Genomic DNA, 57,671 nt, shown 5'->3' on the forward strand with positions numbered 1-57,671 from the left:
AATCGTTCAGGGAGAAATGGCCGACGATGGAAGCGGAAATCCGCAGCGGCTTGCAGGAGATGGATCCTGCGATGAAGAACCGGATGGAAGCGATTGTGAAAGACCGCGGAACAGGTGGCAAAGGAGGAGGGCATGGTCATGGCAGCTAGGTCGAAGGAGCATCAAGCATGGCTCGACGGGCTTGCCGCGGAGTCGCGCGCGAAGCAGGTAGGATTCATTGACGGCATCTCGGCGAAGCTGAGACGTCCGCGCGAGATTGAGCCGCCTGCGCATCCGTATCGCGGCGCGCCGGATTTCTGGCAAGAGTTTGAGTGGCCGCTCGAGGAGCGCGTTATGAAGTTTATGGAGAATTTCAAAGCCGTCGGGGGGCATCCCGTTCGGCTTGCCGATATGGAAGAAGCGAAGGCGTTTATCGCAGGCAAAGCGGCTGAGATGAGCGCGAAGTATGTGATCCGCCAAAATCAGCCTGAGCTGAACGAGCTTGGCTTGGAAGCGGCCATTCCGGGTGCGACGATTTCCGTTTGGAACAGCGATCCGGAGGAATACTGGAAAGCACGTGCTGCCGAAGCGGATTTCGGTGTTGTAGTCGCTGATTACGCGGCTGCGTATACAGCCTCGATTACGGTTATGTCATCGAAGGACAAAGGACGCTCCGTCAGTTTGCTGCCTACCGTGCTCATGGCGATTATACCGATTGAACGGTTGCATACACGTTTGGGCCAAGTTTTGATAAACTTTGATCAGGCGGGACGTGCGAACTTGCCGGCAGGTATTCATTTCATATCCGGACCTTCGCGGTCGGCAGATATCGAGAACGATCTGACGATTGGCGTACATGGTCCGGGCGTCGTCTATGCGATCATTGTTGGCTAATAGAAGGGAATTCTACCGATGGAAGTTACCCGTTTATCGAAACGCAATCATTATGAGGAGATTGCTGAGCAGCTCAAGCGCTTGGTGATCGATGGCAAGCTGAAGGTCGGCGATAAGCTGCCATCGACGAAGGAGATGTCGGAGCAGTTCGGCGTTGGGCGCTCGACCATGCGCGAGGCGCTGAGTGCGCTGAAAGCGATGGGCTATATTGAGATTAAGCAGGGCGGCGGGTGCACGGTCATTTCCAATGCTCCGGTGGAAGTCGAGTTGCCCGAGCTGCAGTCGCTGCGGATGAACCGCGAGACGCTGCTCGAGCTGCTGGAAGCGAGGCAGTCCTTGGAGGTGTCGAACGCCTCCATCGCTGCGCTTAAAGCGACGGATGCGGATTTGGCGGAGCTGCACCGGATCATGCTGGAGATGGAAGCTTCGGTCGGCAATGATCTGGAGGGGGAACGCACCGATGTCGAGTTCCATGCGACGCTGGCTCATGCGACGCATAACTCCATCATGGTGCGGTTGTTCGATTCCATCGTGAGCCAACTTGAGATGGCCATCCGCGAGATTCGGCGGGTCGAGATTTATGCGAATCGCTCGGTTTCCAAGCGGTTGTATCGCGAGCATCTCGCGATATACGAGGCGATCTCGAGCCGGGATGCCGATCTAGCGGGTGAGCGGATGAAGCGGCATCTTGTACACGTGGTGAGTAACTTGTTGAAGCATTTGTAGAAATGAGGGGAATGCCCGCCGGGATCAGGATTGATCTTAGGCGGGTGTTTTTTTGTTTGGCTCAAACCATGGTTACATCAGCGGTGTTCGAGACTAGAGTCTGTGACTGCGTTGTAGTAAAATAAGGAAAATGCTTGTCCAAAAGGAGACTCGATATGTGCCGTAATATTAAGACGCTGTTCAACTTTGATCCGCCTGCCACAGAAGAAGAGGTTCATGCAGCCGCGGTGCAATTTGTCCGTAAGCTCTCGGGGTTCACTGCACCATCCAAAGCGAATGAAGCCGCCTTCCATACCGCGATTGACGAAATTACGGCAGTGGCTCAGAAGCTGCTGAGCTCCCTTGTCACCAACGCTGAGCCGCGCAATCGCCAAATCGAGATCCAACGCGCCAAAATTCGGTCGATTAAGCGGTTTGGGACGAAGTAACAATGAAAGGTTGCTGAGCCGATCATCGTCAAGTCTACATCGACCGAATGAAGAATAGGCCGAGTCATCGGCGAAGTAAGGTCTAACTTGCTCGCATCCGGTTTGTTAAGCATCCTCAGAATATTCCGATCTAGCGCGCGATAGTCGAATCCACTATAATTGAAGCATAAATGTAAACATGATTAGTCCTGAAGCACAGGCTGCTCTTCTCGGAAGTATTCCGAGCGGGCAGCCTATTTTTATTTGTCGCGGAGGAGTGTGTTGTGATGATGGAGCAACAAGGGTTTGAGCAAGCTTATACACGCATGATGGAACAGGCGTTGGCAGGTGGGAGCGAGGAGCGAAAACGCAGATTGGCAGAACATGGCGATGCAGAGAAAGCATTGCTGCAGCAAGTGTGGTGGCCGGCTGTGGGAAATTTGGACTATCTGCATCCCGAGTATGAGCTGCAGGATTTGAAGGGAGGGACGCGATTCGTAGACTATGCGTATTGCCCTCCACTAACTTATCAGTTGTTACTGGAGGTTGACGGCTTCGGACCACACTGGAGGGACATCTCCCGTTGGAAGTTCGCAGATGATCTAAGCCGCCAAAACCACCTGCTGATCGAAGGCTGGAAACTGCTGCGTTTCGCCTACGACGAGGTCATGGAGAAACCCCGCCGCGGTCAACAAACGCTCCTCATGGCGCTGGCCAAATGGGGCGGCATCGCTCGCCCCGCAGGTGAGGAGCTGAGCGTATACGAGCGAGCACTCCTGCACTTGATGCAGGAGTGCTGGGGGGAACTGTCACCGGTGACAGCAGCCAAGAAGATGGGGATTTCCAGAGAATCCGCAGCAAAATACCTTCGTTCACTTGTAAGCAAAGGCCTTCTTGTCGCCAAAGTCACTCCAACAGGTAGGGTTATGCGCTATAAGTTTTCTACTTCAAACTGGAGTAGCAGGTAAGCATTATATGTAACAATAGACAATAGCTAGCTAGTTGGTCGGAATGAGCGGATGAAGCGAACGAGGAGGTCTACATAGTAGCAAATTTGGCGGAACGAGCGCATGAAGCGAACGAGGAAGTCTACATAGTAGCTAGTTGGTCGGAATGAGCGGATGAAGCGAACGAGGAGGTCTACATAGTAGCTAGTCGGTCGGAAAGAGCGGATGAAGCGAACGAGGAGGTCTACATAGTAGCAAATTGGGCGGAATGAGCTCTTGAAGCGAACGAGGAAGTCTACATAGTAGCAAATTTGGCGGAACGAGCGCATGAAGCGAACGAGGAAGTCTACATAGTAGCTAATTGGTCGGAATGAGCACATGAAGCGAACGAGGAAGTCTACATAGTAGCTAGTTGGGCGGAATGAGAGGATGAAGCGAACGAGGAAGTCTACATAGTAGCTAGTTGGTCGGAACGAGCGGATGAAGCGAACGAGGAGGTCTACATAGTAGCTAGTTGGTCGGAATGAGCGGATGAAGCGAACGAGGAAGTCTACATTGTAGCAAATTGGGCGGAACGAGCGCATGAATCGAACGAGGAAGTCTACATAGTAGCTAGTTGGTCGGAACGAGCGGATGAAGCGAACGAGGAGGTCTACATAGTAGCTAGTTGGTCGGAATGAGCGCATGAAGCGAACGAGGAAGTCTACATAGTAGCAAAGTTGCCGGAACGCGCGCATGAAGCGAACGAGGAGGTCTACACAGTAGCAAATTTGGCGGAACGCGCGCATGAAGCGAACGAGGAGGTCTACACAGTAGCAAATTTGGCGGAACGCGCACATGAAGCGAACGAGGAAGTCTACATAGTAGCAAATTGGGCGGAATGAGCGGATGAAGCGAACGAGGAAGTCTACATAGTAGCAAAGTTGACGGAATGAGCGCATGAAGCGAACGAGGAAGTCTACATAGTAGCAAATTGGGCGGAATGAGCGGATGAAGCGAACGAGGAAGTCTACATAGTAGCTAGTTGGTCGGAACGAGCGGATGAAGCGAACGAGGAGGTCTACATAGTAGCTAGTTGGTCGGAATGAGCGGATGAAGCGAACGAGGAAGTCTACATAATAGCAAAGTTGACGGAATGGGCGGATGAAGCGAACGAGGAGGTCTACATAGTAGCAAAGTTGACGGAATGCGCGCATGAAGCGAACGAGGAGGTCTACATAGTAGCAAATTTGGCGGAATGAGCGGATGAAGCGAACGAGGAGGTCTACATAGTAGCAAATTGGGCGGAATGAGCGAATGAAGCGAACGAGAAGGTCTACATGCGCGCCGGCGGCCGGCGCTTCGATCCCCATCCCCCCCACTTTTGGCCTACGGCTCAAAATGGTTTATACTGGGGAAGGAATGCGATGAAGGCGCCAGCATTCGAGGAGAGGCATGCCGATGCTTACATTTGGGAATTTTTTTACTTATTTGATGGTCGTTAATATTCCACTTGCGATTGCGGTTATTTTCTTGGAGAGGCGTAACGTCGGCGTGACGTGGGCTTGGCTGATGGTGCTGCTCTTTCTGCCTGCGGTCGGATTCGTGGTGTACTTGGTTCTGGGGCAGAACCTGAGCAAGAAGAAGATTTATAAGCTGAACAAACGAACGAAGGAAACGATGAACGCGATGATCGAGAATCAGCGGCGGGAGTTTCGGGATAATCAGGTCGTGTTTAACGACGCGGCAGCTGCGAACTACGCCGATATGATCTACATGAATTTGACGAGTGGCTTCGCGTTGTACACGCAGAATAACAAGGTTGAAATTTACACAGACGGCAATGATAAATTCGGTGCGCTGTTCGACGACATTGAGCGGGCGAGCAGTCACATTCATCTTATGTACTACATCGTGCAGAACGACAAATTGGGAAATCGCCTGCTCGATGCGTTGTCCAGCAAAGCCAAACAAGGAGTCAAGGTCCGCTTTCTCGTCGATGACATCGGCTGCTCGCTGCTCCCGCGTCATTTCTTCGATCGGCTGCGGGCTGCGGGCGGAGAGGTTGCCTTCTTCTTCCCGTCGAAGATCCCTTATCTCAACATTCGCGTCAATTACCGCAATCATCGCAAGCTCGCGATAATCGATGGGCAAATCGGTTATATCGGCGGCTTCAATATTGGCGATGAATATTTAGGGCAAGATGAGCGCTATGGCGCGTGGCGGGACTCGCATCTGCGCATTACCGGTCATGCGGTGCTCCAGATGCAGGCACATTACATGCTGGATTGGAATATGGCTTCATCGTCGCCGATTATGCGGGACGTGCTGGAGCTGTTCCCACCGACCGCCAATACCGGAAACGCGGGCATTCAGATTGTGTCGAGCGGACCAGACCAGACGTTGGAGCAAATTAAGAACGCCTATATCAAAATGATCAATTCCGCGAAGGAAACGATCTTTATTCAAACGCCTTATTTTATACCGGATGAGAGCTTATTAACCGCTTTGAAAATGGCCGTCTTATCCGGAATCGACGTTCGCATGATGCTGCCAAGCAAGCCGGATCACAAAATGGTGTATTGGGCGTCGTACTCGTATTTGGGGGATTTACTATGCGAAGGCATGAAATGCTACCTCTATGAGAAGGGGTTCCTGCATGCCAAAACGATCGTGGTGGATGGTCACGTCGCCTCGGTGGGGACAGCTAATGTGGACATTCGCAGCTTTAAATTGAATTTTGAAGTCAATGCGATTCTTTATGATACCGAAACGGCCTCGCAGCTCAAACGTATTTTCGAAGATGACATGAAGGAAAGCTCTGAGCTGACTTATGAAGCCTATACGCAACGATCGACGTTTCACAGATTCAGGGAATCCTGCGTACGGCTGTTATCGCCGATCTTATAGTGGGTAATACAGATGAGAGCATCAAGGAGTGTGAGAGAGATGATGGACAAGCAAATGGTCATGGAATGGGCCAAAATGCTGATGAGCTATAAGTTTGCACTGGATGAAATAAGCACGAAACTGACCATTCTCAATGAGGAACTGCAATTTGTTCAGCATTACAACCCCATCGAGCATGTGAAAACACGGATCAAATCGCCTGAGAGTATTGTGGAGAAACTGCAGCGCAAAGGCGTGGAAGTGTCTAAAGAAAATGCGGCTGCTCATATCCGGGATATCGCCGGCGTACGGGTGATATGCTCGTTCACAACTGACGTATACCGCGTCTACGATATGATTCTCAGACAAGGTGATGTCAAGGTGATCGAGGTGAAGGATTACATAAAAGATCCGAAGCCAAACGGGTATCAAAGCTTGCATATGATCATTGAAATTCCGGTTTTCCTATCGGACCGCATTGAGCACGTGAAAGTGGAAATTCAGCTGCGGACCATTGCGATGGATTTCTGGGCCAGCTTGGAGCACAAGATCTATTATCAATTTCATGATGACATGCCGGAGTCCATTCGCGATCAACTGAAGGAAACGGCCGACATGATCGGTGCGCTCGATAAACGGATGCTTGGCTTGAAAGAGGAAGTACAGCGCTTTAGTGATAGTGCTCTGCAAACCACGGCATCTTCACTCACCTTGGCACCACCTGCACCACCAGCGCCCAAAAGAGTACTGAAACCTGCACCTGTGGCAGCACTTTCGCCTAAACCGTCTCCTGCTGCTCTTGCAACTCAAGCAGCGACGGCAGCACAATCGCCTGAACCTTCGCCACCGGCACAGTCATCGCCGACGCCGGCCACGAATCTAAAGTAATCGAGGAAATCAAGAAATATCAGGCAAGCGGTCCCTACGGGATCGCTTGTTTTTTTCTAAACTGTTGAAAGCTTTCAACGAATGAACCCGAGAAATGGGTTAAAAGTGTCCAAGCTGTACCAAGCATTTTACATAAAATGGTAGGTGGGAACATGCTTGCAGAGCTTATCCATATTTTTAGTGTGAAGGAGTGAAGAAATTGGCAGAAGATTGCAATCAAAATCCTACCGGGGAATGCTCGGAAGCAGAAGGCCGGGATACGACCGCAAGCGGAACGGCGTCTCACGCCGAAGGCTACCAAACCAGCGCGAGCGCGGATGCTTCCCATGCGGAAGGCAGCTCGACGATCGCCGGGGGCAGCGCCTCCCATGCCGAAGGCTATCAGACAGGAACAACGGCGGATAGTGCCCATGCCGAAGGCACTTTTACCACCGCCAGCGGAGTCGCCTCCCATGCGGAAGGCAGCCAAACAGTAGCTGACGGTGATGTCTCTCATGCGGAAGGAAATCGGACTACGTCGAATGGATTAGCTTCCCATGCGGAAGGGATCTTATCGACGGCGAACGGATCAGCTTCCCATGCGGAAGGGAGACAAACGTCGGCGAATGGCGAAGGTTCCCATACGGAAGGGTTACAAACGAATGCGAGTGGGGCAATGGCTCATGCTGAGGGGAGCTTTACTTCGGCGGGTGGAGAAGCTTCTCACGCAGAAGGCTACCAGACGGTGAGCAGCAATCTTACCGCGCATGCGGAAGGATTCATGTCTGCGGCAAGCGGTGTCGCGGCGCATGCGGAAGGAATTGCGTCGATAGCGTCGGCAGCCGCTACCCATGCGGAAGGCAGAGCGTCGCAAGCGCTTGGGATGAATTCGCATGCCGAAGGATTTATGACGAGAGCGAGCGGGTTGAACGCCCATGCCCAAGGAGAAAGTACGGTTGCTTCCGGGCAAGCTTCCCATGCCGAGGGCTCTCATACACAAGCGTTAGGTCCCGGCTCTCATGCAGAAGGTGTCGGTACGATCGTTGAGGCAGCACACACCGGAGCCCATATTATGGGTCAGATTGGAAGAACGAGGTTTCCTTACTCTTGGCATCTGGCAAACGGGCTGCTTGACGGACCTACCTTGAACTCGGCGGTAATCGAAGGGGCGACGGGCAACTTGTATCTCGACGGTACGGTTATTTCTCCGAATGCCGCAGATTATGCAGAGATGTTCGAAACATCGGATGGACAATCGATCGACGTGGGTTATTTTGTTACCTTTGATGGGGCTGGTGCGAAGATTCGGAAGGCCAATGATTCGGACCCTTACATTCTTGGCATTATCAGCGCCAGACCGGCCATGCTTGCCGACTCCAGCGATTTGCGGTGGCATAAGCTATTCGTTACCGATGAATGGGGACGCATTCAATACCGTGAGGTGACCGTTCCCGAGGAGAAAGACAGCGAGGGAACTGTTATTCGTTCAGCCGTTGTGAAGAAAGAACCGATCCTGAATCCGGATTGGGATTCATCGATGAGTTATATCCCGCGTTTACAAAGACCTGAGTGGGTGGCTGTCGGTATCGTCGGCAAGCTCCTTATTCGCGATGACGGAACTTGTCAGGCAGGTGGTTATTGCATGCCAAACGCGGACGGTATGGCAACAAATTCGGATGCAGGTTATCGAGTGATGGAGCGGACAGGCGCGAATCAAATCAAGATCTTCGTGAAATAGCATCGTGAAATAGCATGACGGAACACTAATAAATTCGCAGAGGCGTGACCTTCCAAAGGTCGCGCCTTCTTTGTGGACCTGTACGCGAAGCTCCCTAAAATGTCACAAAGTGTTCCGAAATCACTAATTATTACATGAAAAATGGAACAAATATTACCTGTTCTTTATCATTTCGATTGATTAGAATGGAGAATATGCTTGCGAGCATCCGCAACAAGCTACTATTTTGAAAACGCTTCCAGTAAATTGAAAGCTCCTATATAGAAGGGAAGGCTCCAGCTATGTTCCGATTCCTAATCCGCAGCATGAATGATATGAAGCTGAGAACAAAGCTTATTTTATCCTGTATCGTCGTTGTTTTCGTACCCGTTATGATGGTCGGGGTCTTCCTGACAAGTGAGCTGCGGCATATGGCGCTGGAGAATGCACTTGAACAGACAGCTGCGAACGTGGAGCGGGTGAAGAAACGAACGGCCGAGGTGATCAACGTCTCGAATGATATTTCCTATCGGATGTCCAATGACAGCCGGCTCGCGGGACTCGCGAATGGCCAATACGAGACGGTCTACGACGTCGTGAAGGCTTACAAGGATTATCCGGACATTAAGGAATATATCCGTTTGTACAAAGAGATAACCAATATTCGTTTCTATATCAATAATAAGACGCTGCTCGATAACTGGGAATTCATTCAGCCGACGACTTCGATTATCCGGACGAAATGGTATCAAACCGCGATTAACAGCAGTGGACTGATCGGTTGGAACTACATCGAGGATGAACGCGATCATCAACGCTATTTGAGCCTTATTCGCAAAATCGATTTCCTTAGTCAGCATAACATTGGCGTACTCGTAATCAATGTGAACGGGCGCATGCTCGATTCGATTCTGAACCAAGAAACGTTCGAGACGATGATCGTGGCGGAGGATAATCATATCGTATCTGCCAATCGACCGAATCGAGTAGGAAAGACGCTGGCTGAAATCTCGTTTGATCCGAACGTCATCGATAAGCAAAGCGGGAGATTCCAAGCGATTGTGGATGGAAAATCATCTCAAATCCAAATCGAACAGCTTGTTCCGGCTTCAAGCTTGAACGGGCTTCGCGTCATCTCGGTATTCTCCATCGACAGCATCGTGAAGGACGCCAATCAAATTATTGTGCTGGCGCTGACAGTCGTTGCGCTTAGTCTCGTAGTGGCAATCGGCTTGATCTATGGCTTTGCTACGTTTCTCTCGAATCGACTGCTGCGTCTCAGCAAACACATCACGAAGGTAGCGACCGGTAACCTCGATATTGCGCTCGAAATTGACGGCAAGGACGAGATTGGGCAGCTGTCCAGACAGTTCAATGCCATGGTGGTCAGCATTAACGAGCTCCTCATCGAAGTACAGGAAACGAACAAGCAGAAGGTACAAATTCAATCGAAGCAAAACGAGATCAAATTCAAAATGATGGCCAGTCAAATCAATCCCCATTTCTTATTCAATGCGCTTGAATCCATCCGGATGAAGGCACATTTGAAGGGGGAGAAGGAGATTTCGAATGTCGTCAGGCTTCTGGGCAAAATGATGCGCAAAAATCTCGAAGCCGGCAATCGAACCGTCATGCTGCGCAATGAAATCGATATGGTTCGCTGTTATTTGGACATCCAGAAATTCAGATATGAAGATCGGTTAATGTACGAGCTGCTCGTTGACCCCGCGGCGGAGCAGGCACCGATTCTTCCGCTTATCATTCAGCCTTTGGTGGAGAATGCCGTCATTCATGGCCTTGAGAATAGGGAAGAAGGCGGGATCGTTCGCGTGAAAGCCGAATTGCAGGGGGACATGATTCACGTGGAAGTCATTGATAATGGCGAAGGCATGGCGCGCGAGAGGCTGGAAGAGGTGTATGGAACGTTCGGCGATCAAGAGGATGGGGAAGGCAACCGCATCGGTCTTCGAAATGTCCATATGCGTTTGAAGCTCCTCTATGGCAGCGAGTATGGACTCGATATTTGGAGCGAGCCGGGCATTGGTACCAGAGTGCAATTTACGATTCCTATTGGAGGCGAGTCTGCTTATGTATAAAGTGCTCATTACAGATGATGAACCTACGATCCGCGAAGGCTTAAGAACGCTTATTGACTGGAATGGACTTGGCTATGAAGTAGTGGATACCGCAGCGAACGGGAAGGATGCGCTTGTCAAATACGATCGGCATAAACCGGATCTGATGATCGTGGATATTCGAATGCCCGGAATGAGCGGGCTGGAGTTGATTGAGCACTTGAGGAAAAACGAACAGACCGTTCATGTATTAATCTTGAGCGGCTACGCGGACTTTGATTATGCGAAGAAGGCGATTGCGCTGGATACGGACGGTTATCTGCTCAAGCCGGTCGACGAGGACGAGTTGGCCGATTACTTGAACAGGCTGCACGTCACACTAACGCGAGAATCCGCGGAGAAGCTCAAGAACGAGTTGAAGGAAGTGTGGAATCGCGAGCGAGTCGTGCAGTCCTATTTGACTTCGGGCACTCAGATGCCGACTGTCTTACAAGCGCAAGAATTGGCGGATGCTGAGCTGAATTGGGACAGCTATTCCGTCGTGCTCTTGAAATTGCAAGGCAAGGAACATGAAATCGAGCACGGGCAGTTGATGAAGCTGAAGGGGCTATTCGTTCAAGAGTTCGAGGAGAAGGGCGTCGGCGTTGTGTTTACGCTAGATTCCTTTATCGGGCTGCTTGTGAAGAAGGACCTACGGATTGAACAGAAGCGACAAGCACTATACAAAGACATAACAGCACTCTTGTCCCAGGAGGATTTCGTAATTACAGCAGCAGCTGCAGGATCAAGCGTGAGTCGATTAGAGGAGATCAGCAGCTCCTACGAGGAAGCTGCGAAGTACGTGAGTATGCGATTCTTCTATGCCGGCGATCAGCTTATTACGGCGGAAACAGCCCCGATTGCAGAGTCTGCTCCGCTTATCGACGCATCGGCTGAGGACAACGCGATCGATTGCGCGGAAACGGCGGGTCAGCTTTATTTTGCCATAGATATCGGGAATGCGAAGGCTATTGAGGAAATGGTTTCGGAGAAGGGAAGATGGCTGCTGGCGCGCGGCAGCTCGGAGCAAGCGATTAAGGCCGTGCTTGCAGAAATCGTGACCAGCGTAATCAGCAAGCTATCACAGCATGATCCCGATATGCAGACAAGAGGCGGCCAGCTGTCCGCTAGCATTCATGCGATCTTCGAACAAACGCGCTACATCGAGATGGAGCAGCATGTCATTGCTTTTCTGCAAGGATTAAAGCCGGAATCGTCAACCGTAGGGACGGATAAACAAATCAAAAAGATGCTTGATTTGATTCAGCGCAATTATGTGGAGAATTTGAAGCTGGATACGCTGGCAGCCGTTTTTAATTACAACAGTGCGTATCTAGGCAAGCTGTTCAAGAACGAAACAGGCGAATATTTCAACACCTATCTGGATAAAGTTCGGGTCGAGAAAGCGAAGGAATTGCTTAGCCAAGGGATGAAAGTCTACCTGGTTGCCGAGAAAGTCGGCTACTCCAACGTCGATTATTTTCATAGCAAATTTAGAAAATACGTAGGCAGCTCTCCTTCGGCATATCGGAAAATGTGAGATTTTTATATGATTTTGAGCAAAATTGTTAGGGTACTGAAAGCGCTTTATTTAATTTATCATTAGATTCATCAGCAAGGAGGAATTGCTTATGAACTACCGAAAGCCGCGTTTCTGGCACACATTTATGCAACAGAAATACTTGTATCTCATGTCTCTTCCCTTTATAGCGTGGGTGTTCGTATTCAGCTATTTGCCGCTCTGGGGATGGACGATGGCGTTCCAGAAATTCAAGCCTGCCAAATCGTTTTTCGAACAAGACTGGGTAGGGTTGCAGTATTTCAAGGAGCTGTTCCAAGACGATTCGTTCTACCAGGCGCTGCGCAATACGCTGGCGATGAGCGTAATGGGATTGGTTGCAGGATTTGCGATCCCGATCATCTTTGCCATCTTGCTTAATGAAGTTCGCATTCAAGTGTTCAAACGTTTCGTTCAAACGATTTCGTACTTGCCGCATTTCGTCTCTTGGGTCGTAGCAGCAGGGATCGTAACGAAGATGCTCTCCACCGATAACGGTGCAGTGAACGATCTGCTGGTCGGTCTTCACATCATCAGCGAACCGATTCAGTTCTCAGCCAAAGGCAATTTGTTCTGGGGAATCGTGACCGCCTCTGATGTATGGAAAGAAACCGGATGGAACACGATTATCTATCTGGCTGCGATTGCCGGTATTGGACCGGAGTTGTATGAGGCAGCAAGAGTGGATGGCGCGAGCAGACTGCAGCAGGTTTGGAACATTACACTGCCGGGTATTCGCTCCACGATCATCATTTTGGTTATCATCTCGATCGGTCACTTGATCAGCATCGGCTTCGAGAAACAATTCTTGCTCGGCAACAATCTAGTCCGCGATTACTCACAAACGCTTGATTTGTATGCGCTTAACTACGGGTTAGGCATGGGACGATACTCATTCGGTACCGCGATTAACATCTTCAACTCTGTCGTCAGTGTTATCTTGCTCTTCACGGCTAACGGTATCTTCAAGAAAATTACGAAAGAAAGCATCATTTAGGAGGCTGCCAAATGGAAACACGTTCAATATCCAGCGGTACGCCTTGGTCTGACCGCATCTTCGATATCGTTGTCTACGCATCAATCGTCATTGTTACTATCGCAACACTGTATCCGTTTCTAAATGTTCTCGCGATCTCGCTGAATGATTCAACTGACAGTGTACGCGGCGGAATCACCATCTTCCCGCGGCAATTCACACTGAAGAATTACGAGACCATATTTGCCTTCTCCGGCTTAATTACGGGGCTCAAAATATCCATCCTGCGAACCGTAATCGGCACACTGCTAGGTCTCGTCAGCGCTTCCATGCTGGCGTTCACGCTAAGCCGGGTCGACTTCCAAGGACGGAAATTCGTATCCACGTTCTTGGCACTTACGATGTATGTATCCGGCGGATTGATTCCGTTCTACATCTTGATCAAGGATCTTCATATGATGGGTACCTTCGCCGTCTACGTGCTGCCCGGACTTGTTAGCGCATTCAATGTCTTCGTTATTCGGTCCTTTATCGATGGGATTCCATATGCACTGCAAGAATCAGCCAAGCTTGATGGCGCTAATGATTTCACCATTTACTGGCGTGTCATTCTGCCGCTGACGAAGCCGGCACTTGCCACGATTGCCTTGTTCCTTGCAGTCGGACAGTGGAACTCCTGGTTCGATACGTATCTGTACAACGGTTCAAAGGATCATTTGACAACGCTTCAATACGAGCTCATGAAGGTCATTCAGAGCACGACAACGAACGTCGATAATTTCCGCGGCCGCAACATGGTCGAGGTCATGGCGCAGATTTCACCTGAATCCGTTAAGATGGCCATTACGATTATCGTTACGGTTCCGATCCTGATCGTGTATCCATTCTTGCAGAGCTATTTTGTCAAAGGGATGACGCTTGGTGCGGTAAAAAGCTAACTCGCTTCGATCACCAAACTTTGGTATTAGCAGGTTTCCTGTTTATACAATATAATTTTTACCATAATGGGAGGGTTTGCAACATGCAAAGAAAGACAGCTAAAACAGCTTCAATTCTAATGTCGCTAACAATGCTTGCTGGATTACTTGCTGGCTGCGGCAGCAACAACAATGAGAAAAACAATGAAACGAGCAATGCTGCGGTAACGGAAGGAAATACGAATACGAACGCTGCAAACGCTGATGCGAATAAAGATGCAGCAGCAGAAGATACGTCTCCGATTACGTTCTCCATGTTTGCAGAAGACCCGAATCCGAACTGGAATAACATGCAGGATGACGTCAGTAAAGTCATTACAGAGAAAACTGGCGTAACGCTGGATGCGGAATTCGCAGTCGGCGACCCGGCACAGAAGGTAGCGCTCATCGCAACAAGCGGTGAATATCCGGATATTATTTCGGCTAAAGGCGATATCGGCAAGCTGGTTGACGCTGGCGCGGTTATTGACCTGACTGATCTGATCGATAAATATGCTCCGAACATTAAGAAAGTACTGGGCGACTACCTGGTACGCGCTAAATATACGAATGAAGACCAAGCGATCTATGCGATTCCAACATGGGCAGCAGCAGATGAGCAGCGTTTCGTTGCAGGCGGCGGCTTCGAGCTTCAACACCGCGTAGTTAAAGAAGCAGGCTACCCAGAAATTCGCACGGTTAAAGATTATGAAGCCGTTATCAAGTCGTACTTGGAGAAGCACCCGACAGACGAGAATGGCAACAAAAACATCGGCGTATCCTTGAATGCCGACGACTGGCATATGTATATTTCCGTAACGAACCCAGCTGTAGCTACAACCGGCGGTTCCGATGACGGCGAGTATTTCATCAATCAAGATACGCATGAAGCGATCTACCACTTCCGTCGTCCGGAAGAGAAAGAATACTTCCGCTGGTTGAACCATATGAACGATATCGGCTTGCTTGACAAAGAAAGCTTCGTTCAGAAGTACGATCAATACAAAGCGAAAGTTGCTACAGGCCGCGTACTTGGTCTGATCGACCAAGACTGGGATTACAACGATGGTCAACAAGCATTGAAAACAGCTGGTAAATTCGATCAAACGTATGGTCACTATCCGGTTACAATGTCCAAAGATATCAAAGAAGCATCGTTCTGGCCAACCGGCTTCATGGGCGGCTACGGTATCTCGATCTCCAGCACGAATCCGGATCCGGTTCGTACGATTAAATTCTTGGATTACCTGGCTTCCGACGAGTTCCAAGTGCTTAACAACTGGGGCGTTGAAGGCAAGCATTACAATGTCGTAGATGGCAAACGCGTTGTACCGCAAGAAGTACAAGACCGCATCAACAACGATAACACTGCATTCACGAAAGAATCCGGTATTAACTTCTACTGGAACATGATGGTTCACTACGGCGATGGCGCCAAAGATCCATCCGGCAACTACTACACGAAGAACTTCCCTGAGCAGCTGGTTCTTGGCTACAGCGATGTAGAGAAAGAAACGCTTGCTGCTTACAAAGCAACAACTTGGAAAGACCTGTTCCCGAAAGAAGACGAGTTCAAAGTTAAAGCATACGGCGCAGCATGGAACATCTCGATTCCGGGCGAAGATGAAGTATCGATTCTTGGCACGAAGATGAGAGACATCACATGGAAACGTATCCCTGAAGCGATCCTGGCTAAACCAGCTGACTTCGATAAAATTTGGGATGCTTACATGGCTGACCTCGACAAAGCCGGCGTGAAGAAAATGGAAGAAGGCTACACGAAATACGTGAAAGACCGCGTTGAGCTCTGGAGCGCGAAGTAAGATTTAGCTAGTTAAGACAAGAAAGCCTCTTACACCTTGGGTGTGAGAGGCTTTCTTGTTATTGCGATGTTCGCGCATGCAACCGCCGGCGGTATTCGCCCGGTGTCTGGCCGGTGTGCTTGCGGAACATGCGGTTGAAGAAGCTGACGTCGTTGAAGCCGACGTCCAAGGCGATGTTGAGCACCTTGTTGTCGGTGGTTTCGAGCAGATTCACGGCATGCCGGATTTGGACAGCGTGCTTATAGTCGAGCAGGCTGAGCCCGGTCGTTTCCTTGAACTTGGCGGTGAAGGAAGAGACGCTCATGCCGCATAATTGGCTTAGTTGCTGCAACGTGAGCGGCTGATAGTAATGCAGCTCCACGAAGTTGACGATGGAGTCCATCCACTCTTTGTCGCTGACGGCGACGGGCTGCAGCGTTTTGCGGTTCTCGTGATGGAATCGGCTCAGCCAGACGAGACATTCAATCCACCTTGTCTTGATGATGAGCTGATAGCCTTCCCGCCGTTGACGGAATTCATCGTAGATGATTTGCAGATGGGATTGGATTTGCAGCTTCTGACTGGGTTGAAGGGAATGATAAGGAACGAAGGATTGCGTTTTGCGAAGAAACGGAACCAGATAGAAGAAGTTGACGAATGACGGCATCTGCTGCAGCACTTCCATCTCGCGCTGTAGAAATGACGCTTCGAAGAGAACATTGTACACAATCGTTTCTTTGTCCGGTGAACAGGTATAGCTGTGATAGACGTTAGGTTCCAGCACGAATACATCCCCGGCAACAAGCTGATAGGTATGGCCGGACATTTCATGCAGCGCGCTGCCCTCCACGACGAAGACTAGCTCCACAAAGTCATGCGTATGCGAAGGGATATGCTCGCCCTTCTGGATCGTATAGCGATCGATATGAAAGGGGAAATTCTCCTGATGGAAATAATTCTCACCCCGGAATACGGTCATGGGCTCCTCCTGCTGGGGGATTTCAATACAAGATTCATACATTTCCATGATAAGGGAACGTTCGTTCTTAGTCAATGAATCGAAATCAAAAGGGACAGTGCAGCGAATCATGCCCTGTCCCTTGCTTTCGATTATATAAACACTTCCAGCAATAAATCGATTGCGCGATCCGCATCAACGTTAATGCAAACGTCAACCGGCGAACCGACGACAGGTTTTCTCCTCCGGTCAGCAACGGTCATCCCCAGGCTCAGCTCACCTTTACACTCAACCGATAGATGCATTTGCTGCGTCTGCACGATGCCGGGCTCCAGCGCAACCATCACGGCAAGAGGGTCATGCATAGGCGCACATTGCTGCAAGGCATCCGCCTGGCGGTAGAAATCGAAGTAATAGGACATGGACCGATTCAGGAAGCTGACAATCTCACGATTCTCCGGTTTGCAGGTTTGCTCCAGCAAATCCAGATGAGATTGACGAAGCCGCGTTTGATAGGTGACGTCCAAACCGACCATCGTAATCTTCAAGCCGGATTGAAAGACGAAATCAGCTGCTTCCGGATCGCCCCAAATATTCGCTTCGGAGGTTGGTGTTACATTGCCGGGAACGTGAACAGCGCCGCCCATTAGATAGAGATGCTTCACCTTCGAAGGAAGCTCAGGATCTTTCTTCAGCGCATGTGCGATGTTCGTAAGTCTGCCAAGTGCAACGATAACGAGCTCATTCGCCAGCTCATCCGCCGTGCGAACGATGAAATCCGCAGCGGGTTCCGATATAGGACGCTGCGATGAAGCAGGAATTTCTACATCGCCGATTCCGTTTGCGCCATGCACATGCGTAGGGAATACTTCCACGGTGCGAGTAAGCGGCTGTGGAGCACCTTGGCTGACGGGTATTTGGTTCTCGCATCCGGCTAGCTTTAGAATTCGCAGTGTGTTCTCGGTTGCTTGATCAACAGGGATATTGCCGAAAGTAGTTGTAATCCCAACGATATCTGCCTTGCCTGATTTGATGCCATATAAGATGGCCAGTGCGTCGTCGATTCCCGTATCGGCATCGATGATCATTTTCAGTTGTTTCATTATAGAACTCCTTATTATCCAGTTGTTAAATGATGCTACACTCCAGTATACCCTGCCCGGTGCCGCAGCACCAATATTAGGATGAAAAGTGTTGAACAAAAGCGCAATGAAAATTAAACTTGAAGTATACAATCCTTACCATGTAAGGGCAAAGGAGCAGACCTAAGATGCCGAATGATCGCACGAACGTAAAACCAGAAGTTGCAGCCTATCTCGATAGGATCGGCTACCAAGGACCGCTTGACGGCAGTGCAGCAGCGCTGGCCGACCTGCAAGAATGTCATCTGCATGCGGTGCCTTACGAGAATTTGGATATTATGAACGGCCGCCCATTGTCCCTGCAGATCGATTCCCTCATGGACAAAATCATCCACCGTCGCCGCGGCGGATACTGCTTCGAGCTGAATGCGCTGTTTGGCTGGCTGCTGCGGGAGCTGGGGTATCCGGTTACGGATTTCGTGGCTCGTTTCTGGCGTGATGTGGATACGCTGCCGCCGAAACGTCGTCATCATGTACTGAAGGTAGAGGCAGAGGGCAGAACCTATTTAGTCGATGTTGGCGTGGGAGGCATTGTGCCGAGGCGTCCGATTGAGTTGGTAGAGAAGCTGGAACAGACGCAAGGCGACGAGGTCTATCGAATGGAGCGAGACAGCGAGTTTGGTTGGTTTCTATGTGAGTGGAAGCGAGGGGCATGGAGCCGGATTTATTCCTTTACCGAAGAGCCGCAGCTTGCGGGCGATTATGAGTTTGCGACGTTCTGGTGCGAGAATGCGCCGGATTCGGTATTCAGAAAAGCGCCGATCCTCGCGATTCGAACGAAGGAAGGGCGCAATACGGTAGCCGGAGAAGAGTTCCGTATCTTCGCAGGCGAAGGTGCACCTGTTGTATTTCATGCAGGGACGAAGAGCGAATTTGATGAAGCGCTGGCAAAATATTTTGGCATCAAGCTCTAAGCTTTCACTTTCCTCATTGCCAGCAGCATGCGGAAGCTAAGTACAGCGAATATCGTAATACCTCCGCAGAGCAAGAAGGCAAGCCCGTAATGATGGACGTAATACTTGACATGCAGCCAGCGATCCCCGAGCAGGAAGCCGATATAAATAAAGAGAACGCTCCAAGACAGCGCGCCTGTGTAAGCATAGAGGATAAACGTGCTGAATTTCAGTCTCGACATCCCTGCCATATAAGCCGTAATGTGGCGAAGGCCCGGCACGAAGAAGCCCAGAATAAGCAGCAGATTGCCGTATTTATTCATCCATCCTTGCGCACGTTCAATCTTAGCGGCAGAGATGTGAATTTTGGGACCGTATTTGAGCAGGAAAGGGAGCCCGAACCGGATGCCGATCAAGTAGCTCAAGGTAATGCCTAGGGCCGAGCCGAGAAAGGCACATAACACGACAAGCAGCGGATGCAGGGTTCCGTTGCCGGCGAGATAGCCGGAATAGGTGAGCAGCACTTCGTCCGGGACAGGCACACCGACAATGCCAAGTGCGAGCGCGAACGTTAAACCTATATAACCATAGCGGAAAATGAGCAGTTCTAATAGATATTCCAAGCGGTGCAGCCTACTTTCTTATGCGGGTTCAAGTCTGTTTCGACTCGCTTGAGTACGCTTTTGTTATATGAAAATGAAGTTGTTTTATATTTCTTCCCTTCTCATTATGGACTATACTAGGGTCGAATCCAATTTATCGAAAAAGGTGGCCATTACATTGACACGTAAATTGCGTTGGGGCGTTATCGGCTGCGCCGGAATTGCCGTGCATTCCGTTATTCCGGGCACGAAACAATCCGAAACCGGCGAAGTGACAGCGATTGCAAGCCGCGATTTGGCTAAGGCGGAAGAAACCGCAGCGAAGCTCGGCATCGCCAAAGCCTATGGAAGCTATGAAGAAATTTTGAATGATGCGGATATCGATGCTATCTATATTCCACTACCGAATCATTTGCATATGGAATGGTCCATCCGTGCGATGGAAGCAGGGAAGCATGTCTTATGTGAGAAGCCAATCGCGCTTAATGCGGAAGAGGCTGCCCGCATGGCTGATGCCGCTGCGAAACACGGTGTTCATCTGGCTGAAGCGTTCATGTACCGACAGCACCCACGTTATGAAGAGATTCAAGCGATTATCGCTTCCGGCGAAATCGGTGATATTCGCGGCATTCACGGTACGTTTACGTTCAATAATGCCGGCGATTCCAAGAACGTACGTTACCGCAGAGATTGGGGCGGCGGTTCGATCTATGATGTAGGCTGCTATCCAATCAGCGCAGCAAGATTGCTGCTCGGTGCTGAGCCTGAAGCGGCAACCGTCCATGCCTTAATTTCCCCTGAGCATGACAACGTCGATATGATGGCATCGGGTATTCTGGAATTCCCGAACAGCGTAGCGTTGACATTCGATTGCGGCATGTGGGCAGCTTTCCGCAACACGCTTGAGATCATCGGAACAGATGGCCGTATCGAAGTGCCTGAAGCGTACATCGGCAATCCTACTTTCTATGTCCATTCGAAGGACGGCAAGCGCGAAGTGACGCAGCCGACATTGAATCAATATGCGCTGCAAGCAGATGAGTTTACCCGCGTTGTATGGGGAGAGAAAGAAGCTTCCTTCACTCCTGCCGATGCTGTAGCCAATATGAAAGTTATCGATGCTTGTTTGAAATCAGCTTACTCGCGTACTCGGGTTAGCATCTAATCCATTTAGGAGGTTTATAGAGCCATGAAACAAATCACAATACCCGGCGTTAAACAGGGCATCTCTCAGCTTATCATGGGATCGGACTATTTTGCACCAGAAGTTTATGAATTGGTGTCTGCGAATTTGGATGCGTTTACGGCGATCGGCGGGAACACCATCGATTCAGCTTTTATTTATTACGGCGGCAAGAGCGAGCAGGCTATCGGCATGTGGATGGAAGAACGCAAAAACCGCGATTCTATCAATGTATGGACTAAAGGGGGTCACCCGAACCATGAGGGACCAACCGTTAACAAGAAAGCCATTTACGATCAACTGATGGTTAGCTTGGAGCGTCTGCGCACGGATTATATTGACTTGTATGCCCTTCATCGTGACGATACGAACGTCCCGGTTGGCGAAATCGTTGAGATTCTGAATGAACATATTGAAGCGGGTCGCATTCGCGCGTTCGGCGGTTCGAACTGGACGACAGCTCGTCTGCAGGAAGCGAATGAATATGCAGCCGCTCATGGTCTGCGCGGCTTTGAATTCAGCAGCCCTAACCTTAGCTTGGCGAAAGCACAAGAGCCTTACTGGGCAGATTGCATTAGTGTAGATGATGAGATTCTGGGCTGGCATGAACGCACGGAGCTGCCGCTGCTGTCTTGGTCGGCACAAGCGCGCGGTTTCTTCACAGGCCGGTTTACGGCTGAAGATCGCACGGATGCGGATTTGGTACGCGTATTCTATAATGACGACAACTGGGAGCGTTACCGCCGTGCAGAGCAGCTGGGCAAAGAGAAAGGCTTCTCGACGATCCAGATCGCGCTTGCTTACGTGCTGAACCAATCGTTCCAAACGGCTGCTATTATCGGGGCGCGGAATGAAGCAGAGATGAAATCTTGTTTGGAAGCGACAACGATTACGCTGACGTTGGAGGAAGTCAAATGGCTGGATCTGCGGACACGTTAATCGAGCTATGGCCGGAAGGCGCGCCGCTTGCTGCCGGAACGACCGATGAGGATCGTCCGGCGCTCACGCCTTATTTGGTAGAAGGCAGTGAGAGTGTCGTGATCGTCTGTCCGGGCGGTGGGTATGGCATGCGGGCTGACCATGAAGGAGAGCCGATTGCGCTTTGGCTTAACGGGCTTGGCATTTCATCCTTTGTGCTGCGTTACCGGGTGGCGCCTTATCAATACCCGAGTGCGCTGTATGATGTACAGCGGGCCATTCGATATGTTCGCCTACAAGCGGAAGAGCTTGGCATGAACCCGCGGAAGATCGGTGTACTCGGGTTCTCCGCAGGCGGACATCTCGTCTCTACGGCAGGTACTCATTATGATGCAGGGAATCCGGAAGCAAATGATCCGATTGACCGGATGTCCTGCCGACCTGATCTTACGCTTCTGTGCTACCCCGTGATTACGATGCAGTCTCCGATTACGCACGAAGGCTCCCGTATCAATTTGCTCGGCACGAATCCGTCCGATGAGATGGTCGAGCTGCTTAGCAATGAACGGCAGGTCACGCCGGACACGCCGCCGACTTTCCTCTGGCATACGTCCGATGATGGCGCGGTTCCGGTCGAGAACAGCCTATTGTTTGCAATGGCGCTGCGCCGTGCAGGGGTTCCGTTTGACCTTCATGTCTATGAGCAGGGCGTTCATGGCTTGGGGCTGGCGGAAGGCGACCCGCATGTGGCCAACTGGACGGCGGTATGCGGACTTTGGCTGAAACGCAACGGATTTTAGCAAATGGAATGGAAGAAGAAGGCCTCTCTTGTGAGCTGAACGGTCCGCGTGAGTGTGGACGTTCCTGGCAAGGGGGGATTTTTTTTGAACAATTCGGATGATTATCCCCTTCCCGCTATGTTAATCTAGTGAGGTAGTCTGTGCGATCCAAGAAGCTAAAGGAGAGTAGAAATGACGATGAGCGAGAATAGAACTTTCGAAGGTACCTATCAGGGAGAAAAGGCAGTTTGGTTGAAATATGACCGCTACGAGGCGGCAATTCTGCCCGAGGTTGGGGGAAATCTGATCGCTTTCCGTGATGTGGCAAGCGGTACTCAATATCTGCATGAACCTACAATGGATGAAATGGAATCGTTCAAAGCGAGACCGTTCATTCATGGGATTCCGGTATTATTTCCGCCGAATCGCTTCGAGGATGGCAAGTTTCCTTGGAACGGACGGACGTACCAATTCCCGGTCAATGAGCCTGCGACAGGCAACCATCTGCATGGCTTTGTACATAGCGAGACTTGGGCAGTTGAAGAATTCGGCACGACAGCCGGTGAAAGTTACGTTGTCGTATCCCTGTTAGTGGATGAGCAAAGTGCGGTGTATACGTACCTGCCGCATAAATTCACGATCAAGCTTCGTTATGCGATCAGTGCCGACGGTTTGCACCAGCATGTCATGGTTCGCAATGAAGGCGACGATGTCATGCCATGTCTGTTCGCGTTCCACACCTCGGTGAATGCTCCGTTCGTTCCGGGCGGTTCTGCGCAAGACTACCGCTTGAAGCTGACGATCGGCGAGCGTTGGGAAATGAGCGAGCGCATGCTTCCGACAGGCAAACACCAGCCACTGTCCACGAACGAAGAGCTGATGAAAGGCGAAGGCGTCTATCCATTCTTCGAATCGCTGGACAACCATTACACGGCAGTGGCACAGAATGGCCGCAACCGGATGGAGCTGACCGACACGAAACATGGTATCACGCTCGTTTATGATGTGGGTACTTCGTACAAGCAGTGGATGATTTGGAACAACGGTGCTACAGAAGGCTTCTTCTGCCCAGAGCCGCAAATCAACCTCGTGAACGCGCCGCATGTGGACATGCCTGCCGATGAAATCGGCTTGTACAGCCTAGCTCCGGGCGAGATTTGGGAAGAGACGGGCCGCCTTTACGTGAAGAAAGCTTAGATGGCAGGTTGATTGAGACGATCTGGCCGACTGGGGCAGGGCAATTTCCGGCTGCGGGAGGTCATACTGCAGGTGGTGGAAGGTTGCCGAATGGGCAATGTTTGACCAGCAAAGCAGCCGCCTGCCAGCTGGGAATGAGAATGTTGCATGGAATGCAACATTTCGCGTCCCAGGAGCTCGGAAGCGTGAAAATGTTGAGCGGAATGCAACATTTGGCCCGGGAAGAGCTTCAAAGTGGCGGTTGGAGGCGAAAATGTTGCACAACGCGCAACATTTTCCTTCCCGAGGTCCCAAATGCTCGAAATTGCTGCACAAACTGCAACATTTGACGCCAAGCAGCCATCTGGCTGCTTGGGAGTGGGAGTGAGGGTGGGAATGTTGCTGAAACTGCAACATTTCGCGTCCCAGGAGCTCGGAATCGTGAAAATGTTGCGCGGACTGCAACATTTGGCCCGCGAAGAGCTTCAAAGTGGCGGTTGGAGGCGAAAATGTTGCACAACGCGCAACATTTTGCTTTCTGGGGTCCCAAATGCTCGAAAATGCTGCACAAACTGCAACATTTGACGCCAAGCAGCCATCTGGCTGCTTGGGAGTGGGAGTGAGGGTGGGAATGTTGCTGAAACTGCAACATTTCGCGTCCCAGGAGCTCGGAATCGTGAAAATGTTGCGTGGAATGCAACATTTGGCCCGCGAAGAGCTTCAAAGTGGCGGATGGAGGCGGAAATGTTGCACAACGCGCAACATTTTCCTTCCCGAGGTCCCAAATGCTCGAAAATGCTGCACAAACTGCAACATTTGACGCTAAGCAGCCATCTGGCAGCATGGGAGTGGGGGAGGTGGTGGGAATGTTGCATGGAATGCAACATTTCGCGTCCCAGGAGCGCGGAAGTGTGAAAATGTTGCGCGGAATGCAACATTTGGCACGGGAAGAGCTTCAAAGTGGCGGTTGGAGTCGAAAATGTTGCACAACGCGCAACATTTTGCTTCCCGAGGTCCCAAAAGCTCGAAAATGCTGCACAAACTGCAACATTCCGCGTCCCGAGGGCTCGCAGCTTTGTAAACTAGCAAAAGTCCGCATCAGCAGCCGAGTGCGCTTCCTCCATTGGAGAAGCGCCGGCCGCTGATGCGGACTTTTTTCACCTAATGCTTCGAAGCAAGCTGTAGACATTCGTGTCATGCGACTTGCCGCCTTGGACCATGTAATCTCGCAGCACGCCTTCCTGCTGGAACCCGAGCTTCGTTAACACAGCATGAGATGCGCCATTCTCTACAAAAACGACGGCACCGATTCTTGCCAGCTCAAGCTGCTCAAAGCCGTACGCGACGATCGTTGCCACAGCCTCAGATGCATAGCCTTTGTGCCAGTGATCCGGATGGAGCTCGTAGCCGATCTCGGCTCTGCGATGCTTGGGCATCCACGCATTGAATCCGATTGTGCCGATAATTCGGTTATCCGGGCTGTCTTTGAGCTGGATTCCCCACCGAATACCGCGCTTCTCTTGATAATTCCGAGCGAACAGCATGACGAATTCGGCGGCTTGCTCCAGTCGTTCGAGCGGTTCTTGCCCATAATAACGCGTGACGTCAACGTTTGAGAAACAAGCAAATATCCCGGCCGCATCGGCTTCAGTTAACTCTCGTAATAGCAGTCTGTCGGTTTCTAGTCTCGGAAACAGATGAGTCCCTCCTAATCATGGCAGCGGCAGCTGTCCCTTACGGATCGCTGACGGTGTTGAATTGCGAACCTTCTTAAACACTCTACCAAAATAAGTCATCGTGGAGAAGCCCGCACGTTCGGCGATCTCGGCGACCGGATAATCGGTATCGCGCAGCATTCGCTCGGCTTCTTGTACACGCAGCATGTGGATGTATTCGATTAATGTCTTGCCGGTGACCTGCTTGAAGATTTTGCAGAAATGAGTCGGACTTAGATTCACCATACGCGCAGCTTCGTTCACGCTGATCGATTCCTGGTAACGTTCGCGAAGCGTCTGGAGCAGATGCGATAAATCATAAGGTTTCTGCGCGCGTGGCAGAGATAAGTCCGTGTGCTGCTGGGCATAGCGAAAATAAAGCCCAAAGATCCGCAGCAGCTCTGCCTTCACGAGCAGCTCATACCCCGGCTGTTTCCCTTGGAACTCCTCCACGAGTCGCTCGAATGAATGATTCATCTCGTTGATGTACGGGGCAGTCGCCTGCATCGAACTTGGCCATTTGACCTGCTGCTGCAGGTAGGGCACGAAATAATGATGCTCCGTTATATCAAGCCCGCTTCCCCGCACCAATGCTTCGTTAAACACGATGCAAATCAGCTCCGTATCCGGTTCAAGCGTCACAACGCCATGAAGCTGCTTTGTATTAACAAAGGCCAATTCTCCCTTGTTCAATGGCATAAAGGAAGCATCAATTTGTACCCGGGCACGACCTTCTTTGACATAGATCCATTCCATATGATCATGCCAATGCAAATGCACGTCTTTCACAATAAACACGTTGATCGGAAAGGTGCGATCGGGAATCCACGTATTCTCTTTAAACGGACTTACCGTCATAAGGACAGCCTCCAGTCTATACGTACGATTTTACGTCATATATGGATAAAATCTCAATTGGAATCGCTTTTATCACCTAGAATATCGTAAGATTGTACGAATTGTTCGCAATTTTGGTTCTAGTTTGAAGCACAACCTTTCGGTACGATAAGAGCAGAACCAGCGCATTTGGAAGCAATAGCATAGTATTCGGAAAGGTGATGGAACGAATCGTGAACAATATTCGAATCGGCACACTGGTCAATGGCAGCACGGCAGCAAAAGTTATCCCGCAAATCATCCCGCATGGCTTCGAATCATTCGGATTAACGTTCTGGCAAACCACGCAAGGCACGGATCTGCAGGAGCTCGCTCGTCAGGTCAGAGAGCAGCTGGCGGAGCGCGATATCGTCATCTCGACATTAGGCGTATTCGGCAATCCGCTCACAGGCGCAGGCGACAACCATGATACTTTAGCCAGCTGGGAGCGGTTAATAGATGCTGCTGAAGCTTTTGGTACAGACCTTGTGACCGGATTTACGGGTAGAATGCCCGGCAGCATCGATGAGTCCATGACGAGATTTGGCGAAGTGTTCGGCGAACTGACCAAGCGGGCAGAGTCGCGCGGTGTTCGGATCGCTTTCGAGAACTGCGATATGGGCGGTACTTGGGGGCGTGGCGAATGGAATATCGCGCATAACCCGACGGCATGGGAAATGATGTTCAATACGGTGCAGGCAGATAACATCGGACTGCAATGGGAGCCTTGCCATCAGATGGTGAGCTTAATCGATCCGATTCCGCAGCTTCGCAAATGGACGTCCAAAATCTTCAACGTACATGGCAAAGATGCTACAATCGCATGGGATGTCGTGAAGGAATACGGCATTCACGGACCTCGTGAATTTGTTTGGCACCGGACACCTGGTTTCGGCGATTCCAACTGGACCGATATTATTTCAATTCTGCGTCAAGCCGGCTACAAGGGCAGCATCGATATCGAGGGCTGGCATGATCCGGTCTACAAGAATGAGCTCGAAATGACAGGACAAGTCCATGGTCTAAATTATCTCAAACGCTGCCGCGGTGGCGATTTTGTTCCTAATCCGGTATAGAAGGAGATCGATGAACGATGAAGCATCGCATAGTAGTAGCAGGCTGCGGGGGCATGTCCAATACGTGGCTCGATTACGCAACCGAGCGTGAAAATGCCGAAATTGTCGGCCTTGTCGACATTTATGAAGAGAGTGCCAAGGCACAGGCAGCTAAACGCAGCCTGCAAGTACCGACCTTCACAGATCTGGCAACGGCCTTAGCCGAGACGAATGCGAATCTTGTATTCGATGTTACCATTCCGGCTAGCCATAAGCAGATCGTTACAACCGCCATGCGTGCAGGCTGTAATGTATTCGGCGAGAAACCGATGGCGGAATCATATGCCGATGCCGAAGAAATCGTTGCGGTGAGCAAGGAAACGGGCAGAAGCTACGCCGTGATGCAAAATCGCCGCTATAACAAGCAAATCCGTTCCTTCCTGGATTTGATCGGCTCTGGAGCAATCGGGACGGTCGGCTCGATTCATGCGGATTTTTTCCTCGGACCGCATTTCGGCGGTTTCCGCGACCTGATGGACAATCCGCTGATCGTGGATATGGCGATTCACACGTTTGACCAAGCCCGCTTCCTGAGCGGCGCAGATCCGGTATCGGTCTATTGCCATGAATATAACCCTCCGGGCTCCTGGTACAAAGGAAACGCATCTGCGGTTTGTATTTATGAAATGAGCGATGGTTCGGTGTTTACTTATAACGGTTCCTGGTGCGCAGATGGGTTGAACACCTCATGGGAATCGAACTGGCGCGTCACCGGCAGCGAGGGCGGGGCACGCTGGGACGGAGCCACGATGCCGTACGGCGAATGCATAGACCGTTCGAAACCGGCAGGCTTCACCCTCGAGATGAAGCGCGTGGAAGGCAGCCAAGAATGGAGCGGGCGTGAAGGTCACTACGGCTGCATGGATGAAATGTTCGCTGCGCTGGAGGAGAATCGTCCGGCCGAAACGAACTGCCATGACAACATTAAGAGTGTTGCGATGGTGTTCGGCGCAGTCGAGAGCGCGCGTCTGGGACAGAAGATTAAGCTGTAAGCAGCCATTGTACGAACCTTGTAAGTAGAGAGAGTCTGCCATTGCGGCGGCTCTCTTTTTCTTGTTGATTAGATGGTTTCCAACTGATGCATAATAACATAAAAACATCCAGCGGGGGTAAATCTATGACTTCAACCCAAGAACATACATTGCCGACGCTGTCGCATACCCTTCACGAGTTCGAGGACTGCAGCGATCTCATTCACCGAACGATTCCTACTCTTGATATCGATATTGTCTTTATCGGCAACCTGATTTCGGGAGACAAGCTTTACAGAGATCTGATCAATCTGGTCGAGAATGCAGACCAAGATCAGCTGCGACGGCTCTTTGAGCAATCGAAGTTTGTTCCAATGACGGACAGCAAAGAGCTCATTGTCAGCATTTTATCCGGACGAGCAGCATTATTCTTTGAAGGAAACGTTTATATCATTGATGTTTCCGGCAATGAGGGCCGCTCGGTATCGCAATCGGAACAGGAAACAACCATTACCGGGCCGCATGATGCGTTCACGGAGGATGCCGGCGTCAGTCTGGGATTGCTCCGCAAACGGATTCGAAGTTCTCACCTTAAAGTGATCAAGCTTGCCGTAGGTGAAGTTACCAAGTCAGATGTCTATGTGCTCTATATGAAAGACTTAGCAAACATGGAGTACGTCAACGAACTGAAGAAACGTATTCAGGACATTGAAGTGGATGCCGTGCTGGATACCAACATGCTGGTTCAGCTTATCGATGATAGCCCTTATGCTCTCTTTCCGCAAATCTTAACTTCCGAACGCCCCGATGCAATCGCCTCTAAGCTCGTAGCAGGGAGGGTAGTCGGATTAATGGACGGGAGTCCGACGGCGTTCAGCATTCCCGCTTCTTTCGTGGAATTCTTCTCTTCCTCCGATGATTATTACATGCGCTGGATGCTCGGCTCTGCGACGCGAATATTGAGATTTATCGCGCTCTTCATCACCATGATCTTTACAGCGCTGTATGTGTCGGTTACGACCTTTCATTATGAAATGATTCCGCAAAATCTTATTCTGACGCTGGCTGAATCTCGCAGCAGAGTGCCTTTTCCACCCGTGTACGAGGCGATGCTTATGGAGCTTACAATCGAGCTGCTGCGCGAAGCGGGAGCGCGTTTGCCGACCAAGATCGGACAAACCATCGGTATCGTCGGTGGTATCGTCATCGGTCAAGCGGCCGTTCAAGCTGGGCTGACCAGTAATATCCTCATCATTGCGGTCGCTTCCTCGACGATCGCTTCGTTCGTGATCCCTAACTATACGATGAGTGCATCGATTCGCCTGATTCGATTCGGACTGATTTTGTTGGCCGGCTTATGGGGGAATCTCGGACTTGCCATGGGACTTGCAGCTGTCATTATTCATCTGAGCGGCATGACCAGCTTCGGTTCTTCTTACCTGACTCCGATTGCACCGAATAACCCTTCGGAGTGGCGTGACGTGCTCTTCCGCGCGCCATTCAGCAAGCTGAACTATCGCCCTTCTCAGACGCGAACGAGAAATATGGTTAGACAGAAGATGAAGAGGTGAAGCGCCTATGAATAGCTCTGGATCGGAGAAACTATCGGCTTTCCATATGACGATATTGGTCTTTATGACGCAGTTTGGTGTCGTTGTGTTCATGCTTCCACGGATGCTCAGCAAGACCTTCGGCACGAACGGATGGATGATGATGCCTGTTTACGGACTGATCGTGATCCTCAATTTGCTGCTGATCGGCTTCGTGTACAAGCTTGGCAAAGGAAAGTCGATTTTCGATATCATGGAGCATGCCATCCCGAAGCTCCTCTTAATGCCGCTCTACTTGCTGCTCATTGGCGTCTGGGCAATGCTGGGCTGCCTGGTTGCCAAAGAATATGTCCTAATCTTTCAAATGCTTGCTTTCCCGACGACGAATCCGATGCTATTCAAGCTGGCCATGGATGTACTCTTATTCTGGCTGATGATCAAAGGGTTGTACAATATCTCCAAAGCCGCCACGATGTTCTTCTGGGCTTCCATTTGGATGCTGCTGCTCGTGTTCTTCTTCTATGGCGAGTTCAGCTTCTCTAGGCTGACACCGTTCTTGTTCAAAGGAGGCACTGCCACCTTGGTGGATGTAGTCGGTATCTACTCCGCTTTTCTTGGCTATGAGCTCATCATGCTTACCTTCTCGTATACCGATGCCAAAACCAAAATTCTTCGCTCTTCCATCCTCGGGAGTCTGTTAACGACGGTATTCTATACCTATGTCAGTTTGATCGCATTCGGCTTCTTAAGCCAGAAGCAATTGAATCGCATGCTATATCCTTTAATCGACCTGATGGCATATATTAAATTCCCTTTCATTGAGAGGATGGAGAACTTGTTCTATGGTTTCTTCCTATTCACGACAATTCTTACAGTCGTAATGTATCAATGGTCGGCAAAGGAGGCTTGCCGCAGACTTTTTCCCAAATGGAAAGAAAATATAATAGCCGGAGTTATCGTGTTGATCTCCTATATCGTTTCCTATGTGCCCAAGACGTTAAGCGAAGTCCAAACTTGGCTGCAATTGATCAGTTCCTTGGAATGCGTGGTGGCCTTCGTCTTGCCGCTGTTTTTATTGCTGGTGTTAAGTCTGACGAGAAAGAAAGTGGTTGCCTCATGAACAAGCGCATCAGAAATCGTGTCGGAAAGCTGCTGTTAGCAGCCCTCACCGTAGCGAGTCTAATCGGCTGCGGCGATCAGCGCGTGCTGGAGAAGCTCGGTTTCTCCCAGGTGAGCAGCTATGATTTGAAGGACAATAATATGCTGGAGGTTGCGGTTTCGATGCCGAAGGCAGAACCGCAAGCACGCACGCAGCGCGAAGTGTTAAGCGCAATTGCGGTGAGCAGCAAAGAGGCCAGAAGCAAGCTTGCAAAACAGACGAATCTGCTTCTGGTAAGCGGTCAACTGCGCAATACGTTATATAGTATGGCACTAGCGAGAAACGGCCTGGAGCAGCATATGGACACACTCGTGCGAGATCCTTCGATTTCTCCGCGGATCAAGATTTCTATCGTGAATGGCAATGCCAAGCAGATGCTGGAGAAGGAGTACAAGCAGCATCCCATAACCGGAAAGTACATTGATGGGATTCTGGAAAAGGAAGCGACAGGCAGATCGATACCGCAAACGTCGCTTTACTCCTTTATGCGCGATCTCTACGATGACGGGATTGATCCCGTCGCGCCGGTTCTCAGAGATGCAGGTGAGCACATCAATATCGATGGCGTAGGCTTATTTCGTGAAGATCGTTATATTACGATGATCCGCGCGAGAGATGGGCTTATTTTTTCTTTTCTAAAGGAGTCCTTCAAGCGAGGCGAGATTAGTATTCATCTGACCGGCGAAGAGAATGAGCGCAATACCATCACACTTAGTTCGCTAACGAGTCGCAAGAAGGTAAAGGTCGGCCACGATGCATCGGGATTACCAACCCTTCACATTCAAATACAGTTTAGTGGAACGGTCCTTGAATATACGGGAAAAGGATCACTTTCAGAGGCGGGTAACCGAAAGAGAGTGGAGCAGCAAATTGCAAAACAGCTAACCGCGCGCGGACAGAAGCTGATTGACTTCATGCAGAAGAACCGGGTTGACAGCCTCGGCATGGGCATTTCGGTACGCAACCGTATGAGCTATGCGGCTTGGCAGAAACTGAACTGGATGGAGACGTACCCTTCCATTCAGGCAACTTGCGGCTTTACCGCGGTGATTAGCAATACTGGCAAGGCAGAGTAAGCAGAAGAAACCGAATCAAGCAAACAAATAGAAAAATGCAGCAATGTCCCGGCAAGCATCGATTTTCTATACTGAATATAGGAGAGGAGTGCCTGCTAAGGAGATAAGGAAGCAGGCTGGTCGGCATGCAGGAGAGGAGGGAAGCGCGTCCGCAGGTTAGCGGCTTGAAACCGAAGCAATACCATATGATCCGAGAGGGAGTGTATGATATGTTAACCGGTTTACGTGTCAGGGGGAGAAAGCGGCGGTTCAGCTCGCTGCTGCTGGCCTTCGCCATCATGATGGGAGCGCTTGTCATCCCGCAGCAAGCATTCGCAGCAGATTACACCGTTCAACAATGGCAGACGGTAGAGATTTCATTGACCAGCTCCAAAACGTACACAAACCCATTTCAAGACGTCGATGTAACCGCGACCTTCAGTGGACCCGGCGGGGTTACGATTACCCGTCCGGCTTTCTGGAACGGCGGAGCCGTGTGGAAGGTTCGGTTTGCCCCGACGGTGACCGGTGCGTGGACGATGACGACAACCGCAAACGACACGACGGATACCGGGCTGCACAATGTTAGCAAAACCGTTCAAGCGAATGCCTATACAGGAAGCCAGGCGATCTATCAGAAAGGTTTCTTGAAGGTAAGCAGCAATGGCCGCTACCTCACGTACAATGACGGGACGCCGTTCTTCTATTTGGGCGATACCCACTGGATTTTGCCGCATGAGCGGTTCTCAACCTCGAATAAATCAGGGGTGGCCTCACAGTTCAAATATGTGGTGGACAAACGCGTAGGGCAAGGGTTCACGGTGTATCAATCCGAGCCGATCTGGCAGCCGCATGGCGGAGGCACGCATACCGGGGCGGATGAAGAAGCGGTAGCGAACCTCAGCGATGGTTTCTCTAGCACGGACTTGCCCGGGTTTGCTAACTTGGATCAGAAATTCAAGTATATTGCCGATCAAGGACTCGTCCATGCCAATGCGCAAGTAACTTGGGCGCTTGATCCAGCTAGTTACAGCGGTGTATATACCGATGCCTACATGGCGCGAGTGGCTAAATATTGGGTTGCGAGATATGGCTCCTATCCGGTAATCTGGACGATTGCACAGGAGATTGACCGCAACATGTACAACAACTACAACACGACGACGATGAGCAAATGGTATGCCGTCGGGCAGAGCATATCGGATAATGATGCGTATAACCAGCCGCTCATGCCGCATATGGAGAATACAAGCACATCGGTCGCTTCGAACTCCACTTGGGCGAGCAAAGCTTATCATGATGGATGGGCGGTTCAGTGGCAAGGAGATATGACCGGCATGAGCACGGCGAAGGACTTCTGGAACTTTGCGACAGCCAAACCTTCGGTCATGTATGAAAGCGCATACGACGGCTTCTGGACGGATTCCCGCGGTGCACTGGGTGCTGCGTACAAGTCGTTCCAGTATGGAATTTACGGGTACGGATATGGAGCTTCGGGCACGTGGAACGATGTGTATTCCGTGTCAGGCGCCGCTGAGGATTTCGGCACCGGCTATGAGCTTCCGGCGCGGTATACCTGGTGGTATGATGGCGCGAACTATGTGACGGGCGATCAATTGACTTATTTCAAAAGCTACTATACGTCCTTGGAGTGGTGGAAGCTCGTCCCTCGATTCGATGACGCCAGCTGGGGAGCATTCAACGATACTTCGAGGTCTCTGTTATCCTCCGACGGTAATTCGGTGTATTCAGTATTCTTCTTTAACGGCACAACGAGCACCGGCACATTGAAGCAGATGGATAACGCATTCCTGTACAATGCCCGTTGGTACAATCCGAGAACGGGGGCTTTCACAACGATTAGCAGCAGCGCGCAGGCTTCATCCGGACAATGGAACATACCGGCCAAGCCGGACTCGAACGATTGGGTGCTGCTTGTTCAGAAGACGTCAACGCTAGCGCCGAACTTAACGAATCTGGCGCTCGGCAAGACGTATTCCAGTTCCTCCTCGTGGGATGCGAATCAGCAAGCGCCGAAAGCCTTCGACGGCACGACGGCGACGAACTGGCAGGCATGCAATACTTGCTGGAACGGCCAATGGCTGGAAGTGAATTTCGGTGCGAACACGACATTCAATAAAGTCGTGCTAACCGAATATGACAGCCGCACAACAGGGTACCGGATTGAGTATTGGAACGGTTCTACATGGCAGACGGCCTATACCGGTACGAGTATTGGCGCGAGCTTCGTGCCGAAGACCATTACGTTCAGCGCAGTGACTGGCAGCAAGGCCAGAATATATTTCACCTCGGGAACGGCGAATGCTCCGATTATTTATGAATTCGAGGTTTATTATGATGTTCCGAATCTAGCGCTGGGCAAGACTTATTCCAGTTCCTCCTCGTGGGATGCCAATCAGCAGGCGCCGAAAGCCTTCGACGGTACTGCTGCGACAAACTGGCAGGCATGCAGCGGCTGCTGGAGCGGCCAGTGGCTGGAGGTGAATTTCGGTGCAAATACCACCTTCAATAAAGTGGTGCTCACCGAGTATGACAGCCGAACGACGGGATACCGCATCGAGTATTGGAATGGCTCCTCATGGGCGACGGCCTACACGGGCACGACCATCGGAGCAAGCGGTGTGCCGAAGGTCATTACGTTCAGTGCGGTAACAGGCAGCAAAGCCCGTATCTATTACACGTCGGGCACCAGCTATGCGCCGATCATCTATGAGTTTGAGGTTTATAATCAGTAGAAATATGCAACAAAGAAAGACCGGGTACTTCGCTGGTGGCGAGGTACCCGGTCTTATTGATTAAAGGATATTAGGTGCGTCCACGTTCGGATCGGTATCCGCTTCATAATCGACGCCTTCGGTTTCGAAGCCGAACAGCTGGAAGAACTCCCGGCGATAGCCTTCGAGATCCGAGAGCTGCTCGATGTTTTCCGTCGAAATGGCATCCCAGATCTTCGCTACTTCTGCTTGAACATCCTCGCGCAGCTCCCAGTCGTCAATGCGAATGCGGCCTTCTGCGTCCAGCGGAACATCGCCGCCTGCATATAAGCGTTCGGTGAACAAACGGTAGGTTTGCTCGATACAGCCTTCGTGCAGCCCTTTCTCCTTCATCACTTTATAAAGTGCGGAGATATAGAGCGGTACAACTGGGATCGCGGAGCTGGACTGCGTCACCAGCGCTTTGCTGACCGTAACGAATGCCCGTCCGCCAATGGAGCTTAGCTGTTCACTGAGCTTCTTCGCAGTAGCTTCCAAATGATCCTTAGCTTGTCCGATGCTGCCTTCACGGTAAATCGCTTGCGTAATCTCCGATCCGATATATGAGTAGGAGATCGTTGTTGCGCCTTCAGCGAGCACGCCGCCTTGTTGCAAAGCGTCAATCCACATTTGCCAGTCGTCGCCGCCCATAACCATTACTGTATCTTGAATTTCCTGCTCTGTGGCAGGCTCGATTGAAATCGATGTCACTTCGCCACTGTGGAAATTGACGGTCTTGTTCGTGTACGTGGAGCCGATTGGCTTCAACACGGAGTTTGCCGTTTCGCCTGTCTTCGGATCCGTTCTGCGCGCGGAAGCTACGCTGTATACGACCAGATCAACTTGACCCAGCTCTTGCTTGATCAGGTCAATGGCTTTCTGCTTCGTCTCATCGGTGAACGCATCACCTGTTACGCTGAACGACTTGAGGCCTGCTTGCTGCGCAGCCTGTTCGAATGCAGCGGAGTTGTACCAGCCTGCCGAAGCCGTGCGATTCGCTTTGCTCTCGCTTTGGCGGTAGACGCCAACCGTATTCGCGCCGGCACCGAATGCCGCGACAATACGAGCTGCGAGCCCGTAGCCAGCGGATGCGCCAATGACGAGCACGTTGCGAGGCCCGGAGATGGCTGCGCGTTCTTTGACATAATCAATTTGTTCCTGCACTTGAAGGGCACAGCCCGTTGGGTGAGCGGTCGTGCAGATAAAACCGCGTGTTCTTGGTTTGATAATCATGTGTGTCTGTTCAATTCCTCTCAATCGCATTCTAATTATAGGCAATACTCAATGTTCTGATAGTACCTTTATTGAAGCGAATCCGCAACATAGTAGGCATAAAAAAGAACGGCGCCCTTCACCGTTCATGGGAGGGGAGGCCGTTCTTCGTTTATTTCTTCTCGCCAATCGGCATCATCATGCCGTTGTCCATGCCCATCATGCTGACGCTGCCGTCCGTGTCATCGCCTTCGTATAGATAAACCTCGGTGCCGAATGCAGGCTCGGCATAAGGAAGATGCGTGCGGCCACGGGCGAGAATTTGGCGGTAGTTGCCGGAATCACCTTCATGGCCGTCATGATCCCAAGGCACCCAGGAGCGTGCGTTGCAGTAGTGACAGACGTAGGAACGGCGGAATCGGTCAGTTGTCTTATTCGGATAAGACCGGTGAAACAGATGCGAATGGAAGAATAGGACGTCGCCCGGCTGCATCGGTACCGAGATCGGAGGCGGGTATTTGGCGGCTACTACCTTCGCCAAAGTGTTCACTTCATCGTCCAGATGGCTCACGTTCTGCACGCCGTCCAAATTCGAGAAGGCATCCAGGGCATGGACGTTGCCGCCGCCGATTTCGGCAGGTGGATAAATCGGTTCATGGTTGGAGCCCGGGGCTACCCAGAGGCAGCCATTCTCCTCGTCGACTTCTTCGAGCGCGATCCATGCGCCGATCAGCGTGTCCGGATGGGTCTTGATATAACAAGCGTCCTGATGCCAGCCCTGACCGCCGCGGCCGGGTGGATTCAGGAACATCATGGATTGTACGGCATATACATCCGGTCCGATGAGCGCTTCGGTGACATCCAGGATGCGTGGGTTCAGCAAACCGCGTTCAGCGGAAGGTTCGATGCGAGAGAGCATGTGCACGCGTGTCGCATCCAGGAACTCTTCATTTAGAGGATCGCCGCCATTGGAATCGCGAGCAGGCTTCTTATTCTTGTTTCTTGTCTTCTCGGCAAGCTCGTAGAGCTCGGCGATGTCTTCTTTTGACACCAAGCCTCTTACAATGAGGTAACCGTTGCGATGATAATGCGCATATTCCTCCACACTGACCAAATAACGGTCAACCCGTTCGCGGGACTTAGGCGTATAGTAAGTTGCCATCGATTCTATTCCTCCAGTAACGAGATGATATGCTCTAATTGTGCAATATTAAGAGAGCGGTTTCAATGGAGGGAAATGATTTTCCATGTGTTTATTTGATATCTGGGCTGACTACGATATGTCGATTGACGAAAGTTCGATCCGGGTCGACGCCAATTGCCGCATGTCGGACAATCCGCCCTTTGCAGCGCTCTATATATTCGGTTGCGGTAATGCCGCGGATACGTTTGTACATTTTGGAGAAATGATGCTCATCGCCGAATCCGGCTAAGTACGATATTTGCTTGACCGTCCCCGCGCCTCTCATCATCAATTCCTCGGCCCGATGCAGCCTGCGTTCAAGGAGCATTCGTTTCGGTGACATGCCAACTGCTTCGACGAACATCCGTGTAAAATGCGCATGAGACCAACCAGATCGCTGAGCAATCATTTCGATCGTAATCGGCTCTGTGAGATGCTCTTCCATGTAGGCGATACTATTGGCGATTTGGACGGGGTAGCTGCTGATTGCAAATTCCGGCGTTTTATCGGCGAACGCTGCTAATTCCTCGATGGCCGTCGTTAATAGCGAGGCGAGCCTGCGCCGCCAGTGGTGGGATTGATAATTGGCGACCACGACAATCTGATTGATAATGGCGCCGATCAAGCTGTTTTGTGCGGCCGGAATCACATGAATGGTGCTGAGCAGAGCGGTGAAACGCGGATCCTTCTCCCGCAGGAGGTCGTAGTCGAAGTGCACGAATAGATGCCGCACATTGCGGTCGCGGTCGAACAAATACCGGTGCACAGTATCCGGTTGTGTGAACACGAAACATGGCGCGCTCAGCCTATGCTGGACGGGCTGCATCCCTTGAACCTCATACAGCGTACCTGATCCTTCGGGAAAATAGACCAGCTCATAGTCGACGATCGTGCGCGGCCCTAACTGGTGACCGCCCGCTTGCACGATAATATCGCCAATACTGTTGATGGTAGGTAAACCGCTTTGATTAGGCAGCATCCGGCGGACTTCCTTTCTGCGGGGGTTGCGATTAGGCGCGTAGGGGCTACGGCGTCCTTTGGGTATATTATTGCTGAGATCCTGCATGCCGCGCAATAGATTTGCGAGTTGGCTCGCAACTGTTTGCTGCTGAGAAGCGTCCATAGTAGAAAGGTAAGTTTAGATGCGAAGCGAGGAGTTGTCGTAATGAAGAAGAAATGGATTGCCATATTGTGCGTCGTTTGTTCACTTGTAACCGGAACTGCTGTATACGCTGCCGGTCAATTGTCGCTGAAGATAAATGGGGTCAATGTAAAAGACAGCGGTGCGTACTTGCGTGATAATCGCGTCTATGTGCCGCTTCGTATTGTATCGGAACAGTTAGGCGGTGAAGTTGCTTGGAATTCGGCGAAGAAGGAAGTCAGCATCACGGGCGGTGGCAGCGGTGCGGTTGATATATGGAAGGATGATTCCTTCCCCGGCTATATCCAATATAATAGTGTCATTAATGTAGTGAACCGCTACATGGCTGCTCTTCAAGGTGCATTCTCCAGCTCGTATGATGCGGATGAAGATTTCAAATTGCTGCTTTCGGCGCAAGCGATTCAAGATGATGTGCGCGTATGGCATCCATTCTCAGGGATGGTTGGCTCATCGATGCGCAGCATTTCGAGCTATAAGATCCTAGACGGCAGAACGCTGGGCAAAGACTCAGCCAACAGGCCGATCTATGAAGTCGCGGTGCGCTACAATGTCATCAACCCCGGGGATGATAGTACGTACAAGCAGATCACGAAGGCGTATACCGTTATCACAGAAGTGATCAACAACCAGCTGTTCTACAAAATCGATCAGGAACGCCTCCTCAGCACAGTAAAGCTGAATCAGGAACCGAGTCCGTTTAAGTAATGTAGTGGATGCGTTAGCAGCGAGAGTGGAGTATCCACTCTCTTTTTTTTGCGTAAAAACTCCAATTTTCTTATTGAATTTCCCTACTGGGCGAGCTATAGTGAGAGTAGGAATTAGGTTTTATATAAAGAAGTTGGTTTTATATACAGAACCGACTCATTAACAATGGATGAGGCGATTGGCGTGTCTGAGGAACGCAAGTACTGGGTGCCTGCGCTGGAGAAAGCAGATAAAGTGCTGACTGTTCTGGCACAGGAGCCAGCTAAGCATAAGCTGATCGACTTGTCGAAGAAGCTTGAAATCAACAAGAGCTCGATGTTCTCCTTGCTGAGCACGATGGAAACGCTCGGCTGGGTGAAGCGGGCGGCAGGCGATACGTATACGCTTGGACATACCTTTGCCGAATTCGGCTCCTCGTATTTGAAGCAATATGATTTGCATCCTTTTTTCATGGACGAAGCGGTGGCGGTTCGTGATCGGCTGCAGGAAACCATACAGCTCGCGAAGCGCATCGACGACCAGGTGCTGTATATGGGCAAAGTTGAAGCGAATTCGCCGGTCCGGCTGCAATCCGAGCCGGGGATGCGGCTTCCCGCACATGCTACGGCGCTCGGCAAAGCGATGCTCTCGCAGCTAAGCGATCACGAAAGGCTCGCACTGTACCCGCAGGTTGATCTGCCGAAGCTGACGCCCCATACGATCGACAATCGCAATGAGCTGTTTGCCCAATTGGATGTCATTCGCAAGCAAGGTTACGCTTTGGACGACCAAGAGTCAGTTATGGGTTTCCGCTGCGTGGCGGCTCCGATTATGGCCGGCAATAACGCGAACCAAGCTGCTGCGGTCAGCTGTTCCATGCTGCTTCACCAATGGGAAGTCAAGTCGAACCAAGCCATCGAAGAAATGAAAGGGCTTGCGCAGCGATTATCGCTACCCAACCATAACCTTTAAGGGAGATGAGAGAATGCGGTTGCACAATAAAGTAATTCTCATTACAGGCTCGGGCTCCGGCATCGGCAAGAGCACTGCACTATTGTTTGCGCGTGAAGGCGCAAAACTTGTTATCAATGACTTGAATGAGCAGAACGGGACGGATACGGTCAAGGAGATTCAAGAAGCGGGCGGAGAAGCGATCTTCATCCGTGCGGACGTCACCAATCCGGCTGAAGTATCTGCCATGGTCGATCAAATAATCGCTCACTATGGCTTCATCGATGTGCTTTTCAACAATGCGGGCATCAGCGGAGTAGGCTTGCTGCACGAGATAGAGCCGGATGCATGGGATCGCGTCATTAACGTGAACATTCGCGGTGTCTTCCTGCCTTCCAAATATGTCATCCCTCACATGATGGAGCGTCGCGCTGGCTCGATCATTAACATGTCTTCGTGCATTGCGGAGATCGGACTGGCACGCCGTGCTTCTTATGCCGCAACTAAAGGTGCTGTCCTAGCGCTTACGAAATCCATGCAAGTAGATTACGCGCCTTACAATATTCGCGTTAATGCCCTTCTGCCGGGTACAATCATGACCCCATTCGTAGAGAATTACTTGAAAACCTCATATGCAGATCCGGAACAGGCAATCGCAGGTTTGAAGAAACGTCAATTGAGCGAAGAGCTTGGTCTGCCGGAGGATGTTGCCAAAGCAGCGTTGTTCCTGGCATCCGATGAGTCTTCGTTCGTGATGGGCTCTCCGTTCTACGTGGACGGCGGCGTTGTTTTCGGCAAGAACGCTTAATTCTAACGAACTAATTCTAAATAATTTCATTTATTCCCACTATGAGATCGGAGGCCAATTCACTTATGAAACTCATTAGCATCTCCAAACAAGGTCGCAATGCGCTTGGCGTAGTAACAGAGAACGGTGTCGTAGACGTAGAAGCAGCCCTTCAGGCATCTGCAGGAAGCGCAAACGCAGAGGTACCATCAACGGTGATGGCGGTCATTGAAGGTGGAGAGGCTGCAACAGCTTCCCTTAGCAACTATATCGAGTCCCTTCAAGTGGCCGGCGGCGAATCCTATGTTCGTCAAGAAAGCGAAATCGAGTGGGGACCATGCGTTACGCATCCGAACAAAATCATTTGCATCGGACTCAACTACCGCAAGCATGCGGAAGAAACGAATGCACCGATTCCTGCTTATCCGATTCTGTTCAATAAATTCAACAACACACTGACAGGCCATCTGAAAGATATCGCCGTTCCGAAGGTAACGGAGAAGCTGGATTATGAAGCAGAGCTTGTTATCGTAATCGGCAAGAAAACCAAGTATGTAGCCAAAGAAGACGCACTCTCCCACGTGTTCGGCTACTGCGCCGTAAACGATCTGTCCGCACGTGACCTGCAGCTGCGTACGCAGCAATGGCTGCTGGGCAAATCCTGCGATGATTTCAGCCCGCTCGGTCCTTACCTTGTGACTGCCGATGAAGTCGGCAATCCGAATGATCTGTGGATCAAGTCTACCGTAAACGGCGAAGTGCGCCAGAACTCCAATACGTCGGATATGATTTTCGCTTGCGATGAGATTGTCAGCTATGTGTCGCAGCATATGACGCTTGTGCCGGGCGATGTTATTCTGACGGGGACGCCTGAAGGCGTTGTGCTTGGACTTCCGGTGGAGCAGCAAGTGTATTTGAAGCCGGGCGATGAGGTAACGATTGAAATCGAGAAGCTGGGTGCGCTGACGAACCGTTTCGTAGCAGACGCCGAATAAAGAGAAAAGGAGTGCCTCGGCACTCCTTTTTTATAAAAAATTCGGAAGCGAAATCCATTAGCGTCGTTCGACTGTGGCTATGATCGGATAATGATCCGATGGATAACGGCCATTATAGAGGTTTCTGTCAATATGAACGTTTCGTACTTGGGCATTCGGCGTCACAAAAATATAATCAATCGGTACACCTTCATCTCCCCCGCGATAGTCGTGGTAGGTGAGGCCGATTGGTTCTCCGGCAAGTGCCGTGTAGGCATTTACGAGTCCGAGCTCGTCTAAGGCTTCGATGACATCGCTGTCCGGACCGCAATTGAAGTCTCCTGTAAGAACGGCGGGGATATCGCCTGCAATTGCAGACGACTGTTTCATTCGCTCGACGATCAGCTTGACTCCATTCGTCCGAGCTTCAGCACTGACATGATCCAAGTGGGTATTGAATACGACCCATTCCGCGCCGCCTTGTTGACGCAGCTTGGTCCAGCTGCACATACGAGGGCAAGCGGTGTTCCAGCTTTCATAGCCTAGCTGTTCAGGGAATTCGGATAGTCCGAAATGACCGCTTTCTACCGGCTCCAGCACGTCATGCCGATAGAATATCGCGCAATATTCGCCTTCCAGCTGACCGATGCGGCTGACACCAAGCCAGCGATAGTCAGGCAGCTGCGCCTGTAAATCCTGCAGCATGGCTGCAGTGCCTTCTTGCGTGCCAACAACATCTGCATCCGCATGTTTAATCGCTTCGGCCACTTCTTGAATCCGGTTGGGCCAAGCATTGTCACCGTCTGATTCAACGTGCAAGCGTAGATTAAACGACATGATCTTCATGCTCGTGTTCCTCCAATCAACAGCTATGAGATGGACGATCTTAGAAACCAAAATATAACATGAAAGCGTTTCAACTAACAACTAAAATTCATATAAAGAGGAGCCCAATCAAGATGATTAGAATTGATGCCCACCAGCATTATTGGAAATTAGACCGCGGCGACTATGGCTGGCTGACACCGGCAGCAGGTCCGATATTATTCCGCGATTACGGTCCTGCGGATTTGGAGCCGGAGCTCGAGACTGCCGGCGTAACGCGTACGATCGTCGTTCAAGCGGCGGCAACCCACGAAGAAACAGCCTATATGCTGTCGCTCAGTGATCATGCGGATTCCATTGCCGGCGTAGTAGGCTGGCTGGATTTTCAAGATCCGAATTGGCGCAGCGTCTTGGACGGATTCCGAGAGCATCCGAAATTTGTAGGTATTCGCGTCATGATTCAAGATATGAGCGATCCGTTCGAGGCACTGAATCCGCAATCGCTGGAGGCGCTTCGTTATTTGGCTGAGATCAAGCTTCCGGTTGATTTGCTCATAGTCTCGCATCAATTGCCTGCGACGCTCGCGTTGCTTAAGCAAGTACCCGATCTGCATGCCGTAATCGATCATATTGGCAAACCGCAAATCCGCGAAGGCATACTCGAGCCTTGGGCCTCGCAAATGAGCGAGATCGCCGCGCAATATCCGGGCATATACTGCAAGCTGTCGGGAATGATTACTGAAGCGGCACATGATGACTGGAAACCGGAGCAATTCACGAGCTATGTGAGTCATATCGTTGAAGTTTTCGGTACGGAGCGAATCATGTTCGGCAGCGACTGGCCGGTTTGTCTGCTTGCCGGAAGCTATCAGGATGTATGCGATGTGCTGGATGAAGCACTTCCAACGAAGCTTAGCGACGACCAGCGCGAGGCGTTATACGGCGGTAACGCGGCAGCCTTCTATAAACTGTCTTTATAGAACATGTAAACCTTGGGGGAGCTTACTCTTAAAGCTCATCAGCCCAAGGTTTTTTTTGTTTTCTCATTCCCGAGGCGGTTGACAGTAACTGTCCTTTTCCGTATAGTCGAAATGGACTATACGAGATCGATGCGTTACTTAAGGGAGTCAATGAAGGATGGCCAAACGAAAAGTAAGTAACATGCTGGCTCTAGCCGTCTTATCGCTGCTTAATGAACGACCGATGCATCCGTATGAAATCGCCGCCACGATGAAGCAACGAGGAATTCCGGATGTGATTAAGCTCAATAACGGCTCGCTCTATTCCGTAGTGGATTCGCTTCTCAAGCAGGCATGGATCGTGCCGCTGGAAACCCAGCGGGAAGGGAAGCATCCTGAACGGACGATTTATGCGCCGACAGATGCGGGCGTCGCAGAGTTTCACGATTGGATCCGAGAGCTGATTTATGCACCTGTGAAGGAGTATCCTCAATTACCGGTGGCATTATCGTTTATCGGCCATATTTCACCGAAGGAAACGGCCGCGCTCTTGGAGCAGCGAATAACCTTCGTGCAGAAAGATATCGTGCAGCGCCGCGCCGGGAATGATTTTGCGGTTTCACAAGGACTTGCACGGATATTCATTATTGAGCAGGAGTTTATCGTCAATCAGTTGGAATCTGAGCTTGCTTGGCTGCGATCGTTTATCCGTGAAATCAAGGATGGCAGCTTGACGAAGCTTACGGATGGGGAGCAGGTGTGGATCGATACGACACCTAGGGATGACGAAGACTCAGATGCATGACAGCTGAAACGTCAGGACAGAACAAAGATGTACACAATGGAGGGGAACATCTAACAATGATGGCCAAAAGAAGTAATGTAGGTATTGTTGTCGCTGGTTTGCTGCTTGGCATTCTGATGGCATCCATGGACAACACCATCGTAGCTACGGCGATGGGCACGATCGTTCATGACCTCGGCGGCATGGACAAATTTGTATGGGTCACATCCGCTTATATGGTTGCGGAAATGGCAGGCATGCCGATCTTCGGCAAACTGTCCGATATGTATGGGCGCAAAAGGTTTTTTATCTTCGGGATATTAACCTTTATGCTCGGTTCTATTCTTTGCGGTACCGCGCATTCGATTATCGAGCTTAGTATTTACCGTGCCATTCAAGGTATTGGCGGCGGCGCGCTGGTGCCAATTGCTTTTACCATCATGTTCGACGCCGTGCCGCTTGAGAGCCGCGGTAAGCTGGGCGGACTATTCGGTGCCGTATTCGGTATGTCGAGTATTTTTGGACCGCTTCTGGGTGCGTATATTACGGACTATATCGCATGGGAATGGATATTCTACATCAACCTGCCGCTTGGACTGATTGCTTTCCTTATGATTGCTATCTTCTATAAAGAATCGGTTGAACATGCCAAGCAGCGGATCGACTGGGGCGGCGCATTCACGCTTGTTGGGGCAATCGTGTGCCTCATGTTCGCGCTTGAGCTGGGCGGCAAGAAGTATGCATGGGATTCTTCCATGATTCTTGGTTTGTTTGCCGGCTTCGCTGTATTGGTCATTGCTTTCATCATGATTGAACGCAAAGTGTCGGAACCGATCATTTCGTTCAACATGTTCCGTAAACGGCTGTATTGGAGCAGTAATGCAATCGCGATGTTCAGTGGAGCTGCCTTTATTACGGCTTCCGTTTACATTCCGATCTTCATTCAAGGCGTGCTCGGTGGAAAAGCAACGAATGCCGGCATGGTCCTACTGCCGATGATGCTTGGTACGGTCGTTACGGCGACGGGCGGCGGTTTCTTGATGACGAAGATGACTTTCCGTTCCATTATGATTCCGACCCTCGGAATTCTTGTTGCAGGTAACGTACTTCTGACGACCCTTGGCGTCGATTCAACGCGGTTTATCGTGACGTTGTTTATGATATTGGTCGGTCTTGGTATCGGAGCATCGTTCTCGGTACTTAGCAACGCTGCCATCTACTCCTTCTCGCCAAGGGAACGCGGTGCGGCGAGTGCAACGCTTAACTTCCTCCGCTCGCTTGGGATGACCATCGGGATTACCGTATTCGGTATCGTCCAAAGCCATGTGATGACGAATAAATTGAAGGACTCCTTCGCCGGAGCGGGAGGCGACGGAGCTGCAATGCCTGCAGGTCTTGATCTCAGCGACCCGCGTGCCATTCTGACACCGGAGACGAGGGAGCAGATCCCAACTGATGTGCTGGATAAGATCGTAGCTGCATTGTCATCATCGATCACCTACACCTTCATGTGGGCGATCATTCCATCCGTGCTTGCCCTTGCATTCGCATTCTTCATGGGACGGCAAAAGCTCGACGCTATGGCGGAGAGCAGTGAATACGGCTCGTCCTCGCATTAATGAACACAGAGCTGCCTCCAAACGCGCAACTTGCGACGTTTGAGGCAGCTTTTTTCTATAAACGCTAACAAATGCGCTGCCCACTGCCTGCCGCCGCCAACAGCCAACAGCCAACAGCCAACATCCAGTAGCCAACCGTCCTCTGCCCGTCGACCTCGATCCCTGACCGCCGCCCCCCCACCCCCAACCCCCAACCCCCAACCCCCAACCCCCAACCCCCAACCCCCAACCCCCGACAATCCTCCTCTAGGCTCCCTTGTAAACTCCTTGTCTCCCCTACCTTTCGCCAGGCACGCCGCCAACTTCGCCCACTTGTAGAGGAGTTACTTAAGAATTGTTGCATAAAAGACAACATTTCCCCTACTAATCGTTCATACGCAACTTATTGTTGCAGGAAATGCAACAATTCCAATCAGATTGGCCGCCAAATGGCGAATACGGGAGAAAATGTTGCAGAATAGGCAGCAATTTCGCAATGAGCCCTCTTTTTCTGGATAAATGTTGCATAAAAAGCAACAATCAGCTGATCAGAGCTGAAGTGGCTGCCACATTTGGGTTGATTACGGGTAGGGGGTTGAGTTGATTATAGGTAGGGGGTTGGGTTGATTATAGGTAGGGGGTTGGGTTGATTATAGGTAGGAGGTGGGTTGATTATAGGTAGGGTGGTGGGTTGATTATGAGTAGATGGTTGGGTTGATTATGGACAGGGGCTGAGGTGGTTATTAGGTTGGGGACGGTTAGAAAGGGACTTGAGGCAGCGTATGGCTAAGCGTGTGCTCAAGGTTAGGGGGCAAGTGGATTCTTCGTATTATCTCCTCATAGGATTAAGATACTCTCTTCTTGTTCATATTGAATAACAAAGGGAGGCTAATTAAGATATGAAAGGCAATAGAGTAGCAACCGCGCTGATGACCTTCATCCTCATTGCGGCGATTGCAGGACAGAGCGCGCAAGCTGAGCCGGCTTCGACTTCAACCACGGAAGGCAAGCAAGTCGTCTATATTGATGAACGCGACTACGAAGGTGAGCTCTTACAATGCGTGAAGCTTATTAATAGAAATATCAATTATATGAACGAAGAGGATAATGCCGCCAACAGAGCGATTCTGACATCCGGCTATAAAACCAGAGTCAGTGAGTTCACGCCTGGATTTCGTGTAGTTGAAGCTAAATTACGCAACATGGGCAAAAATCACAGTGGTGAATATGTGGCATATGTGGATGTGGACAGTAAATTAGAGAAGAAGCCGATGATTACGACGATTATGTATGTCTTGAAGCAAGAAAACAACAAATGGTTGATCGATCAAACCGATTAAACCGATCCATCCAATTAATCAATGTAGATTCCCCCTATTCGACGAAATTCGACTTCACCGACTGACAGTATAATCGCCCTCCTTCTGGTAAATTTAGGGCCAAAGGAGGAGGGAGAGATATGCCCGACAATGCAGTGCCGCCGCAAACAAACCCCACAATAAGCGGACACAATCCGCTGCCTAGCTCACCGCCCCAATGGAATTCCTTTCAAGTAACCATTCATTTAACGATTGCACTTGTGCTTGCGTTCCTCAGTGCCTGGTTTCTGCCTAAAGGGTATAATCTGTCTGCCGTCATTCTATCCGAGCTCTATATGATCTTCGCCATCGGCAAAGGCAAGCTGAACCATCCGCTCGGCATCCTCATTAATGAACGCAACCTCATGAGCCTGTCCAGGCTGCAGATTACGCTTTGGACGGTGCTCTTCACATCGACTTATTTTACCGTCCTAGTTGGGAATCTCGCACTCCATCCGGAACATCCGCTGCAGCTCAAGTTCGATTCGACTGTCCTTGCTCTGATGGGCATCAGCAGTGTGTCAGCGATCTTCAGCCCCATGATCAATGGAGCCAAGAAGAACCGTGCCATTGATGACTCCCTTAAGGTTCAACTTGTGCATAGCGCCGCAGAGGCCTATAACAAGAGCACGCAAGAAATCGAAACGAGCATGCAAGGTACGTTGTATGCGAATCCCTCTTACAAAGACGCACAGTTCAGCGATATATTCGAAGGGGAAGAAATGCAGAACCATGCGTACATCGATATAGCCAAAGTGCAGATGTTTCTGTTTACGATGATGGCATTGATGGTCTACTCTGTGACGATTTACTCCACCTTAATGACGCAAGATCTCGCATCGATTGATCGCTTCCCCGCTTTGCCGGAAGAGCTTGTGGGGTTAATCGGGATCAGCAACGGAGGTTATCTAACGAGTAAGATTATTAACTTTACAAAGTCGAGACCTATTTAAGAGAATCACATCAAGCAGACAGAGCCGTTTCTCCTACGCCGACAGGCAGGAGAGACGGTTTTTTGGCTTCAACTAGGTCTATTGGCACATCTTAACAAATCCTTCACAATACATTAACCGCTGCTTTACAATACCAGCCGCACCATTAACTGCCGCTTTACAATGGGTACTTATAATCAGAATTGTACATAAGGAAAACGACAATAAACCATTCCAGAAGGGTGATACGAGCTAAATGTCTATGAAAAAAACGCTAATGATTTCCGCGCTAGCCGCAGCACTGAGTACTTCGGCAGTGAGTGTAGTCTCCGCCGCATCCGTAACAAACGCAACGACGGTAGATCTTACAATCAATGACACTGCATTCCATGTCCGTACCATCCAAGCAAACAACACGGTGCTTTACGCACTGAGAGATTTGGGAACAGCGGCAGGCGTGCAATTCATGGTCAATGTTAAATCGGGCGTAACGGCATACTTCAATAACCACGCAATTGAGCTTCATGCAGGTTCGAACGCAGCATTGGTTGATGGAGAGGCTGTAAGTTTAGAGCAAGCTGTTCAAAGCGTAAATGGCAGCTATTATGTATCGCTTGAAGATTTCGTAAGCGCGTTTGGCGTTGATTCTTCGACAGATGCTTCCGGCATGATCGCAATTGATGCTGTAGCTAAGATCCATGCGGATGACATCCGTTGGATTGATGCAGATCGTTTGCTGGCATCCCAATTGACTGAAGAAGGCCGTATTGACTATATCGTTAACGCTCACACAGGTGCATATACACAATTGTTGGTTTCTACAACGGCTTCTGATCTGACTGTAGCGCCTAATGGTAAAGCTGCTGTTTACACAGATGGCGATGGCATCGTTAATATTATCGATCTTACTGACAAGCTCCTAAAGGCTAAAGTAGTCTCGACGGATAACTCCATCAAACCTGAGCTTGTCTGGTCGGCTGACAGCTCCGCAATCTACTTCCTGCAAGGTGACAAAGGCTCCGTAATCGCTAAGATGAACGTTGCCGATGGTTCCATTACGAAAGTATTGGATGACAAAGTCGATTACAAATCAGGACTGGCTGTTTCCGCTGACGGCAAGAAGTTCTTCTACACGGTTATCAAACCGGGTGCCGTAACTGCCGATGCTACGAAACCGGTTGATGCTGACGATGTAGCAATCGACAACACAGGTACGGAGCCGCAGCTGTACAGCTTTGATTTCTCGTCAAGTTCGAACAAACCGGTGAAGCTGACTACTACAACAGATGACAAAGTGTTCGTAGGCGCAGCAGCAGACGGCAGCAAAGCTTACTATGTAAGCGTCGAGGACAACAAGCCATCATCCCTAGTAGCAGTAGCATTGGACAAAACCGTAACGAAAGTGATCGGCGATAAAGACGTGCTTCAAGCAACTGTAGCCGGCGACAAAATCTATGCACTGGCGGATTCCGCTGACGTAACAAGCGCTTATGAAGTAAACATCGCAACAGGCGCAGTAACAACGCTTGGTAAAGTTGAAGGCAACGTAAGTGAAGTCGTAGCTGCAGCCGGAACACCAATTGCATTTGTAATCGACGATGCGGTTTATGTGAAATCGGCGAGCGGTCTGAAGAAAGTAACGAACTAATTCAATCTAAGTGTTCTAAATTGAGAGGAGAACTTCCACAGATGAAAACAAAATGGTTTAAACCTTTAAGCTTTGCCCTTATCGCACTGACAGTCGCATTCGGTTCCGTATCCGTTGCGAGCGCATCCAGCAAATTGAGCGGCCGCATCGTTGTCAATGGTTCATCGGCACTTCTGCCATTGACGCTGCAAGCAGCTAACGAGTTCAAGAAGCTTAACCCGAAAGTTAGAATCTCTGCATCGGCTGCAGGTTCCATCACAGGTCCTCAATCCGTACGTAAAGGCATTGCAGACATCGGCGCAGTAGACTGGGATGCAACGAAAGATGTACCGGGCTTCAAAGCGTTCACAGGTCAAGTCGCGAATAAAGTTGCAGTTATTCCATTCGCAGCCATCACAAACAGCAACGTTGGCATTAGCAGCTTGTCCACAGAGCAGCTGCAAGGCATCTTCTCCGGTAAAATTACGAACTGGAAAGAAGTTGGCGGCGCAGACAAGGACATTATCGTAGTAAACCGTGCATTCGGTTCCGGTACTCGCGTTAACTTCCAAATGAAGGCGCTAAACGGTACTGATTTCATGACAAAAGGCTCCAACTATAAAGAAGTGAAGTCGAGCGGCGACATGAAAACTGCCATCGAAACGACGCCAAACGCAATCGGTTATATCGACCTTGTTTATGTGACAAGCAAAATGACTGGTCTTAAAATCAACAACGTTGCTCCAACAGAAGCTAACGTAATCAACGGTACTTACAAGGTGTGGGGCTACGGCTACTACATGACAAAAGGCCAACCAACTGGCGCTACTAAAGCATTCATCGACTACGTACAAAGCAAGAAGTTCCAAACCGGATCGCTTAAGAAGCTTAAATTTATCCCGATTTCGGCCATGAAATAAGATGTAGCGGAGCCGGCTTATCGCATTAACAATTGCGAGGCCGGCTCTAACTTTGAACACTTGAAAGGAGAGCAGCGTCATGAGCATGATCGACATCCCCGTATCCAGCGATTTGGGACGTAGTCTAGAGCAATCATCGGGTCGCAAATTCAGCCGCAAAGCACGGCTTTCGTTCTATAACCGCACATTCCGGATCATCTGTATCGCAAGTGCTGTCTTCGTATGTGTCATTCTATTCTCGATTTTGTTTCTGATGGGCCGCACGGGCGTACTTACGTTCGAGACGGTTTCCGTGAAAGATTTCTTCTTCTCCACTGAGTGGGTACCTGAGAATGATCAATACGGCGCGTTTATCTTTATATTCGGTACATTCGCCTTAACCCTGCTGACAATGGTGATTTCCGTCCCGCTGTCTGTCATAATTGCAATTTTCTTATCCGAGATGACGCCGGCTTGGCTCAAGACGATGCTGCGCCCCGTACTTGATTTGCTCGTCGGGATTCCGTCGGTAGTCTATGGTTTTCTCGGAATGACTGTTCTGATTCCGATGCTCCGTACCGTAACAGGAACGAATATGGGCGATGGCATACTGGCTGCCGCTATCGTGCTCACGATCATGACGCTGCCCACGATCAGCCGGATTACGGATGATTCCATCGTAGCGGTTCCGAAGAAATTCCGGGATGCTTCTTATGCACTGGGTTCCACTAGATTTCAAACCATCGTAAGAGTCGTGCTGCCTGCTGCGAAGAGCGGTATCATGTACGCCGTTATTCTGGGTATGGCACGCGCAATCGGTGAAACGATGGCCGTTGTTATGGTTATCGGCAATACTCCCCAGCTCGCGGATGCATTGTTCAAGCCGACGGCTGTATTGACCAGTAATATCGTAATGCAAATCGCGAATGTCCCGTTTGATTCCACTTGGAACTACGCGCTATACATGATGGGCTTTATCCTGCTCATTATCTCGCTCCTCATGATCGTAATCGTTAGGCTATTCCAAGGCAGAGGAGTGAAATCATAACATGAGTACAAGCAAAGGGACGACTTCAATTCCTAATCCGTTTGCGGCACGCAGAGGTTTCAATCATCTGAGCAACCGGCTGTTTACTTTCGTTGTATGGACGATCGGGTTGTGCACGATACTGTTCATTTGTGGACTGCTGTTCATGATTTTGCAAAAAGGTCTGCCTGAACTCGACTGGGGCTTCTTATGGGGGCTGCCAAGTGAGATGGAAGAGGGCGGCGGTATCGGCCCGTTACTGTTCAACTCCTTCTATGTCCTTATTATTTCACTTATCATTTCGATCCCGCTTGGGATGGCAGCCGGTATCTACTTGGCTGAGTTCGCGCCTGCGACGAAGTTTATCGCTTTTATCCGGATTTGCGTAGAAGGACTTGCTTCCGTACCTTCGATTATTTTCGGTCTGTTCGGAATCGCGTTGTTCGTGGAAGCCTTCGATATTGGCCTGACGATCATTGGCGGTGCTGTCAGCTTAGCCTTCTTGAATCTGCCGGTGCTGACACGGGTAACGGAAGAGGCGATTCGCTCGGTACCCAAAGAGATGAAGCATGCTTCGTTCGCGCTTGGCAGCACGCATCTGCAAACGATCCTCCGCGTCATCATTCCGGTTGCATTGAACGGTATCATTACCGGGATCTGTCTGACTGCAGGCCGTGCTTTCGGTGAGAGTGCCGTGATCATCCTGACTGCGGGCGTTTCCTCTTCCGGTGAGATGTGGGATTTCAGCTTGTTCTCGCCCGGCGCTACGCTTGCGGTTCACCTCTGGTACGTACAGTCTGAAGCCATCGTCCCGGATGCACAGCTAATCGCTGAGAAAGCCGCTGCCGTACTTGTCTTCGTCGTCCTGCTCATTAATATTGTCTTCCGTGTTCCGCTGTGGCTGAATGCGCGCAGAACCCGTTAATTTCGCAAGCTTGCCTCACTGAAAGGAGAGATATGTATGACTATTGCTGCATTGGAACGGCTGACAACTGAAGAACTGCTTACGAACATGCCGACTGCAGAAGCTCAGGTTACCACTTCAGATCATGCATTATTGACAGCTTTCATTAGGGAAGCAGCAATCGTGAACGTATCTCACACTTGCCAGGATGTCATTACGAAGTTCGCGTTAACGCCGGATCATGAATGTGTCGTGGTTTGCGATGATAGGGAGCGGCCGATTGGACTTGTGATGCGAAACAAACTCACCATCATCCAGACGCATCGATTCGGCAGGGAGCTCTACTACGGCCGTTCGATCGCGAAGCTAATGGATCGTCAGCCGCTCATCGTGCATCAAGGCGTTTCCATCCAGGAGCTTCTTGATCGTGCATTAGGTCGCGAAGAGAAAACATTGTACGACTGCGTGCTGGTAACGGAGAATGATCGTTTCATCGGTATGCTGACGATGGCGGATTTGCTGAAGATGTCCCGTCTACTCCAGCAGCGAAGTGTGAAGGCACAAGTAAACATGATCCACGGCGCGGAAGTGATGATCGAAGAAATCGACCGTTCTATCGTTCATGTGCAGGAAGCATCACAGCTAGGCGAGTCGATGTCGAGAGAGATGCTGGATTTGACGCTCAAAGGCAAGAACGAGCTCGATAAAGTGTCGAAGGCCTTTCATAATCTGACGAATCGTACGGATGTGCAGGAAAGTCAAATCAGTGATTTGCAAGATCGCGCCGGATCGATCGATAAGGTGTCGAAGCTGATTCGCGGCCTAGCGGATCAATGTAATTTACTTGCGGTTAATGCAGCGATCGAAGCGGCTCGCGCCGGTGAGCATGGCAGAGGATTTGCGGTTGTGGCCGATGAGGTTCGGAAGCTGGCTACGCTGACGAAGGAATCCGCAGAGGATATTAATCGGCTGATTGGTTCCATTATGGAAGCGGTCAAGGAAACGGTTCATTTGGTTAGCCTCGGCAAGACGGAAGCAGATACGAGTCAAGTATACATAAAAGAAGCGGCGGACGTATTCCAACAGCTGTTCCATGCAGCTGCCGGCAGCAGCAACAGCTCAAGTGAGATCGGCAAGCTGTCGAACCAAGCCTACCTGCAATCGCAGCGTGTAACGGAGCAAATGAAGCAATTGATTCAAGATCTGGAAGTGAAAGAGTAAATTTTAATACTGCGTTTACAAAACGAACATATTAGATAAACAAATTCACGCTATCCTAGTTCAAGGTAAGCCTGAATCGGACGGTTAACCAGTCCACCCAATACGGAGGAATAGGCCATGCAATCAACAGCTTCCCAGACTTTGATCGATATTCATAAACTTAATTTACATTATGGACAATTCCACGCTTTGAAGGACGTATCGATGGATATTCCGGAGAAAGCGATCACCGCTTTCATAGGCCCGTCGGGCTGCGGCAAATCGACGCTCCTGCGTACGCTTAACCGGATGAATGACATGATTCCAGGCACAAGGATCGAAGGCAAAATCACAATCGGCGGTGCGGACATCTATTCGAAAGAAGTGGATGTCGAGACACTGCGCAAGAAAGTCGGCATGGTATTCCAACAGCCGAATCCATTCCCGAAATCCATTTATGATAACGTAGCGTACGGCCCGCGCTTGCATGGCATTCGCAGCAAACAAAAGTTGGATGAAATCGTGGAATCCAGCCTTCGCTCCGCTGTATTGTGGGACGAAGTAAAGGATTACCTGAAGCGTTCCGCGCTTAGCCTATCCGGTGGACAACAGCAGCGACTGTGCATTGCGCGTGCAATTGCCGTCAACCCTGATATCCTGCTTATGGACGAAGCGACTTCCGCACTTGATCCGATCTCGACATTGAAGATCGAAGAACTGGCACAAGAGCTGAAAGATAAATATACAATCGTCATGGTTACACACAACATGCATCAAGCGGCTCGTGTTTCCAACCAGACGGTATTCTTCCTGAATGGCGAGGTAGTCGAGTTCTCCGAGACAGAGAAGCTGTTCTCGAATCCACGCGATCAACGCACGGAAGATTACATCAGCGGCCGTTTCGGCTAATTCCTAAACCACAGAGGGAGAGCATTTAAGCGATGATGACGAAGCGCAAAGAATTTGATCATGGACTCGAGGAATTGAACGAGCTGATCGTAGAAATGGGTCAACGGGTAGAAGCGGTTATTGCAAAGGCGATGGACGCGCTGGAAACGATCGATGTGCCTGCCGCCAAACAAATCATTCAAGATGACAAGTCGATCAACAAAATCGAAGAGAAAATTTCAGAATTAGGCGCGATGCTAATTGCCACGCAGCAGCCGGTTGCTAAGGATTTAAGACGTATCCTGGTCGCTTTCCGAATTGCCTCCGATCTTGAACGGATGGCCGATCTGGCCGTAGACGTAGCCAAAGTCGTGCTGAGACTGGAAGGGCAAGTATTGATCAAACCATTAATCGATCTGCCGCGAATGACGCAGATCGTACAAATGATGACCTATGAAGCGATCCAATCGTTCGTACAAGAGAATGTCAACATGGCTTACAAAATGGCCAAAGACGACGACCTGGTCGATGCGCTCTATTCCCAAATCATCCGCGAGCTGTTCTCGCTCATGATGGAAAATCCGAAGACGATTTCCCAGGCTAACCTGCTTAGCTTCGTAGGACGTTACATTGAACGTTTTGCGGATCATGCAACGAACATCGGGGAATCGGTTGTATATCTGGTAACAGGTTCAAGACCGGATCTGAATTCATAATTCTTAGCAGCTCAAGCCGCACTAATATCCTCTATAGCATGCCCATAAAGCAGCCGATTCGAAGCGCATCTTTACTTCGAATCGGCTGCTTTTTGCAGCTTAGGAAGCTCTTTAAGCAAAGCGACCATGCGCTGCTGCTGTGATGGATTCCAATAATCGGAACGCCAAGCCGCCATGAGCTTCCAAGCTTGCGGTTGACCGGGCAGCGGTAGTCGAAGCATATCTCCGGGCAATTGAATTGCCGCAAGGCTGGGGAGGAAGGCCAGCAGAGAACCGGCTCGAACCGCGTTCAAGGCTAAGTCGATGCGATCCGTAGTCAGTGGACTGCTGAGCTTGAGTTGTTCATTGGCGGACCAGTTATTCACCGCGTCTTCAATGGAGGGATCCGCAAGTTTGACATAAGCTTGACCATGAAGCGGATAAGTGGACGTGCTGCTGTCGCGCGCATTAAGTAAAGGATGTGCCTTTGTCGTATATAGCAATAGACGATCTTCAAGCAGCAGCTCCGATTGACAGCCTTGCAGCCCCCGTTCATAGCGCGGTGAATCTCCGTACACAATAAGATCAAGCTTGCCTGCATGAAGCTGATCGAATAAACGGTCGGTTTCGCCGGTGACCAGGTTGATTTGTAAAGTGGAAGCTTCCGCAGCAAGCCGATACCAATTCCCGCTGAATAAGACAGAGGAAGCGGCATCCGTACAGCCGATCATATAGTGATGTTTCCCATCTTGTCGGTACGATGCGAACCGATCCTGTGCCTCGCGATAAAGGCGGTCAATGCCTTCGGCATACTGATACAATAGTTTGCCTGATTCCGTGAGCATGACCTTCCCTGTCTTCATCTCGAAGAGCGGCGTTCCCCATTCTTCCTCGAGCTTCTTCATATGAAAGCTGACGGTTGGCTGCTTAATTCCGAGCTCATCGGCAACGGCGGTCACCTTACGGAGACGCTCAATCAATACCAAAATCTGCAATCTTAATATATTCATAATATTTGCGCTCCAATAACGAGTTGTTATTTAATTATTCTATAGTAACCGTTTATTTTATACAATTCATCTATGTAGTTTTTGCATTCCGTTAACACTTCGAAAATATCACATTAATACGGGACATCTATACTAAGTCTTGTAAAACAAATAACCGCGCAGGAGCGGAAGGAGAAAAGAACTGAAATGAAAAAGGCATTACTAATTGTTGTAGCACTGATGTTGACAATCGGTTTGGCGGCTTGCGGCTCGAAGAACGAGGGTAGCACGAACTCCAACTCACAAAATAGCGGTACGAATAACGCAGGCGCAGGTGAAGCACTAAGCGGTTCCATTCTTGCAACGGGATCATCGGCACTTCAACCACTGGTTGAACAAGTATCCAAGAAGTTCATGGAAGACGCGAAATACGCCGGCGTTACGGTTCAAGTTCAAGGCGGCGGCAGCGGTACAGGGCTGACTCAAGTATCCGGCGGTCAAGCAACAATCGGTAACTCCGATATCTTCGCTGAAGAGAAGTTCACGGATGCTGACGCAGACAAAGCCAAAGAATTGGTGGACCATCAAGTAGCGGTCGTAGCTATGGCAACTGTAATCAATAAAGACATCGCAGTGGACAACCTGACTAAACAACAGCTGGTTGACATCTTTACTGGTAAAGTGAAGAACTGGAAAGAAGTCGGCGGCGCAGATGAGAAAATCACAATCGTTAACCGTCCGGGCAGCTCAGGCACACGTAAAACATTCGAGAAATACGCGCTTGGCACGAAATCCGAAGATGTACAAGGCTCCATCCAAGAAGATTCTTCAGGTACAGTTAAGAAGCTTGTTGCTGAAACACCGGGCGCTATCGGTTACCTGGCACTGTCCTACATCGATGACACTGTAAAAACTGTGAAATATGAAGGCGTAGAAGCAACAGAAGCAAACATCGTTTCCGGCACTTATCCGGTATGGGCTTATGAGCACATGTACACCAAAGGCGAGCCGGATGCAGCAACGAAAGCATTCCTTGATTACATGACTAGCGATGAAGTTCAAAACGGTGACGTTGTAGAGCTTGGTTACATTCCAATGAATAAAATGCAAGTGAAACGCGATGTTGACGGCAATATCACGAAATAAGCAATCCTAAACAAATAGCACAGTCATTAGAGGTGGATACACTCCGCCTCTACTTGCCTGTCATGAGAATGTCAGTTGAAGGAGAGAAGATTCATGGAGCAGCCCGCTCGTACAAATAAGAAACGGATTCAAACGGGGAAGACAACTAGAACATTCGTGAAACCGCATGTCATGGAGGAATGGGTAGGTAAAGTTTATACAGCGCTTTGT

General features: G+C 50.4%; 51 protein-coding genes and 2 pseudogenes (2 of these 53 running past the window's edge). 43 read left to right on the top strand and 10 right to left on the bottom strand.

Annotation, left to right across the window (positions count from 1 at the left end; genetic code table 11):
- The 13 genes from BLW29_RS16450 to BLW29_RS16510 all read left to right on the top strand — a co-directional run.
- On the top strand, positions 1-149 hold the 3' portion of the coding sequence (locus tag BLW29_RS16450; RefSeq protein WP_090981488.1) for a LutB/LldF family L-lactate oxidation iron-sulfur protein. 1,384 nt of this gene lie to the left of the window's left edge; only the last 149 of its 1,533 coding nucleotides appear in the window; the start codon falls outside the window, past its left edge; its stop codon occupies positions 147-149.
- Positions 139-873, top strand: coding sequence for a LutC/YkgG family protein (locus BLW29_RS16455; protein ID WP_090981490.1), 735 nt, complete (start codon positions 139-141; stop codon positions 871-873). The genes BLW29_RS16450 and BLW29_RS16455 overlap by 11 nt, the downstream gene beginning before the upstream one ends.
- 18 nt (positions 874-891) lie before the next feature.
- Positions 892-1,599, top strand: a complete 708-nt coding sequence (locus BLW29_RS16460) for a FadR/GntR family transcriptional regulator (protein ID WP_090981492.1) — start codon at positions 892-894, stop codon at positions 1,597-1,599.
- A gap of 155 nt (positions 1,600-1,754) precedes the next feature.
- Positions 1,755-2,027 (top strand): DUF2277 domain-containing protein, encoded by a 273-nt coding sequence (locus BLW29_RS16465; protein ID WP_090981494.1) that lies wholly within the window; start codon positions 1,755-1,757, stop codon positions 2,025-2,027.
- Between the two features lie 266 nt (positions 2,028-2,293).
- Positions 2,294-2,974: a hypothetical protein gene (locus BLW29_RS16470; RefSeq protein WP_090981496.1), complete on the top strand. Its 681-nt coding sequence runs from the start codon at positions 2,294-2,296 to the stop codon at positions 2,972-2,974.
- A gap of 1,419 nt (positions 2,975-4,393) precedes the next feature.
- On the top strand, positions 4,394-5,842 hold the full coding sequence (gene cls, locus BLW29_RS16475; RefSeq protein ID WP_090981498.1) for a cardiolipin synthase: 1,449 nt from the start codon (positions 4,394-4,396) through the stop codon (positions 5,840-5,842).
- Positions 5,843-5,881: 39 nt separating this feature from the next.
- Positions 5,882-6,709 (top strand): GTP pyrophosphokinase, encoded by an 828-nt coding sequence (locus BLW29_RS16480; protein ID WP_090981501.1) that lies wholly within the window; start codon positions 5,882-5,884, stop codon positions 6,707-6,709.
- Positions 6,710-6,899: 190 nt separating this feature from the next.
- Positions 6,900-8,426: a peptidase G2 autoproteolytic cleavage domain-containing protein gene (locus tag BLW29_RS16485; RefSeq protein ID WP_256208671.1), complete on the top strand. Its 1,527-nt coding sequence runs from the start codon at positions 6,900-6,902 to the stop codon at positions 8,424-8,426.
- 281 nt (positions 8,427-8,707) lie between these two features.
- Positions 8,708-10,501 (top strand): cache domain-containing sensor histidine kinase, encoded by a 1,794-nt coding sequence (locus tag BLW29_RS16490; protein ID WP_090981505.1) that lies wholly within the window; start codon positions 8,708-8,710, stop codon positions 10,499-10,501.
- Complete coding sequence (locus BLW29_RS16495) at positions 10,494-12,059, top strand: response regulator transcription factor (protein WP_177186673.1); 1,566 nt, start codon at positions 10,494-10,496, stop codon at positions 12,057-12,059. Before BLW29_RS16490 ends, BLW29_RS16495 begins: the two co-directional genes overlap by 8 nt.
- 91 nt (positions 12,060-12,150) lie before the next feature.
- Positions 12,151-13,074 carry an ABC transporter permease gene (locus BLW29_RS16500; RefSeq protein ID WP_090981509.1) on the top strand — a complete coding sequence of 308 codons (924 nt, stop codon included), beginning with the start codon at positions 12,151-12,153 and terminating at the stop codon, positions 13,072-13,074.
- A gap of 11 nt (positions 13,075-13,085) precedes the next feature.
- On the top strand, positions 13,086-13,991 hold the full coding sequence (locus tag BLW29_RS16505) for a carbohydrate ABC transporter permease (RefSeq protein WP_090981511.1): 906 nt from the start codon (positions 13,086-13,088) through the stop codon (positions 13,989-13,991).
- An 83-nt stretch (positions 13,992-14,074) separates the two neighbouring features.
- Positions 14,075-15,832, top strand: a complete 1,758-nt coding sequence (locus BLW29_RS16510; RefSeq protein WP_090981513.1) for an ABC transporter substrate-binding protein — start codon at positions 14,075-14,077, stop codon at positions 15,830-15,832.
- A 58-nt stretch (positions 15,833-15,890) separates the two neighbouring features.
- On the opposite strand, the gene BLW29_RS16515 is transcribed toward BLW29_RS16510, so the two are convergent.
- Positions 15,891-16,790 carry an AraC family transcriptional regulator gene (locus BLW29_RS16515; protein WP_177186674.1) on the bottom strand — a complete coding sequence of 300 codons (900 nt, stop codon included), beginning with the start codon at positions 16,788-16,790 and terminating at the stop codon, positions 15,891-15,893.
- Between the two features lie 131 nt (positions 16,791-16,921).
- Complete coding sequence (locus tag BLW29_RS16520; protein ID WP_256208672.1) at positions 16,922-17,872, bottom strand: nucleoside hydrolase; 951 nt, start codon at positions 17,870-17,872, stop codon at positions 16,922-16,924.
- Between the two features lie 167 nt (positions 17,873-18,039).
- On the opposite strand from BLW29_RS16520, the gene BLW29_RS16525 reads away from it, so the two are divergent.
- Entirely contained in the window at positions 18,040-18,825 is a 786-nt protein-coding gene (locus BLW29_RS16525; protein WP_090981517.1) for an arylamine N-acetyltransferase family protein, read from the top strand.
- Here BLW29_RS16525 and BLW29_RS16530 read toward each other — a convergent pair.
- Positions 18,822-19,427, bottom strand: coding sequence for a DedA family protein (locus BLW29_RS16530; RefSeq protein ID WP_090981519.1), 606 nt, complete (start codon positions 19,425-19,427; stop codon positions 18,822-18,824). The two genes, BLW29_RS16525 and BLW29_RS16530, sit on opposite strands and share 4 nt — an antisense overlap.
- A 157-nt stretch (positions 19,428-19,584) precedes the next feature.
- Here BLW29_RS16530 and BLW29_RS16535 point away from each other — a divergent pair, with 157 nt between their 5' ends.
- The 4 genes from BLW29_RS16535 (at position 19,585) to BLW29_RS16550 (ending at position 23,483) form a co-directional block, all read left to right on the top strand.
- Complete coding sequence (locus tag BLW29_RS16535) at positions 19,585-20,571, top strand: Gfo/Idh/MocA family protein (protein ID WP_256208674.1); 987 nt, start codon at positions 19,585-19,587, stop codon at positions 20,569-20,571.
- 24 nt (positions 20,572-20,595) lie between these two features.
- Complete coding sequence (locus BLW29_RS16540; protein WP_090981521.1) at positions 20,596-21,528, top strand: aldo/keto reductase; 933 nt, start codon at positions 20,596-20,598, stop codon at positions 21,526-21,528.
- Positions 21,504-22,307, top strand: a complete 804-nt coding sequence (locus BLW29_RS16545) for an alpha/beta hydrolase (protein WP_090981523.1) — start codon at positions 21,504-21,506, stop codon at positions 22,305-22,307. The genes BLW29_RS16540 and BLW29_RS16545 overlap by 25 nt, the downstream gene beginning before the upstream one ends.
- A 177-nt stretch (positions 22,308-22,484) precedes the next feature.
- Positions 22,485-23,483, top strand: coding sequence for an aldose 1-epimerase (locus BLW29_RS16550; protein WP_090981648.1), 999 nt, complete (start codon positions 22,485-22,487; stop codon positions 23,481-23,483).
- A 1,136-nt stretch (positions 23,484-24,619) separates the two neighbouring features.
- Here the strand turns inward: BLW29_RS16550 and BLW29_RS16560 are convergent.
- Positions 24,620-25,159 carry a GNAT family N-acetyltransferase gene (locus BLW29_RS16560; RefSeq protein ID WP_090981528.1) on the bottom strand — a complete coding sequence of 180 codons (540 nt, stop codon included), beginning with the start codon at positions 25,157-25,159 and terminating at the stop codon, positions 24,620-24,622.
- A 15-nt stretch (positions 25,160-25,174) separates the two neighbouring features.
- Positions 25,175-26,035: an AraC family transcriptional regulator gene (locus BLW29_RS16565; protein ID WP_090981531.1), complete on the bottom strand. Its 861-nt coding sequence runs from the start codon at positions 26,033-26,035 to the stop codon at positions 25,175-25,177.
- A 200-nt stretch (positions 26,036-26,235) separates the two neighbouring features.
- On the opposite strand from BLW29_RS16565, the gene BLW29_RS16570 reads away from it, so the two are divergent.
- The 6 genes from BLW29_RS16570 to BLW29_RS16595 all read left to right on the top strand — a co-directional run bounded on the left by BLW29_RS16570 (position 26,236) and on the right by BLW29_RS16595 (position 34,659).
- A complete protein-coding gene (locus BLW29_RS16570) occupies positions 26,236-27,129 on the top strand; it encodes a sugar phosphate isomerase/epimerase family protein (RefSeq protein ID WP_090981533.1) in 894 nt (297 codons plus the stop codon).
- Positions 27,130-27,146: 17 nt separating this feature from the next.
- The gene (locus BLW29_RS16575) at positions 27,147-28,160 is read left to right on the top strand and encodes a Gfo/Idh/MocA family protein (RefSeq protein ID WP_090981535.1); all 1,014 of its coding nucleotides are present in this window, start codon (positions 27,147-27,149) and stop codon (positions 28,158-28,160) included.
- A gap of 125 nt (positions 28,161-28,285) precedes the next feature.
- Positions 28,286-29,710 (top strand): spore germination protein, encoded by a 1,425-nt coding sequence (locus BLW29_RS16580; protein WP_256208675.1) that lies wholly within the window; start codon positions 28,286-28,288, stop codon positions 29,708-29,710.
- A gap of 7 nt (positions 29,711-29,717) precedes the next feature.
- The gene (locus tag BLW29_RS16585) at positions 29,718-30,809 is read left to right on the top strand and encodes a GerAB/ArcD/ProY family transporter (protein ID WP_090981539.1); all 1,092 of its coding nucleotides are present in this window, start codon (positions 29,718-29,720) and stop codon (positions 30,807-30,809) included.
- Positions 30,806-31,924: a Ger(x)C family spore germination protein gene (locus tag BLW29_RS16590; RefSeq protein ID WP_177186675.1), complete on the top strand. Its 1,119-nt coding sequence runs from the start codon at positions 30,806-30,808 to the stop codon at positions 31,922-31,924. The genes BLW29_RS16585 and BLW29_RS16590 overlap by 4 nt, the downstream gene beginning before the upstream one ends.
- A 125-nt stretch (positions 31,925-32,049) precedes the next feature.
- Positions 32,050-34,659, top strand: coding sequence for an apiosidase-like domain-containing protein (locus BLW29_RS16595; RefSeq protein WP_090981545.1), 2,610 nt, complete (start codon positions 32,050-32,052; stop codon positions 34,657-34,659).
- A gap of 60 nt (positions 34,660-34,719) precedes the next feature.
- Here the strand turns inward: BLW29_RS16595 and fabV are convergent, their stop codons facing one another.
- From fabV to BLW29_RS16610, 3 genes are all read right to left on the bottom strand, one after another.
- Complete coding sequence (gene fabV, locus BLW29_RS16600) at positions 34,720-35,910, bottom strand: enoyl-ACP reductase FabV (protein ID WP_090981547.1); 1,191 nt, start codon at positions 35,908-35,910, stop codon at positions 34,720-34,722.
- A 151-nt stretch (positions 35,911-36,061) separates the two neighbouring features.
- Positions 36,062-37,051 carry a phytanoyl-CoA dioxygenase family protein gene (locus BLW29_RS16605; protein ID WP_090981549.1) on the bottom strand — a complete coding sequence of 330 codons (990 nt, stop codon included), beginning with the start codon at positions 37,049-37,051 and terminating at the stop codon, positions 36,062-36,064.
- Between the two features lie 91 nt (positions 37,052-37,142).
- Complete coding sequence (locus tag BLW29_RS16610; RefSeq protein ID WP_177186676.1) at positions 37,143-38,051, bottom strand: AraC family transcriptional regulator; 909 nt, start codon at positions 38,049-38,051, stop codon at positions 37,143-37,145.
- A gap of 186 nt (positions 38,052-38,237) precedes the next feature.
- Here BLW29_RS16610 and BLW29_RS16615 point away from each other — a divergent pair, with 186 nt between their 5' ends.
- The 4 genes from BLW29_RS16615 to BLW29_RS16630 all read left to right on the top strand — a co-directional run bounded on the left by BLW29_RS16615 (position 38,238) and on the right by BLW29_RS16630 (position 41,651).
- Positions 38,238-38,939 (top strand): copper amine oxidase N-terminal domain-containing protein, encoded by a 702-nt coding sequence (locus BLW29_RS16615; protein WP_090981553.1) that lies wholly within the window; start codon positions 38,238-38,240, stop codon positions 38,937-38,939.
- A 183-nt stretch (positions 38,940-39,122) separates the two neighbouring features.
- Positions 39,123-39,890 carry an IclR family transcriptional regulator gene (locus BLW29_RS16620; RefSeq protein WP_256208678.1) on the top strand — a complete coding sequence of 256 codons (768 nt, stop codon included), beginning with the start codon at positions 39,123-39,125 and terminating at the stop codon, positions 39,888-39,890.
- 13 nt (positions 39,891-39,903) lie between these two features.
- Positions 39,904-40,677, top strand: a complete 774-nt coding sequence (locus BLW29_RS16625; RefSeq protein WP_090981557.1) for an SDR family NAD(P)-dependent oxidoreductase — start codon at positions 39,904-39,906, stop codon at positions 40,675-40,677.
- 65 nt (positions 40,678-40,742) lie between these two features.
- A complete protein-coding gene (locus BLW29_RS16630; protein ID WP_090981559.1) occupies positions 40,743-41,651 on the top strand; it encodes a fumarylacetoacetate hydrolase family protein in 909 nt (302 codons plus the stop codon).
- A gap of 57 nt (positions 41,652-41,708) precedes the next feature.
- Here BLW29_RS16630 and BLW29_RS16635 read toward each other — a convergent pair whose 3' ends face one another.
- On the bottom strand, positions 41,709-42,476 hold the full coding sequence (locus BLW29_RS16635; RefSeq protein WP_090981560.1) for an endonuclease/exonuclease/phosphatase family protein: 768 nt from the start codon (positions 42,474-42,476) through the stop codon (positions 41,709-41,711).
- A gap of 113 nt (positions 42,477-42,589) precedes the next feature.
- On the opposite strand from BLW29_RS16635, the gene BLW29_RS16640 reads away from it, so the two are divergent.
- The 13 genes and pseudogenes from BLW29_RS16640 to phoU all read left to right on the top strand — a co-directional run bounded on the left by BLW29_RS16640 (position 42,590) and on the right by phoU (position 55,347).
- Positions 42,590-43,435 (top strand): amidohydrolase family protein, encoded by an 846-nt coding sequence (locus BLW29_RS16640; RefSeq protein ID WP_090981563.1) that lies wholly within the window; start codon positions 42,590-42,592, stop codon positions 43,433-43,435.
- A 157-nt stretch (positions 43,436-43,592) separates the two neighbouring features.
- A complete protein-coding gene (locus tag BLW29_RS16645) occupies positions 43,593-44,219 on the top strand; it encodes a PadR family transcriptional regulator (protein ID WP_090981565.1) in 627 nt (208 codons plus the stop codon).
- A 56-nt stretch (positions 44,220-44,275) separates the two neighbouring features.
- Positions 44,276-45,817, top strand: a complete 1,542-nt coding sequence (locus BLW29_RS16650; protein WP_177186677.1) for an MDR family MFS transporter — start codon at positions 44,276-44,278, stop codon at positions 45,815-45,817.
- A gap of 878 nt (positions 45,818-46,695) precedes the next feature.
- Positions 46,696-47,136, top strand: a complete 441-nt coding sequence (locus tag BLW29_RS16660; RefSeq protein WP_090981570.1) for a YqhG/Tai3 family protein — start codon at positions 46,696-46,698, stop codon at positions 47,134-47,136.
- Positions 47,137-47,255: 119 nt separating this feature from the next.
- The gene (locus BLW29_RS16665) at positions 47,256-48,107 is read left to right on the top strand and encodes a hypothetical protein (RefSeq protein WP_090981572.1); all 852 of its coding nucleotides are present in this window, start codon (positions 47,256-47,258) and stop codon (positions 48,105-48,107) included.
- Positions 48,108-48,342: 235 nt separating this feature from the next.
- Entirely contained in the window at positions 48,343-49,734 is a 1,392-nt protein-coding gene (locus tag BLW29_RS16670; RefSeq protein ID WP_090981574.1) for a stalk domain-containing protein, read from the top strand.
- Between the two features lie 41 nt (positions 49,735-49,775).
- Positions 49,776-50,633 carry a phosphate ABC transporter substrate-binding protein gene (locus tag BLW29_RS16675; RefSeq protein ID WP_090981576.1) on the top strand — a complete coding sequence of 286 codons (858 nt, stop codon included), beginning with the start codon at positions 49,776-49,778 and terminating at the stop codon, positions 50,631-50,633.
- A gap of 85 nt (positions 50,634-50,718) precedes the next feature.
- Positions 50,719-51,660 carry a phosphate ABC transporter permease subunit PstC gene (pstC, locus tag BLW29_RS16680; protein ID WP_090981652.1) on the top strand — a complete coding sequence of 314 codons (942 nt, stop codon included), beginning with the start codon at positions 50,719-50,721 and terminating at the stop codon, positions 51,658-51,660.
- Between the two features lies 1 nt (position 51,661).
- Positions 51,662-52,564: a phosphate ABC transporter permease PstA gene (gene pstA / locus BLW29_RS16685; protein WP_090981578.1), complete on the top strand. Its 903-nt coding sequence runs from the start codon at positions 51,662-51,664 to the stop codon at positions 52,562-52,564.
- Positions 52,565-52,912: 348 nt separating this feature from the next.
- A pseudogene (locus tag BLW29_RS32130) lies at positions 52,913-53,056 on the top strand (chemotaxis protein); the annotation flags it as partial.
- Between the two features lie 300 nt (positions 53,057-53,356).
- A pseudogene (locus tag BLW29_RS32135) lies at positions 53,357-53,764 on the top strand (methyl-accepting chemotaxis protein); the annotation flags it as partial.
- A 117-nt stretch (positions 53,765-53,881) separates the two neighbouring features.
- Positions 53,882-54,652, top strand: a complete 771-nt coding sequence (gene pstB, locus BLW29_RS16695; RefSeq protein ID WP_090981581.1) for a phosphate ABC transporter ATP-binding protein PstB — start codon at positions 53,882-53,884, stop codon at positions 54,650-54,652.
- Positions 54,653-54,687: 35 nt separating this feature from the next.
- Complete coding sequence (phoU, locus tag BLW29_RS16700) at positions 54,688-55,347, top strand: phosphate signaling complex protein PhoU (protein WP_090981654.1); 660 nt, start codon at positions 54,688-54,690, stop codon at positions 55,345-55,347.
- Between the two features lie 71 nt (positions 55,348-55,418).
- On the opposite strand, the gene BLW29_RS16705 is transcribed toward phoU, so the two are convergent.
- Entirely contained in the window at positions 55,419-56,336 is a 918-nt protein-coding gene (locus BLW29_RS16705) for a LysR family transcriptional regulator (RefSeq protein WP_090981582.1), read from the bottom strand.
- 186 nt (positions 56,337-56,522) lie between these two features.
- Here BLW29_RS16705 and BLW29_RS16710 point away from each other — a divergent pair, with 186 nt between their 5' ends.
- Both BLW29_RS16710 and pstC (BLW29_RS16715) read left to right on the top strand, forming a co-directional pair.
- A complete protein-coding gene (locus BLW29_RS16710) occupies positions 56,523-57,461 on the top strand; it encodes a phosphate ABC transporter substrate-binding protein (protein ID WP_090981585.1) in 939 nt (312 codons plus the stop codon).
- Between the two features lie 171 nt (positions 57,462-57,632).
- Positions 57,633-57,671, top strand: the 5' portion of a protein-coding gene (pstC, locus tag BLW29_RS16715; protein ID WP_256208684.1) for a phosphate ABC transporter permease subunit PstC. Its footprint extends 822 nt past the window's final position; 39 of the gene's 861 nt are visible here — the first part of the coding sequence; the start codon lies at positions 57,633-57,635; its stop codon lies off the right edge, out of view.

Origin of the sequence: Paenibacillus sp. CF384, assembly GCF_900106745.1 — a bacterium.
Classification (GTDB): Bacteria; Bacillota; Bacilli; order Paenibacillales; family Paenibacillaceae; genus Paenibacillus_Z.

Coding starts and splice junctions, on each gene's coding strand:
- BLW29_RS16500 (WP_090981509.1), top strand. CDS start 12,151: ATGAACTACCGAAAGCCGCGTTTCTGGCACACATTTATGCAACAGAAA.
- fabV (WP_090981547.1), bottom strand. CDS start 35,910: ATGATTATCAAACCAAGAACACGCGGTTTTATCTGCACGACCGCTCAC.
- BLW29_RS16675 (WP_090981576.1), top strand. CDS start 49,776: ATGAAAACAAAATGGTTTAAACCTTTAAGCTTTGCCCTTATCGCACTG.
- BLW29_RS16595 (WP_090981545.1), top strand. CDS start 32,050: ATGCAGGAGAGGAGGGAAGCGCGTCCGCAGGTTAGCGGCTTGAAACCG.
- BLW29_RS16550 (WP_090981648.1), top strand. CDS start 22,485: ATGAGCGAGAATAGAACTTTCGAAGGTACCTATCAGGGAGAAAAGGCA.
- phoU (WP_090981654.1), top strand. CDS start 54,688: ATGACGAAGCGCAAAGAATTTGATCATGGACTCGAGGAATTGAACGAG.
- BLW29_RS16575 (WP_090981535.1), top strand. CDS start 27,147: ATGAAGCATCGCATAGTAGTAGCAGGCTGCGGGGGCATGTCCAATACG.
- BLW29_RS16460 (WP_090981492.1), top strand. CDS start 892: ATGGAAGTTACCCGTTTATCGAAACGCAATCATTATGAGGAGATTGCT.
- BLW29_RS16660 (WP_090981570.1), top strand. CDS start 46,696: ATGAAAGGCAATAGAGTAGCAACCGCGCTGATGACCTTCATCCTCATT.
- BLW29_RS16515 (WP_177186674.1), bottom strand. CDS start 16,790: ATGACCGTATTCCGGGGTGAGAATTATTTCCATCAGGAGAATTTCCCC.
- BLW29_RS16710 (WP_090981585.1), top strand. CDS start 56,523: ATGAAAAAGGCATTACTAATTGTTGTAGCACTGATGTTGACAATCGGT.
- BLW29_RS16520 (WP_256208672.1), bottom strand. CDS start 17,872: ATGAAACAACTGAAAATGATCATCGATGCCGATACGGGAATCGACGAC.
- BLW29_RS16590 (WP_177186675.1), top strand. CDS start 30,806: ATGAACAAGCGCATCAGAAATCGTGTCGGAAAGCTGCTGTTAGCAGCC.
- BLW29_RS16665 (WP_090981572.1), top strand. CDS start 47,256: ATGCCCGACAATGCAGTGCCGCCGCAAACAAACCCCACAATAAGCGGA.
- BLW29_RS16650 (WP_177186677.1), top strand. CDS start 44,276: ATGATGGCCAAAAGAAGTAATGTAGGTATTGTTGTCGCTGGTTTGCTG.
- BLW29_RS16505 (WP_090981511.1), top strand. CDS start 13,086: ATGGAAACACGTTCAATATCCAGCGGTACGCCTTGGTCTGACCGCATC.
- BLW29_RS16565 (WP_090981531.1), bottom strand. CDS start 26,035: ATGACGGTAAGTCCGTTTAAAGAGAATACGTGGATTCCCGATCGCACC.
- BLW29_RS16705 (WP_090981582.1), bottom strand. CDS start 56,336: ATGAATATATTAAGATTGCAGATTTTGGTATTGATTGAGCGTCTCCGT.
- pstC (WP_090981652.1), top strand. CDS start 50,719: ATGATCGACATCCCCGTATCCAGCGATTTGGGACGTAGTCTAGAGCAA.
- BLW29_RS16635 (WP_090981560.1), bottom strand. CDS start 42,476: ATGAAGATCATGTCGTTTAATCTACGCTTGCACGTTGAATCAGACGGT.
- BLW29_RS16495 (WP_177186673.1), top strand. CDS start 10,494: ATGTATAAAGTGCTCATTACAGATGATGAACCTACGATCCGCGAAGGC.
- BLW29_RS16670 (WP_090981574.1), top strand. CDS start 48,343: ATGTCTATGAAAAAAACGCTAATGATTTCCGCGCTAGCCGCAGCACTG.
- BLW29_RS16540 (WP_090981521.1), top strand. CDS start 20,596: ATGAAACAAATCACAATACCCGGCGTTAAACAGGGCATCTCTCAGCTT.
- BLW29_RS16510 (WP_090981513.1), top strand. CDS start 14,075: ATGCAAAGAAAGACAGCTAAAACAGCTTCAATTCTAATGTCGCTAACA.
- pstB (WP_090981581.1), top strand. CDS start 53,882: ATGCAATCAACAGCTTCCCAGACTTTGATCGATATTCATAAACTTAAT.
- BLW29_RS16630 (WP_090981559.1), top strand. CDS start 40,743: ATGAAACTCATTAGCATCTCCAAACAAGGTCGCAATGCGCTTGGCGTA.
- BLW29_RS16645 (WP_090981565.1), top strand. CDS start 43,593: ATGGCCAAACGAAAAGTAAGTAACATGCTGGCTCTAGCCGTCTTATCG.
- BLW29_RS16470 (WP_090981496.1), top strand. CDS start 2,294: ATGATGGAGCAACAAGGGTTTGAGCAAGCTTATACACGCATGATGGAA.
- BLW29_RS16585 (WP_090981539.1), top strand. CDS start 29,718: ATGAATAGCTCTGGATCGGAGAAACTATCGGCTTTCCATATGACGATA.
- cls (WP_090981498.1), top strand. CDS start 4,394: ATGCTTACATTTGGGAATTTTTTTACTTATTTGATGGTCGTTAATATT.
- BLW29_RS16480 (WP_090981501.1), top strand. CDS start 5,882: ATGATGGACAAGCAAATGGTCATGGAATGGGCCAAAATGCTGATGAGC.
- BLW29_RS16570 (WP_090981533.1), top strand. CDS start 26,236: ATGGAACGAATCGTGAACAATATTCGAATCGGCACACTGGTCAATGGC.
- BLW29_RS16615 (WP_090981553.1), top strand. CDS start 38,238: ATGAAGAAGAAATGGATTGCCATATTGTGCGTCGTTTGTTCACTTGTA.
- BLW29_RS16580 (WP_256208675.1), top strand. CDS start 28,286: ATGACTTCAACCCAAGAACATACATTGCCGACGCTGTCGCATACCCTT.
- BLW29_RS16625 (WP_090981557.1), top strand. CDS start 39,904: ATGCGGTTGCACAATAAAGTAATTCTCATTACAGGCTCGGGCTCCGGC.
- BLW29_RS16525 (WP_090981517.1), top strand. CDS start 18,040: ATGCCGAATGATCGCACGAACGTAAAACCAGAAGTTGCAGCCTATCTC.
- BLW29_RS16490 (WP_090981505.1), top strand. CDS start 8,708: ATGTTCCGATTCCTAATCCGCAGCATGAATGATATGAAGCTGAGAACA.
- BLW29_RS16605 (WP_090981549.1), bottom strand. CDS start 37,051: ATGGCAACTTACTATACGCCTAAGTCCCGCGAACGGGTTGACCGTTAT.
- BLW29_RS16610 (WP_177186676.1), bottom strand. CDS start 38,051: ATGCTGCCTAATCAAAGCGGTTTACCTACCATCAACAGTATTGGCGAT.
- BLW29_RS16465 (WP_090981494.1), top strand. CDS start 1,755: ATGTGCCGTAATATTAAGACGCTGTTCAACTTTGATCCGCCTGCCACA.
- pstA (WP_090981578.1), top strand. CDS start 51,662: ATGAGTACAAGCAAAGGGACGACTTCAATTCCTAATCCGTTTGCGGCA.
- BLW29_RS16545 (WP_090981523.1), top strand. CDS start 21,504: ATGGCTGGATCTGCGGACACGTTAATCGAGCTATGGCCGGAAGGCGCG.
- BLW29_RS16640 (WP_090981563.1), top strand. CDS start 42,590: ATGATTAGAATTGATGCCCACCAGCATTATTGGAAATTAGACCGCGGC.
- BLW29_RS16455 (WP_090981490.1), top strand. CDS start 139: ATGGCAGCTAGGTCGAAGGAGCATCAAGCATGGCTCGACGGGCTTGCC.